Origin of the sequence: Marinobacterium sp. xm-g-48 (assembly GCF_013282925.1) — a bacterium.
Lineage (GTDB): Bacteria > Pseudomonadota > Gammaproteobacteria > Pseudomonadales > Balneatricaceae > Marinobacterium_E.
This window is the reverse complement of record NZ_WBYQ01000003.1, coordinates 57,672-115,342: the sequence shown is the minus strand read 5'-3', so window position 1 is coordinate 115,342 and position 57,671 is coordinate 57,672. Positions and strand designations below refer to the sequence as shown.

Annotated in this window: 55 protein-coding genes and 1 tRNA gene (2 of these 56 cut by a window edge); 37 read left to right on the top strand and 19 right to left on the bottom strand. The window is 49.4% G+C overall.

Features of this window, described 5'->3' with window-relative positions; translation table 11 throughout:
- The 9 genes from murD to secA form a co-directional block, all read left to right on the top strand.
- A protein-coding gene (gene murD, locus XMG48_RS06585) for a UDP-N-acetylmuramoyl-L-alanine--D-glutamate ligase (RefSeq protein WP_173481277.1) crosses the window boundary here: on the top strand, positions 1-1,028 show its 3' portion. It extends 334 nt beyond the left edge of the window; 1,028 of the gene's 1,362 nt are visible here — the last part of the coding sequence; its start codon lies off the left edge, out of view; it ends in the stop codon at positions 1,026-1,028.
- A complete protein-coding gene (gene ftsW, locus XMG48_RS06580) occupies positions 1,019-2,275 on the top strand; it encodes a putative lipid II flippase FtsW (RefSeq protein WP_173481276.1) in 1,257 nt (418 codons plus the stop codon). Before murD ends, ftsW begins: the two co-directional genes overlap by 10 nt.
- Positions 2,262-3,341 carry an undecaprenyldiphospho-muramoylpentapeptide beta-N-acetylglucosaminyltransferase gene (gene murG, locus XMG48_RS06575; RefSeq protein WP_173481275.1) on the top strand — a complete coding sequence of 360 codons (1,080 nt, stop codon included), beginning with the start codon at positions 2,262-2,264 and terminating at the stop codon, positions 3,339-3,341. The genes ftsW and murG overlap by 14 nt, the downstream gene beginning before the upstream one ends.
- Complete coding sequence (gene murC, locus XMG48_RS06570) at positions 3,338-4,771, top strand: UDP-N-acetylmuramate--L-alanine ligase (RefSeq protein WP_173481274.1); 1,434 nt, start codon at positions 3,338-3,340, stop codon at positions 4,769-4,771. Before murG ends, murC begins: the two co-directional genes overlap by 4 nt.
- Before the next feature lie 5 nt (positions 4,772-4,776).
- On the top strand, positions 4,777-5,727 hold the full coding sequence (locus tag XMG48_RS06565; protein ID WP_173481273.1) for a D-alanine--D-alanine ligase: 951 nt from the start codon (positions 4,777-4,779) through the stop codon (positions 5,725-5,727).
- 2 nt (positions 5,728-5,729) lie between these two features.
- The gene (locus tag XMG48_RS06560; RefSeq protein ID WP_371731456.1) at positions 5,730-6,587 is read left to right on the top strand and encodes a cell division protein FtsQ/DivIB; all 858 of its coding nucleotides are present in this window, start codon (positions 5,730-5,732) and stop codon (positions 6,585-6,587) included.
- Between the two features lie 93 nt (positions 6,588-6,680).
- Positions 6,681-7,832 (top strand): cell division protein FtsZ, encoded by a 1,152-nt coding sequence (ftsZ, locus tag XMG48_RS06555; protein WP_173481272.1) that lies wholly within the window; start codon positions 6,681-6,683, stop codon positions 7,830-7,832.
- A gap of 100 nt (positions 7,833-7,932) precedes the next feature.
- Entirely contained in the window at positions 7,933-8,847 is a 915-nt protein-coding gene (gene lpxC / locus XMG48_RS06550) for a UDP-3-O-acyl-N-acetylglucosamine deacetylase (protein ID WP_173481271.1), read from the top strand.
- Positions 8,848-8,997: 150 nt separating this feature from the next.
- Positions 8,998-11,742: a preprotein translocase subunit SecA gene (secA, locus tag XMG48_RS06545; protein WP_173481270.1), complete on the top strand. Its 2,745-nt coding sequence runs from the start codon at positions 8,998-9,000 to the stop codon at positions 11,740-11,742.
- Between the two features lie 91 nt (positions 11,743-11,833).
- Here the strand turns inward: secA and XMG48_RS06540 are convergent, their stop codons facing one another.
- The 3 genes from XMG48_RS06540 to XMG48_RS06530 are packed head-to-tail and all read right to left on the bottom strand — an operon-like array spanning position 11,834 to position 14,077.
- A complete protein-coding gene (locus tag XMG48_RS06540; protein WP_173481269.1) occupies positions 11,834-12,925 on the bottom strand; it encodes a hypothetical protein in 1,092 nt (363 codons plus the stop codon).
- Between the two features lie 2 nt (positions 12,926-12,927).
- On the bottom strand, positions 12,928-13,248 hold the full coding sequence (gene glpE, locus XMG48_RS06535; protein ID WP_173481268.1) for a thiosulfate sulfurtransferase GlpE: 321 nt from the start codon (positions 13,246-13,248) through the stop codon (positions 12,928-12,930).
- Between the two features lie 19 nt (positions 13,249-13,267).
- The gene (locus XMG48_RS06530) at positions 13,268-14,077 is read right to left on the bottom strand and encodes a symmetrical bis(5'-nucleosyl)-tetraphosphatase (protein ID WP_173481267.1); all 810 of its coding nucleotides are present in this window, start codon (positions 14,075-14,077) and stop codon (positions 13,268-13,270) included.
- Positions 14,078-14,148: 71 nt separating this feature from the next.
- Here XMG48_RS06530 and XMG48_RS06525 point away from each other — a divergent pair, with 71 nt between their 5' ends.
- The 9 genes from XMG48_RS06525 to XMG48_RS06485 are packed head-to-tail and all read left to right on the top strand — an operon-like array spanning position 14,149 to position 23,948.
- Positions 14,149-14,661, top strand: coding sequence for a DNA-deoxyinosine glycosylase (locus XMG48_RS06525; protein ID WP_173481266.1), 513 nt, complete (start codon positions 14,149-14,151; stop codon positions 14,659-14,661).
- A 34-nt stretch (positions 14,662-14,695) separates the two neighbouring features.
- Positions 14,696-15,166, top strand: coding sequence for a peptide-methionine (S)-S-oxide reductase MsrA (msrA, locus tag XMG48_RS06520; RefSeq protein WP_173481265.1), 471 nt, complete (start codon positions 14,696-14,698; stop codon positions 15,164-15,166).
- The gene (locus tag XMG48_RS06515) at positions 15,154-15,831 is read left to right on the top strand and encodes a glutathione S-transferase (protein ID WP_173481264.1); all 678 of its coding nucleotides are present in this window, start codon (positions 15,154-15,156) and stop codon (positions 15,829-15,831) included. Before msrA ends, XMG48_RS06515 begins: the two co-directional genes overlap by 13 nt.
- 34 nt (positions 15,832-15,865) lie before the next feature.
- Positions 15,866-17,083: a multidrug effflux MFS transporter gene (locus tag XMG48_RS06510; protein ID WP_173481263.1), complete on the top strand. Its 1,218-nt coding sequence runs from the start codon at positions 15,866-15,868 to the stop codon at positions 17,081-17,083.
- Between the two features lie 2 nt (positions 17,084-17,085).
- On the top strand, positions 17,086-18,453 hold the full coding sequence (locus XMG48_RS06505) for a ribonuclease J (protein WP_173481262.1): 1,368 nt from the start codon (positions 17,086-17,088) through the stop codon (positions 18,451-18,453).
- A gap of 16 nt (positions 18,454-18,469) precedes the next feature.
- Positions 18,470-19,243 (top strand): NRDE family protein, encoded by a 774-nt coding sequence (locus tag XMG48_RS06500; RefSeq protein WP_173481261.1) that lies wholly within the window; start codon positions 18,470-18,472, stop codon positions 19,241-19,243.
- A gap of 3 nt (positions 19,244-19,246) precedes the next feature.
- Positions 19,247-19,882 (top strand): leucine efflux protein LeuE, encoded by a 636-nt coding sequence (gene leuE / locus XMG48_RS06495; RefSeq protein ID WP_173481260.1) that lies wholly within the window; start codon positions 19,247-19,249, stop codon positions 19,880-19,882.
- Positions 19,883-19,924: 42 nt separating this feature from the next.
- Positions 19,925-23,242, top strand: coding sequence for an ATP-binding protein (locus XMG48_RS06490; RefSeq protein WP_173481259.1), 3,318 nt, complete (start codon positions 19,925-19,927; stop codon positions 23,240-23,242).
- Positions 23,243-23,249: 7 nt separating this feature from the next.
- On the top strand, positions 23,250-23,948 hold the full coding sequence (locus XMG48_RS06485) for a tRNA (guanosine(46)-N(7))-methyltransferase TrmB (protein ID WP_173481258.1): 699 nt from the start codon (positions 23,250-23,252) through the stop codon (positions 23,946-23,948).
- On the opposite strand, the gene XMG48_RS06480 is transcribed toward XMG48_RS06485, so the two are convergent.
- From XMG48_RS06480 to XMG48_RS06470, 4 genes are read right to left on the bottom strand one after another with little or no spacing between them, the layout of a single operon-like run.
- Positions 23,937-24,917, bottom strand: coding sequence for an LPP20 family lipoprotein (locus tag XMG48_RS06480; RefSeq protein ID WP_173481257.1), 981 nt, complete (start codon positions 24,915-24,917; stop codon positions 23,937-23,939). The two genes, XMG48_RS06485 and XMG48_RS06480, sit on opposite strands and share 12 nt — an antisense overlap.
- Complete coding sequence (locus XMG48_RS06475; RefSeq protein ID WP_173481256.1) at positions 24,914-25,921, bottom strand: CsgG/HfaB family protein; 1,008 nt, start codon at positions 25,919-25,921, stop codon at positions 24,914-24,916. Before XMG48_RS06475 ends, XMG48_RS06480 begins: the two co-directional genes overlap by 4 nt.
- The gene (locus XMG48_RS12090) at positions 25,902-26,030 is read right to left on the bottom strand and encodes a hypothetical protein (protein ID WP_256368157.1); all 129 of its coding nucleotides are present in this window, start codon (positions 26,028-26,030) and stop codon (positions 25,902-25,904) included. The genes XMG48_RS06475 and XMG48_RS12090 overlap by 20 nt, the downstream gene beginning before the upstream one ends.
- 7 nt (positions 26,031-26,037) lie before the next feature.
- Positions 26,038-26,541 (bottom strand): LPP20 family lipoprotein, encoded by a 504-nt coding sequence (locus XMG48_RS06470; RefSeq protein ID WP_173481255.1) that lies wholly within the window; start codon positions 26,539-26,541, stop codon positions 26,038-26,040.
- A gap of 169 nt (positions 26,542-26,710) precedes the next feature.
- Here XMG48_RS06470 and XMG48_RS06465 point away from each other — a divergent pair, with 169 nt between their 5' ends.
- Genes XMG48_RS06465 through XMG48_RS06455 form a run of 3 tightly spaced genes read left to right on the top strand, consistent with a single transcriptional unit; the run spans position 26,711 to position 29,168 of the window.
- Positions 26,711-26,980: a hypothetical protein gene (locus tag XMG48_RS06465; protein ID WP_173481254.1), complete on the top strand. Its 270-nt coding sequence runs from the start codon at positions 26,711-26,713 to the stop codon at positions 26,978-26,980.
- Positions 26,981-26,994: 14 nt separating this feature from the next.
- Positions 26,995-28,635: a SulP family inorganic anion transporter gene (locus XMG48_RS06460; RefSeq protein ID WP_173481253.1), complete on the top strand. Its 1,641-nt coding sequence runs from the start codon at positions 26,995-26,997 to the stop codon at positions 28,633-28,635.
- A gap of 35 nt (positions 28,636-28,670) precedes the next feature.
- Positions 28,671-29,168, top strand: coding sequence for a DsrE family protein (locus tag XMG48_RS06455; protein WP_173481252.1), 498 nt, complete (start codon positions 28,671-28,673; stop codon positions 29,166-29,168).
- Here XMG48_RS06455 and XMG48_RS06450 read toward each other — a convergent pair.
- The 4 genes from XMG48_RS06450 to XMG48_RS06435 all read right to left on the bottom strand — a co-directional run bounded on the left by XMG48_RS06450 (position 29,165) and on the right by XMG48_RS06435 (position 32,360).
- Positions 29,165-29,968 carry an ion transporter gene (locus tag XMG48_RS06450; protein ID WP_173481251.1) on the bottom strand — a complete coding sequence of 268 codons (804 nt, stop codon included), beginning with the start codon at positions 29,966-29,968 and terminating at the stop codon, positions 29,165-29,167. The genes XMG48_RS06455 and XMG48_RS06450 overlap by 4 nt on opposite strands.
- A gap of 92 nt (positions 29,969-30,060) precedes the next feature.
- Positions 30,061-30,435: a DUF2237 family protein gene (locus XMG48_RS06445; RefSeq protein WP_173481250.1), complete on the bottom strand. Its 375-nt coding sequence runs from the start codon at positions 30,433-30,435 to the stop codon at positions 30,061-30,063.
- Between the two features lie 18 nt (positions 30,436-30,453).
- Positions 30,454-31,509: a PQQ-dependent sugar dehydrogenase gene (locus XMG48_RS06440; protein WP_173481249.1), complete on the bottom strand. Its 1,056-nt coding sequence runs from the start codon at positions 31,507-31,509 to the stop codon at positions 30,454-30,456.
- A 774-nt stretch (positions 31,510-32,283) separates the two neighbouring features.
- A tRNA-Met gene (locus XMG48_RS06435) sits at positions 32,284-32,360 on the bottom strand.
- Positions 32,361-32,484: 124 nt separating this feature from the next.
- On the opposite strand from XMG48_RS06435, the gene XMG48_RS06430 reads away from it, so the two are divergent.
- A complete protein-coding gene (locus XMG48_RS06430; protein ID WP_217363828.1) occupies positions 32,485-33,333 on the top strand; it encodes a DUF72 domain-containing protein in 849 nt (282 codons plus the stop codon).
- Between the two features lie 13 nt (positions 33,334-33,346).
- Here the strand turns inward: XMG48_RS06430 and apaG are convergent, their stop codons facing one another.
- The 5 genes from apaG to lptD are packed head-to-tail and all read right to left on the bottom strand — an operon-like array spanning position 33,347 to position 39,462.
- On the bottom strand, positions 33,347-33,733 hold the full coding sequence (gene apaG / locus XMG48_RS06425) for a Co2+/Mg2+ efflux protein ApaG (RefSeq protein ID WP_173481247.1): 387 nt from the start codon (positions 33,731-33,733) through the stop codon (positions 33,347-33,349).
- A gap of 26 nt (positions 33,734-33,759) precedes the next feature.
- Positions 33,760-34,575 carry a 16S rRNA (adenine(1518)-N(6)/adenine(1519)-N(6))-dimethyltransferase RsmA gene (rsmA, locus tag XMG48_RS06420; RefSeq protein ID WP_173481246.1) on the bottom strand — a complete coding sequence of 272 codons (816 nt, stop codon included), beginning with the start codon at positions 34,573-34,575 and terminating at the stop codon, positions 33,760-33,762.
- Between the two features lie 6 nt (positions 34,576-34,581).
- Positions 34,582-35,571 carry a 4-hydroxythreonine-4-phosphate dehydrogenase PdxA gene (gene pdxA, locus XMG48_RS06415; protein ID WP_173481245.1) on the bottom strand — a complete coding sequence of 330 codons (990 nt, stop codon included), beginning with the start codon at positions 35,569-35,571 and terminating at the stop codon, positions 34,582-34,584.
- Positions 35,571-36,857 carry a peptidylprolyl isomerase gene (locus XMG48_RS06410; protein ID WP_371731455.1) on the bottom strand — a complete coding sequence of 429 codons (1,287 nt, stop codon included), beginning with the start codon at positions 36,855-36,857 and terminating at the stop codon, positions 35,571-35,573. Before XMG48_RS06410 ends, pdxA begins: the two co-directional genes overlap by 1 nt.
- A complete protein-coding gene (lptD, locus tag XMG48_RS06405) occupies positions 36,844-39,462 on the bottom strand; it encodes an LPS-assembly protein LptD (protein WP_173481243.1) in 2,619 nt (872 codons plus the stop codon). Before lptD ends, XMG48_RS06410 begins: the two co-directional genes overlap by 14 nt.
- 111 nt (positions 39,463-39,573) lie before the next feature.
- Between lptD and XMG48_RS06400 the strand changes: the two genes are divergently transcribed.
- From XMG48_RS06400 to dnaB, 13 genes are all read left to right on the top strand, one after another.
- The gene (locus XMG48_RS06400) at positions 39,574-40,596 is read left to right on the top strand and encodes an aminoglycoside phosphotransferase family protein (protein ID WP_173481242.1); all 1,023 of its coding nucleotides are present in this window, start codon (positions 39,574-39,576) and stop codon (positions 40,594-40,596) included.
- A gap of 5 nt (positions 40,597-40,601) precedes the next feature.
- The gene (gene murU / locus XMG48_RS06395; protein WP_217363707.1) at positions 40,602-41,279 is read left to right on the top strand and encodes an N-acetylmuramate alpha-1-phosphate uridylyltransferase MurU; all 678 of its coding nucleotides are present in this window, start codon (positions 40,602-40,604) and stop codon (positions 41,277-41,279) included.
- A complete protein-coding gene (gene djlA / locus XMG48_RS06390) occupies positions 41,279-42,085 on the top strand; it encodes a co-chaperone DjlA (RefSeq protein ID WP_173481240.1) in 807 nt (268 codons plus the stop codon). The genes murU and djlA overlap by 1 nt, the downstream gene beginning before the upstream one ends.
- Positions 42,086-42,176: 91 nt before the next feature.
- Positions 42,177-42,848: a ribulose-phosphate 3-epimerase gene (rpe, locus tag XMG48_RS06385; RefSeq protein WP_173481239.1), complete on the top strand. Its 672-nt coding sequence runs from the start codon at positions 42,177-42,179 to the stop codon at positions 42,846-42,848.
- A complete protein-coding gene (locus XMG48_RS06380) occupies positions 42,845-43,525 on the top strand; it encodes a phosphoglycolate phosphatase (RefSeq protein ID WP_173481238.1) in 681 nt (226 codons plus the stop codon). The genes rpe and XMG48_RS06380 overlap by 4 nt, the downstream gene beginning before the upstream one ends.
- Before the next feature lie 38 nt (positions 43,526-43,563).
- Positions 43,564-44,550, top strand: coding sequence for an AEC family transporter (locus XMG48_RS06375; RefSeq protein WP_173481237.1), 987 nt, complete (start codon positions 43,564-43,566; stop codon positions 44,548-44,550).
- Between the two features lie 140 nt (positions 44,551-44,690).
- On the top strand, positions 44,691-45,716 hold the full coding sequence (trpD, locus tag XMG48_RS06370) for an anthranilate phosphoribosyltransferase (protein ID WP_173481236.1): 1,026 nt from the start codon (positions 44,691-44,693) through the stop codon (positions 45,714-45,716).
- The gene (gene trpC, locus XMG48_RS06365) at positions 45,716-46,525 is read left to right on the top strand and encodes an indole-3-glycerol phosphate synthase TrpC (protein WP_173481235.1); all 810 of its coding nucleotides are present in this window, start codon (positions 45,716-45,718) and stop codon (positions 46,523-46,525) included. Before trpD ends, trpC begins: the two co-directional genes overlap by 1 nt.
- Before the next feature lie 12 nt (positions 46,526-46,537).
- The gene (locus XMG48_RS06360) at positions 46,538-46,942 is read left to right on the top strand and encodes an OsmC family protein (RefSeq protein WP_173481234.1); all 405 of its coding nucleotides are present in this window, start codon (positions 46,538-46,540) and stop codon (positions 46,940-46,942) included.
- A 144-nt stretch (positions 46,943-47,086) separates the two neighbouring features.
- A complete protein-coding gene (gene rpsF / locus XMG48_RS06355) occupies positions 47,087-47,494 on the top strand; it encodes a 30S ribosomal protein S6 (RefSeq protein ID WP_173481233.1) in 408 nt (135 codons plus the stop codon).
- Between the two features lie 20 nt (positions 47,495-47,514).
- Positions 47,515-47,745: a 30S ribosomal protein S18 gene (rpsR, locus tag XMG48_RS06350; protein WP_173481232.1), complete on the top strand. Its 231-nt coding sequence runs from the start codon at positions 47,515-47,517 to the stop codon at positions 47,743-47,745.
- 87 nt (positions 47,746-47,832) lie between these two features.
- Positions 47,833-48,279, top strand: coding sequence for a 50S ribosomal protein L9 (rplI, locus tag XMG48_RS06345; RefSeq protein WP_173481231.1), 447 nt, complete (start codon positions 47,833-47,835; stop codon positions 48,277-48,279).
- 103 nt (positions 48,280-48,382) lie between these two features.
- Positions 48,383-51,250, top strand: coding sequence for a replicative DNA helicase (dnaB, locus tag XMG48_RS06340; RefSeq protein ID WP_173481230.1), 2,868 nt, complete (start codon positions 48,383-48,385; stop codon positions 51,248-51,250).
- Between the two features lie 128 nt (positions 51,251-51,378).
- Here dnaB and XMG48_RS06335 read toward each other — a convergent pair whose 3' ends face one another.
- Positions 51,379-51,978: a glutathione S-transferase family protein gene (locus tag XMG48_RS06335; RefSeq protein ID WP_173481229.1), complete on the bottom strand. Its 600-nt coding sequence runs from the start codon at positions 51,976-51,978 to the stop codon at positions 51,379-51,381.
- A gap of 2 nt (positions 51,979-51,980) precedes the next feature.
- Positions 51,981-52,412 (bottom strand): thioesterase family protein, encoded by a 432-nt coding sequence (locus tag XMG48_RS06330; protein WP_173481228.1) that lies wholly within the window; start codon positions 52,410-52,412, stop codon positions 51,981-51,983.
- A gap of 88 nt (positions 52,413-52,500) precedes the next feature.
- On the opposite strand from XMG48_RS06330, the gene XMG48_RS06325 reads away from it, so the two are divergent.
- Complete coding sequence (locus tag XMG48_RS06325) at positions 52,501-53,673, top strand: MFS transporter (protein WP_173481227.1); 1,173 nt, start codon at positions 52,501-52,503, stop codon at positions 53,671-53,673.
- A 157-nt stretch (positions 53,674-53,830) separates the two neighbouring features.
- Positions 53,831-56,983, top strand: coding sequence for a PAS domain-containing sensor histidine kinase (locus XMG48_RS06320; RefSeq protein WP_173481226.1), 3,153 nt, complete (start codon positions 53,831-53,833; stop codon positions 56,981-56,983).
- A 69-nt stretch (positions 56,984-57,052) separates the two neighbouring features.
- Here the strand turns inward: XMG48_RS06320 and XMG48_RS06315 are convergent, their stop codons facing one another.
- Positions 57,053-57,671, bottom strand: partial view of an amidohydrolase family protein gene (locus XMG48_RS06315; RefSeq protein ID WP_173481225.1) — the 3' portion only. Its footprint extends 260 nt past the window's final position; only the last 619 of its 879 coding nucleotides appear in the window; the start codon falls outside the window, past its right edge; it ends in the stop codon at positions 57,053-57,055.

Sequence of the window (57,671 nt, the reverse complement as noted above, 5' to 3'; positions counted from 1 at the left end):
TTGCGATTACCGGTTCCAATGGTAAAAGTACCGTTACGACGCTAGTTTGGCAGATGGCCGTCGATGCTGGATGCCGTGCAGAGATTGGCGGTAACATTGGTATTCCGGTTCTGGATCTATTAGCCAAGCCGGCTGCCGATCTCTATGTTTTAGAGCTCTCCAGTTTTCAACTTGAAACCACACATGATCTCAAAGCATCAGCAGCGACCGTATTGAACATGTCGGCAGATCATATGGATCGTTATGACGGTATGCAGGGGTATCATGCAGCGAAACACCGCATCTATCGCCACTGTCAGCAGGCGATTTTTAATCGTGAAGATGCTCTTTCAAGACCTCTAGTACCGAACAGCACTAAACAGACCTCCTTTGGTTTGGGAGCGCCCGACCTTAATCAGTACGGCCGATTGATGGTTGAGGGTAAGCCTTGGTTAGCAAAAGGTGCTGAGGCCCTTATGCCAGTTGCCGATATGAAGATGCGTGGCGAACACAATGAGTTGAACGCATTGGCGGCTCTGGCTCTGTGCGAATCTCAGGGACTGAAACTATCGTCCCTTTTAAAGACCCTGTCTCAATTCCCGGGACTCGAACACCGCTGTCAGTGGATTGCAGAGCGAGAGGGTGTCAGCTGGTTCAACGACTCTAAAGGGACTAATCTTGGCGCTACACTGGCTGCCGTTGTGGGTCTTGGAGAGACGCAAGAACGCACACACTCATTAATCTTGATCGCGGGTGGACAAGCTAAAGGTCAGGATTTTTCGGGCCTAAAACTACCTAGCCAACGCTACTTAAAATCACTCATTCTGATCGGGGAAGATCGCCAACAGATGGCCGATGAGATCGGTTTTGAAGCAACCTGTTTTGCCGATTCATTGATGGACGCAGTGCGTTTGGCTGAGTCTCAAGCAGAGTCGGGTGATGCGGTTCTGTTATCCCCAGCTTGTGCAAGTTTCGATATGTTCACAGGGTTTGAAGATCGTGGTCATCAGTTTGTGGCGGCCGTGAGAGAGGTGTTGTCATGCGATTAACACTTCCCCATTTTAGTAAGCTTTGGAATTTTAAATTGCCTGCGGAGCTGCGTGTTCCTCAGGGCACTTTACCTTTCGATCCACTGTTGATGATGAGTATGCTAGCACTGATGCTGACAGGCCTTGTCATGATCTCTTCAGCCTCTATGGATGTTGCAGCGGCTAAATTTGGTGGGCCATTCTTCTTCATTTTTAGGCACGGCCTATTTGTTGTGGCAGCGCTGTTAGTGGTTGCACTGCTGGTGAGAATTCCCATTACTGTTTGGGAGCGTTTCTCAGTCTGGCTGCTCTTCTTGGGACTGTTGTTGCTGTTGATTGTTTTAGTGCCTGGCATCGGCCGCGAGGTCAATGGTAGTCAGCGTTGGATAGGACTGGGTAGCTTCAATCTACAGGCCTCAGAGGTCGCTAAGGTCTGTATGGTGATGTTTATTGCGGGCTATCTGGTGCGCCGTCTACACGAGGTTCGATCGACTTGGAAAGGGGTTGTTAAACCTGCTATTCCACTGGCGTTCTACGTTTTTGCACTCTACCTAGAGCCAGACTTTGGCGCGATTGTAGTTACGACAGCTACGGTGATGGGCATGATTTTCCTTGGAGGTATGCGGCTGACTCAGTTGATCACTGTTGTTGGTGCTGTGGGTTTGTTAGTAGGTGCTATGGCTTTTACTCAAGAGTATCGTTTGAAACGTCTGCAGTCGTTTTCAGACCCTTGGGCGGATCCCTACGGAGCAGGCTATCAGCTCTCTCAAGCGCAGATCGCTTTTGGTCGTGGAGAGTGGTTTGGAACCGGTCTTGGTAACAGCGTACAAAAACTCTTCTACCTACCCGAAGCCCATACAGACTTTGTCTATTCAGTACTCGCGGAAGAGCTCGGTCTGATCGGTGCCATGGCGGTTGTTGTTCTCTATGTGGTTTTAATCGCTCGAATCTTCTTGATCGGTCGCCAGGCTGAGAAGCAGCAACGCTTTTTTATGAGCTACATCTCCTACGGTTTCGGCTTCATTCTTGCGGGCCAGGCGATGATCAATATCGGTGTGAACGTGGGCGCCTTGCCAACCAAAGGTCTGACACTGCCGCTGATGAGTTACGGTGGTTCATCACTGATTATCTGTGCGGCGATGATCGCCATCGTGCAGCGCGTCGATTATGAACTGAAACGTGAGCGCCTGGGTATGAAGCCCGTTGAGAGCCGTTGGAGTCGATTCTGGTCACGCTGGACACAGGAGGCCTCTCATGAGTCAGTCTAAACGCCTACTCATTATGGCCGGCGGTACCGGCGGGCATGTCTACCCAGCACTTGCCGTGGCTGATCTGTTGCGTGCTGAGGGTCACCAGGTGGAGTGGTTAGGTTCTGTTCGTGGCATTGAGAATCGAGTGGTCCCTGAAGCGGGCATTAGGTTGCATGCCATTAACGTCTCAGGCCTAAGAGGGAAAGGCAAACTGAGCCTTATTGCTGCGCCTTTCAAATTGATTAAGGCGCTATGGCAGGCCTTCAAGGTAGTAAAACAGGTTCAGCCAGATACCGTTCTGGGTATGGGTGGTTTTGCGTCGGGGCCTGGAGCCCTGGCCGCTTGGCTACTCAATAAGCCTCTAGTGATTCATGAGCAAAATGCGGTCGCTGGATTGACGAATACACAGTCTCGTCGATTTGCTAAACGTGTACTCCAAGCCTTTCCCAACGCCTTTAAATCGGGCGTACAAGGTGAAGTGGTCGGTAATCCTATTCGTGGCCCTATCTTGGATGTTGCAGCGCCTGATAAACGGTTTGCAGGGCGAAGCGGGGCCATCAATTGCCTAGTAGTGGGGGGCAGTCTGGGTGCGTTAGCGATCAACGACTTGGTACCTCAAGCTGTGGCTAGATTGTCATCGCAAGAGCGTCCCAATCTGTGGCATCAATCTGGACCGACGCACATTGAGCGTTGCCAACAGGCTTATGCTGATGCAGGTGTTGATGCCGAGGTCGTGCCCTACATTGAATCCATGGATGAGGCTTATGCCTGGGCCGATCTGGTGATCTGCCGAGCGGGGGCATTAACCGTCTCTGAAATTGCTATAGCCGGTGTGCCTGCTCTGTTTATTCCCTTTCCTCATGCGGTTGATGACCATCAAACAGCAAACGCTCAGTATTTGGTTGACGCAAAGGGTGCAGACCTAATTGCACAAAAGAATTTAACAGCCGAGGGACTCTCTCAATGGCTGAAACAACATCAATCTCGAACCGATCTGTTGGCCATGGCTAACGCTTCGCGTTCTCAGGCGAAACCAGACGCAACCCGTCAGGTCGCTGATATCTGTTTGGAGGTGGCCCTATGAGCCCAAAAGCCGGACATCGTAAAGAGTATGAAGTGCCAGAGATGCGCCGTATTAACCGAATCCACTTTGTGGGCATCGGTGGTGTGGGTATGTGTGGCATCGCCGAAGTGTTATTGAACCAGGGTTATGCTATTTCCGGTTCTGATATCCGTGAGTCGGCAGTGACCAATCGACTTCAGTCACTCGGCGCGACCATTTTTATTGGCCATGCGGCTGAGAATGTCGAGGGGATAGATGTCCTAGTCACCTCAACAGCGGTCGATCAAACCAACCCAGAAGTTGCTCGCGCCAAAGAGCAGTTAATACCGGTGGTTCGTCGTGCTGAAATGTTGGCCGAGTTGATGCGCTACCGCCATGGGATTGCAGTGGCAGGCACACACGGTAAAACAACGACGACCAGCTTAGTTGCTTCTATTCTCGCAGAAGCCAATCAGTCCCCCACCTTCGTGATTGGCGGTCGTCTAACCAGTGCAGGCACTAATGCTCAGCTTGGACGCAGTCGCTACTTAGTCGCTGAAGCGGATGAGTCTGATGCCTCATTCCTGCACCTGCAGCCGATGGTGGCGATTGTGACCAACATCGATGCTGATCATATGGATACCTACGATGGCGACTTCGGCAAGTTGAAGCAGACCTTTATCCGTTTTCTGCAGAATCTTCCATTTTACGGACTGGCCGTTATGTGTATCGATGATCCCGTCGTGCGCGAATTGATGCCAGAGGTTGGGCGACCCATGCTTAGTTATGGCTTCTCCGAGGATGCCGACTTCCAAGCCTATGACCTAGAGCAGAATGGACTGCAGAGCCGTTTTAAGGTGAGACGTCCAGGTGGACTAAGTCATCTTTCGGTCTGTCTAAATATGCCAGGACGCCACAACGTATTGAACGCACTCGCGGCGATTGCCGTGGCAACGGATGAAGAGATCGACGATGCCGCGATCTGTCGAGCATTGGAGAAGTTCGAAGGCGTGGGCCGTCGTTTCCAGGTGTTGGGTGAGCTGCCACTAGAGAGTGGTAGCGTGACACTGGTTGATGATTACGGTCACCACCCACGTGAGGTGCAGGCGGTTATCAGTGCGGTCGAAGAGGGCTGGCCGGGTCGTCGCTTAGTGATGGTCTATCAGCCTCACCGCTACACACGTACGCGTGATCTCTATGAAGATTTTGTTCAGGTGTTGCAACGTCCCGATCAGCTACTGCTGCTTGAGGTCTATGCAGCCGGTGAGGAGGCGATTCCAGGCGCGGACACACGTTCCCTCTGCCGTTCTCTGCGTCAACGTGGCAAAGAGCCCATTTTTGTTGAATCAAATGAGCACATAGCCGAGATGTTGAAAGAGGTTCTGCAACCGGGTGATCTGCTTCTGACTCAGGGTGCAGGGAACATCACAACGCTGGCTCACCAGCTACGTGAACACTGGGGTGAGGTCTAAGTCTGATGGCTGAATCGATTACTAAATACTCCAAACAAGAGCTGCAAAGCCTAGGTCGTGTCGCCGTTATCATGGGTGGCAATGCGTCAGAACGTCAGGTATCTCTGAACAGTGGTAATGCGGTATTAGCGGCGCTGCAGAGTGCCGGTGTCGATGCGTTCGCACTGGATTTGACAGGTAATGGACAGAACCCATTAACTCAATTAGTGGAAACCGAATTTGATCGCGCGTTTCTGATTGTCCACGGGCCTGGTGGAGAAGATGGCCAGCTACAAGGCGCTCTTGAACTGATTAATAAGCCTTACACCGGCAGCGGCGTCGCAGCCTCTGCGGTGGGAATGGATAAGATGCGCACCAAGCAGCTCTGGTTAGGTGCCGGTCTACCCACTCCAGCCTATGCGTCGCTTTGCCCAAGCAGTGACTTTGATCAGATCGTTGAGGATCTCGGACTGCCTCTGATGGTGAAACCCGCTAATGAGGGGTCGAGTATTGGCATGAGTCGTGTCAGCAGCGCTCAAGAGTTACGTGATGCTTATGCTGTGGCGGCTCAGTTTGATAGCCGAGTGATCGCCGAACAGTGGGTCAATGGTCCTGAGTTCACCGTCGCAATTCTAAATGGCCGTGCACTGCCCATTATTCGCCTTGTGACACCCCATGAGTTTTACGACTTCGATGCTAAGTACCAAGCGAATGACACTCAATACCTGTTTGATACCGGCCTGGACAACGAGCAGATCGAAGAGATGCAAGGTCTGGTTGAGCAGGCTTTCCATGTAGTCGGTTGTAGTGGTTGGGGGCGCGTGGATTTGATGATGGATCAAGCGGGTCGGTTTCAGTTGTTAGAGGTAAATACCACACCGGGTATGACCGATCACAGTCTGGTGCCTATGGCGGCAAAACAGGCCGGAATTAGTTTTAGTGAACTCTGTGTCGAAATTGTGATGGAGGCTCGATAGTCGTGGCCTTCAGCCTACCTTGGAAAAAAACGATCCCCACTCAAGTGGCTGAGATCGTTGAGACTCAACAGTCAGCTGCGCAAGAGGCGGAGATCCTCTTTGAGCGAGCTGATCGTTTGGTTGAGTCCGAGGTGGCAAATGAGTCGGATTGGATCTGGAAGCCGGTGTTGGTACTGACCATCTGCGGGATTTTGCTGTCACTGATATTCACAGCGGTTCGCGAGTATACCCAGTGGTTGAATCGTCCTGTAGAGACCGTTGTTGTCGATGGAGCAACCCGTCACATCGATAAAACTGTCATCGCGAATCAGGTAGCAGCGGGTATCAATGGACGCATTTTGGAGCTCGACCTTGGCGCCATTCAAGAGCGACTTGTTGAGGAGCCATGGATCAATGAAGTTGAGGTGCGCCGAGCTTGGCCACCGGCTTTACAAGTGAAGTTGATTGAAGAGGTTCCTGTTGCACGTTGGGGAAATCGAGGCTTATTGAATCACCAGGGTGACATCTTCTGGCCAGAGAGGGTCGATGCTTATCAAGCCCTGCCCGAGTTGTCAGGACCGTCCCACGAGACGGTTCGAATTATGCAGCAGTTTAGGGATCTAAACTCACTGTTTATTCGATCGGGTATTACCTTGGCTGGACTGGAGTTGGAGTCTCGAGGTGCTTGGACACTGCATCTCAATAATGGAATCAAAGTGGTCGCAGGTCGTGATGACCTGATGCCCAGACTAAGGCGCTTCATACAGGTCTATGAAACGCAGCTGATTAAGCAGCAAGAGTCAATTGAAGAGGTTGATATCCGTTACACCAATGGTGTGGCGGTTAAATGGAAAAAGGGTTCAGGAACCAAGCGTTCCTAAAACAGGTTTTCACGACTCAATCAGCAGAATTTGAGCGTGAGTATTTAAATGCTTCATCTCTATTGGGGAATAGAGTTGAAAGGGGGAGAGAAGATGTTTCAGTTAATTGATCAGGCTGCAGAAGGCGCAAAGATCAAAGTGGTCGGCGTCGGGGGTGGCGGCGGTAACGCGGTTGCTCATATGCGTACACAAGCCATGGATGGGGTTCAGTTTATCTGTGTGAATACTGATGCCCAGGCGTTGAGTGATATTACTTTAAGTGAGGCGCTGCACATTGGTCGCGAAACGACCAATGGTCTTGGCGCGGGTGCTAATCCAGAGGTTGGGCGTGCCGCGGCTCAAGAGAGTCGAGCTGCGATTGCTGAACAGTTGGCGGGTGCCGATATGGTGTTCATTACGGCCGGCATGGGCGGTGGTACAGGTACCGGGGCAGCGCCAGTGGTTGCCGAGGTTGCACGTGAATTGGGTGCGCTGACGGTTGCGGTCGTGACTAAGCCGTTTAAGTTTGAAGGCAAGAGCAGAATGCGTATTGCGGATCAGGGTATCTCTGAGCTTAAAGAGGCGGTTGACTCGTTGATTATAATTCCCAACGAGAAGTTGATGAGCGCGCTTGGTAGTAAGGTGACGTTGATTAAAGCCTTTGCGGAAGCCAATAATGTTCTTAAAGGGGCGGTCGAGGGCATCTCTGATCTAATCACTCGTCCAGGCATGATCAATGTCGACTTTGCAGATGTGCGTACTGTGATGACAGAGATGGGCATGTCGATGATGGGCACTGGCCGGGCATTAGGTGATGAGCGTGCTCGAATTGCGACAGAGCAGGCGGTTCAAAGTCCTCTTTTAGAAGGGGTTGATCTTAAAGGGGCTAAGGGTGTCTTGGTCAATGTAGCGGCAGGGAAAGATCTAAGCCTGGGTGAGTTTTCGGAAGTGGGCGATCTGGTTGCAGAGTACGCCGCTGAAGATGCCACTATCGTGGTCGGCACGGTAGTCGATGAAACTCTGGGAGACGAAATTAAGGTTACGGTTGTAGCAACAGGGTTAAGTTCTACTCAGCAGAACGTTATACCGGAACCTGTGTTGGTTGTTGAAAACAGAGAGCCTAAAGCGAAATTGGACATCAATACGTTCGAGCTTCCTGAGATTCTGAAACGAACTAATATTGAAGCACTGCTGGATAAGCCGGAGCCTGAAGATCCTTACGCGGATCTCGATTACTTTGATGTTCCGACCTATCTTCGTCGCTGAACGGAACCTGAATATTTTTTGAGTAAACGCTAGGAAGCGGGGTGGCTTTCCTTTATGATGTGCTGTTAATACGTCATAACTGGATTGGTTGCCCCCGCGGATGATTAAACAGCGCACACTCAAAAACAGCATTAAAGCGACAGGTATCGGCCTGCATTCAGGTCAAAAAGTCTACCTGACCTTGCGCCCAGCCCCTGTTAATACGGGTATTATCTTCCGTCGTGTGGATCTTGATCCCGTGGTTGAAATCCCTGCTGTTGCGCACAATGTCTCTGACACCACGCTGTCAACCAACATCTCTATGGGTGGCGCTCGTGTTGCGACGATCGAGCACCTTTTATCTGCTCTGGCGGGTCTGGGTATCGATAATGCCTACATCGAGCTGAGTGCTGAAGAAGTCCCGATTATGGATGGCAGTGCCGCTCCTTTTGTTTTCTTGGTTCAGTCTGCCGGTATTGAAGAGCAGAACGCGCCTAAACAGTTCATCCGTATCCTTAAAGAGGTTCAGGTTGAACACGAAGGTAAGATTGCTAAATTCCTTCCGTTCAATGGATTCAAAGTCGGTTTTCAGATTGAGTTCGATCACCCAGTATTTGAAAACCGTACTCAGCATGCTGCCCTCGATTTTTCGAGCACCTCCTTTGTTAAAGAGGTAGCACGTGCGCGTACTTTTGGTTTTATGCGTGATATCGAATACCTACGTTCTCAAAACTTGGCGTTGGGTGGCAGCTTTGATAACGCAATTGTTGTTGATGACTACCGTATCCTCAATGAAGATGGCCTTCGTTACGAAGATGAGTTCGTTAAACACAAAATTCTTGATGCAGTCGGTGATCTCTACCTACTCGGTAAGAGCTTGATCGGTGAGTTCTACGGTGATAAATCAGGTCACTTCCTGAATAACCGTCTGCTACGTACGCTTCTAGAAGATGAATCTGCATGGGAAGTGGTGACCTTCGAAACTGACGATCACAAAGCCCCCATATCATATCAGCGTCCAGCAGCGGCTGTCTGATTGAGCAAAACATGTTATAAAACAGGGCCGACTTAGATCGGCCCTATTTTTTTGCAAAATAGCTAAGGGTTTACTCAGTAAAAGGTTGTTTTTAGGCTGAGTGCCCCCATAAAAAACTTAATTAATAATGACTCACTAGTTGACCCAATCATGCTTACCTCTTTCCTCTCTAAAATTTTCGGCAGTAAAAACGATCGTGAACTTAAACGTATGGGCCGCATCGTTAAACAAATTAACGAACTAGAACCCGAGTTTGAATCACTCAGTGACGAGGGGATCAAAGAGAAAACGGCTCAATTTAGAGAGCGACTCGAACAGGGAGAGTCTCTAGATAAGCTCCTACCTGAAGCCTTTGCCAACTGTCGTGAAGCGTCAAAGCGCGTGATGGGTATGCGCCACTTCGACGTACAGTTGATCGGTGGTATGACACTGCATGATGGCAAAGTGGCTGAGATGCGTACCGGTGAAGGTAAAACCCTAGTTGCGACGCTTGCGGTCTATCTAAACGCAATCTCTGCCAAAGGTGTTCACGTCGTAACCGTCAACGACTACCTGGCAAGTCGTGATGCTGAGTGGATGCGTCCACTCTATGAAGCACTGGGTCTATCAGTGGGTGTCGTTGTATCAGGTCAGGATGGTGAGACCAAACGCGCCGCCTATGCCTGTGATATCACCTACGGTACCAATAATGAATTTGGCTTCGACTACCTTCGTGACAACATGGCGTTCAACCTGACCGATAAGGTTCAGCGTGATTTCAACTTTGCCGTGGTCGATGAGGTGGACTCGATTCTGATCGATGAAGCACGTACCCCGTTGATCATCTCAGGTCCTGCTGAAGACAGTTCAGAAACCTACAAAGCGATCAACACACTGATTCCACATCTGACTCAATTTGAAGGTGAGATTGATGTCAAAGATGAGACGCAGGTAATCAATGAAGATTTCCACGTTGATGAGAAGAACCGTACCGTTGAGTTGACCGAAGCGGGTCATGAAAAAGTTGAAGGCATGTTGATCGAAGCGGGTCTTCTTGCGGAAGGCGATAGTCTCTATGCTCCGCAGAACCTAACTCTATTGCACCATGTCCTAGCGGCACTTCGCGCACACCATCTGTTTGTTAAAGATCGTGACTACATCGTTCAGGGTGGTCAGGTTGTCATCGTCGATGAGCATACTGGTCGTATCATGGCGGGCCGTCGTTGGTCAGAAGGTCTTCACCAAGCTGTTGAAGCGAAAGAGGGTGTTGAGATCCAGATGGAGAGCCAAACCTTGGCGTCGACCACCTTCCAGAACTACTTCCGTCTCTACAACAAGCTATCGGGTATGACCGGTACAGCGGATACAGAAGCGTTCGAGTTACGTCAAATTTATGGTCTGGACGTAGTGGTGATTCCGACTAACCGTCCGATTCAACGTATCGATTACAACGATCTGGTCTACTTGTCGATCGAAGATAAGTTCGAAGCGATCGTTAAAGAGGTTAAGCACTGCCAAGAGCAGCAACGCCCAATTCTAGTGGGTACTGCGTCAGTCAGCTCTTCTGAACTTCTTTCGCAGATGCTTGATAAAGCAGGCATCAAACATAACGTACTGAACGCCAAGCAACACGACCGAGAAGCGGGTGTCATCGCTGAAGCGGGTCGTCCAGGTGCAGTCACCATTGCAACCAATATGGCCGGTCGTGGTACCGATATCATGCTTGGCGGTAAGCTTGAAGTTGAACTTGAAGCACTAGGTGAAAATGCTACAGAAGAGCAGATCGAAGCCGCTAAAGCGGATTGGTCTAAGCGTCATGAAGCGGTGCTTGAGGCGGGTGGTCTACACATCATCGGTACTGAGCGTCACGAGTCTCGTCGTATCGATAATCAGTTGCGTGGTCGTGCTGGCCGCCAAGGTGACCCAGGTTCGTCACGTTTCTTCCTGTCACTTGAAGATGACTTGATGCGTATCTTCGCTTCCGATCGTGTTCGTAACATGATGAAAGCGCTAGGTATGGAGAAAGGTGAAGCGATTGAGCATAAGATGGTCTCCAATGCCATTGAGAAAGCTCAGCGCAAAGTGGAAGGCCGAAACTTCGATATTCGTAAGCAGCTTCTTGAGTATGATGATGTTGCTAACGACCAGCGTACCGTCATCTACGATCAGCGCAATGAGTTGATGTCGAGCGATGATATTTCTGAAACCATCGATGCGATCCGTGAAGAGGTGGTTAACGACACCATCAGCACCTTTATTCCACCTGAGTCACTCTCTGAACAGTGGGATATCCCGGGTCTGGAAGAGGAGATCAAAACACGCTTTGCCGTTGAGATGCCGATTCAGCAGTGGCTAGATGAGGACGATAACCTCTACGAAGAGACACTGCGCACACGCATTCTTGATCAGATCGTTGAAGTGTATCGCCAGAAAGAGGCGTTGGTCGGAACCGAATCCTTCCGTAATTTCGAGAAGCAAGTGATGCTTCAAGTGCTGGACCAGCTTTGGAAAGAGCACCTGCAGACGATGGATCTACTTCGTCGTGGCATTCACTTACGTGGTTATGCTCAGAAAAACCCGAAACAGGAGTACAAACGTGAGTCGTTTGAACTGTTCCAGGGGCTTCTAGAGAACATCAAAGCCGACGTTGTTCGTATCATCAGCCACGTTCAAGTGCGTGCTCCTGAAGATGTTGAAGAGATGGAGCGTCAGCGTCGTGAAGCGGCTGAGAAACAGGCCATGGACTTCAAACACGATGCTGCGACGGGAATGCAGGGTGAAGAGACTGATAGCGGTATTGAAGGCGAAGAACAACCAGCAACCTTCAAACGTGATGATCGTAAAGTAGGGCGTAACGAACCTTGTCCTTGTGGATCAGGCAAGAAATACAAAGCCTGTCACGGTAAGATCTCTTAAGCAAAATCGATCATTAAAGGCTGCTCATTGAGCGGCCTTTTTTGTGCGCGTTACTTTCGATCGGTTATTTTCTAGCCGTTATTTTGAAGGGTTAAGCAGAGAGAGTCGACAATCTCTCAATCTGTCTGCGACGCAACTCAGATCCTAGCTCGGCACCCGAGAATCCATCAGCCATCACCTGTTTTGGCTGAACAGCTGCGACTGACTCAACGGCTGTCGCTAAGTCAGCAGAGTTGAATCGGTTATCCTGCTGCAGTGCGTCGTGAATATGGATCAGAGGCTCAGCGGCGGTGGGTTGCTTGATCAATTTAAGATCGTTGATTAACTGAAGTTTTTGTTCGGCATCAGCTGTTGGGAAATTCGACAGAGTCGCTGAGTGTCTAGAGAAGGCAATCGCTAGCGATTTGAAACGGTTGGGGACTTTGAGTTTGAGCGCTAAGGCGTCAACCTCCTCGGTGCTCAGATTCGCAAGGTGGCACAACAGAGCAAATCGCTCCTCAGCCGCTTCAAGTAGTGGACTATCGACGCTATGCAAATCCTGCAACGCAATCCTGTCCAGTGGTGCCAGCAGGTAGTTGGCATGACTCTTTGCTAAGGTAGTTAAGAACTGACTGGGTGTCTTAGTATTTAGCGCTCGCTCAAACTCCTGCCAAACCCGCTCTGTGGTCAGATGGTCCAGCTCACCCGAGGCGCTCATACCCTGCATTAATGCTAGGGTCTCAGGTGCGACTTTGAAACCAAGGTGGGCAAAACGCGCATGGAAACGGGCCACACGAAGTACGCGGAGGGGATCCTCTAAAAAGGCGTCAGAGACGTGCCTGAGTAGGCGAGCATTTAGATCTTTTTGGCCGTTGAATGGGTCGGTAATGACGCCAGTATCACTCTTGGCCATCGCATTAATCGTCAGGTCTCTCCTGAGTAGATCCTCATCCAGGGTGACGCTTGGATCAGTATGGAAGGTGAACCCTTTGTAGCCGCGGCCACTTTTGCGTTCGGTTCTGGCTAAGGCATACTCTTCGTGCGTTTCAGGATGGAGGAAGACGGGAAAGTCACTGCCAACCGGCCTATAACCCGCTTCAAGCATCGCTTCTGGTGTGGCACCGACGACGACCCAATCTCGGTCTTTAACCTCAAGACCGAGTAGTTCGTCACGCACAGCACCACCCACCAGATAGATCTGCATGGTTAACCTTTTTCGCAGTGCTCAGGGAAGGCCAATACCCAGCGTTCAAAACCGCCATCAATGCTGTAGACCTCTTCAAAGCCACGCTCACAAAGGAAAGCGGCTGCAGATTGGCTGCTCATACCGTGGTAACAGCAGACAAGAATGGGCGAATCGAATTCGTGGCTATCGATGAACTCTTGTAGGTTGTCATTGGTTAGATTAACAGCGCCTTTGATGTGATTGTTGGCAAAGCTCTGTCCATCACGAATGTCGGCTACAACGGCGCCTTTCTCAATGAGTTCTAGGGCATCTTTTGCAACGACGTGTTTAAATTGATTCATTTAGTATCCTTAGTCATTCTTAACGATTTAACTCTTGGCTTGAGATCGAGAAGATCGATCCATCCTCTAGTCTCAAAGCCGTTAACTCTCCGCCCCAAACACATCCGGTGTCGAGAGCGTAATGATTGGGTGCCACTCGCAGCCCTAATGCCGCCCAGTGACCGGTAATCTGTTTGTGAGAACTGACCTGTGTCGGTAGTTCAAACCAGGGGAGGAAACCCTCAGGCTGTTCGTCTAATCCACCGTTTGCGTCAAAGTCCAATTTACCAGAGGGTTTAATATAGCGCATGCGGGTGAAGTAGTTAGTGATCGTTCGCAATCGATCGAAGCCAATGATCTCATCTTTCCATTTGGCGGGTTTATTGCCATACATCTGTTCGAAATAGTGGACGGACAGGGTGCTGTTTAAGCAATCAGTCACCTCTTTCGCCAGTTGCTCAGCTTGTTCTAAGGACCAGATGTGGGGAATGCCTGCATGGGTCATCACATAGCCTAAGGCGTCGCAGCGTTGAATCAGTGGTTGTTGTATAAGCCAACTCAGTAACTCATTGCGATCTTGCGCCTGCATGATCGGTTTTAATGTTTTTCCTACCTTTCGATCGACACCTGAGGCAAGTGCTAACAGGTGCAGGTCATGATTGCCAAGAACAATGCGCGCGCGAGGTCCAAGTGATTTTATAAATCGCAAAACCTCTAAGGAGTCAGGACCTCGATTAACCAGATCGCCAGCAATCCATAGCTGGTCATCTTCACTGAATTGGAGTGAATCAAGTAGGGCGATCAGTGTTCGATAGCACCCTTGAATATCTCCGATGGCATAGGTCGACATTGCGTTGTTAAAACCGCTTAGTTAGGCTGAAAGGCCATAGCATATAGGAATTCTTCAGTGGACCCAAAAGGATGATTGATCACTCGTTTAGCGCAGTCTGCAATACGAGCACTAAACTGCTAATCCTAGGCTCACTGCCTGGTAAAAAATCGATCGCTGAGCAGCAGTACTATGCCCACCCTAGAAATGCGCTTTGGCCTATTCTGTGTGACTGGCTGCAGATGCCAAATTCAATGAGTTACGAACAGAAGTTGGCCGCAGCCTTGGAAGGTGGGATTGGGTTTTGGGACGTCGTTGCTGAAGCCGAACGGCCGGGATCACTGGATTCAGATATCAAGTCATCGACTGTTCACTACAATCCAATTGATCAACTCATCGAGAGCTTGCCCAAGTTGAAGTGCATTGTTTTAAATGGCGGGGCAGCGATGAGGCTATTCAAACGAGCTGGGTTTGATCAGTTTGCTAAAGCAAAGGGGATAGACTTTTTTCAGCTGCCGTCGACCAGTCCGGCGCATGCATCGATGACCTTAGATGAAAAAAGAGTTGCGTGGCACTCTGTGCTGATCGACTCTCTGAAAGAGTAACGTACATCCATTCGATATTATTGGAGGTGTTTGTATGGCATTAGCTACATTTGCTGCAGGTTGTTTTTGGGGTGTTGAACTGCGATTTTCCGATTTGACGGGTGTGACCGGCACTCAAGTGGGTTACATGGGCGGTGCTCTCGATCAGCCGAGCTACCAGGATGTCTGTACTGGCCAGACGGGTCATGCCGAGGTGGTGCAGATCGAATTTGATGAACACCTTATCGCGTATGAAGCCCTTTTAGACTCTTTTTGGCAATGGCATGATCCCACCACGCTGAATCGACAGGGACCTGATGTTGGCACGCAATATCGTTCAGCGATCTTTTATCAAGATGATACGCAACGCATCTTAGCGGAGCAGTCAAAAGCGGTTCTTGGAACCAGTGGCGTGTTTGCGAACCCTATCGTGACTGAGATTGTGCCGGCTCAAACCTTCTGGCCTGCAGAAGAGTACCATCAACAATATCTTAAAAAACGAGGCGCCTCTGCATGTGGAATTTAGCCACATCCAACCAATCCGCTCTTAAGTTGATTATTGGTAACCACAACTACTCAAGCTGGTCACTGCGTGCTTGGTTTTTTATGAAGCGATCAGGCCTCTATTTTGATCTGGAACGTTTAGCCCTGTTTGAGTCGGACTTCCATGAAAAACTCTCCCAATACAGTGATGCAGGGCGTGTGCCGGTGCTGATCGATTCTGAGCTTCAGGTTTGGGATTCCCTAGCAATCTGTGAATACCTCAGTGAAGCGCATCTAGCAGGATTAGGTTGGCCAGAATCCCTGCAAGATCGTGCTAAAACGAGATCCATAGTCTCTGAGGTCCACTCTGGTTTTGCCAATCTAAGGCATGCGCTACCGATGAACTGCCGTGCACAGCGATCGATCAGTGTGTCTGAGACGGTGCGATCAGAGATTGAGCGTATTGATCAGATCTGGAGTGATCCTTGGTTCATTAATGCTCGCGAGAAGGGAGTCGACTTAGGTATACTAGATGCATTCTTTGCACCGATTGCTTCTCGTTTTCATACCTATCAGATCGAACTGACAGAGCCTGCCTCACAATACCGAGATTGGCTGCTGCAGACCCCAGAGTTGATGGAGTGGTATCAACTAGCCTCAGAAGAGACTGAGGTGATTGAAGACGAAGAGGTAGGTACACCTCTTTAACTCGATTGATGCCACGCGCGTCATTTGGAATGGTATGAACACCAAATCTCCCGTGAAGCCAGAGTTTTTGCTCTTGATGGCCGCTTTGCAATGTCTAATGGCGCTCTATGTCGATGCGATGTTGCCTGCCCTGCATGAAATTGGATCTGATCTTAACGCCCTCGACAACAACCGTTATCAGTTTGTTATTACTAGCGTTATGTTGGGTCTGGCTGTAGGGCAGTTTTTCTATGGCCCCCTTGCCGATGCCTGGGGTCGAAAGCCTGCGGTCTATCTTGGCTTTACACTGATGCTGATCGGCACCCTGATCTCTCTGTTTGCAGAGACCTTTGAGGTCATGTTGGTGGGACGAGTGTTACAGGGGTTAGGTGCAGCGGGTCCGCGTGTTGTTACCATGGCGATTGTGCGTGATAAATACGTTGGGCCCGACATGGCGCGTGTGATGTCACTGATCATGACCATCTTTATATTCAGTCCCGTTGTGGTCCCTATGCTGGGCCAACTGGTATTGCTTGTCGCCGATTGGCGAGCAGTGTTTGGCATGCTGTTGGTGCTGACAACGGCGGCCTGGATCTGGTTTTCTCTACGCCAAGAGGAGACGCTTAATCCAGAGCATCAATCGACTCTCTCCTTTAAACCAGTGATGAAGGCGATGCGTCAGGTTGTGACGACCCGCGAAGGGTTTATCTACACCTTTGCCGGCGGCTTGGTACATGGATCATTGATTGGCTTTTTGGTCTCCGTACAGGGGATACTTCAAGGCATCTACGATACTGGCGCACTCTTTCCGGTCTACTTTGCAATGATGGCGCTTGGGGTTGGGATATCCTCTTTCATGAACTCAAAGCTGGTCTACCGCTTTGAGCTCAGAAAGTTGGTCATCTTTGTCATGGCGTTATCGGGTCTAATTTCATTGCTAGAGGCGATCGTCATTGGTGCTTGGCAGCTGACGGTTCCTCTACAGGTGTTTATCCTGATGATGATTGTTACGACCTTCTTTTTTGGCTTGTTGTTCGGCAACCTCAACGCGTTGGCAATGGCGCCCTTCGGTAAAATCGCAGGTGTCGCTTCAGGCACTATTGGGGCCTTTACCATGTTGCTGGGTGTCTTGGTTGGCTCGCTGATCGGCATGCAGTTTGATGGCACTGTTCTGCCTCTACTGATCGGATTCGCGGTTACAACCCTATCAGGCTTAATGTTAGTGATTCTCTTTTCAAAACCCAGAGTGCAACGTGTTGAGGTGCCACACTGATCATGAGTGATCAAACATCAGCTCTGCTCTCACCCGGCCAGGAAGATCTCTGGTTTTTGCCCTTAGGGGGTTCAGGCGAGATCGGTATGAACATGAATCTTCTCGGTCACGCCGGTGACTGGATCATGATCGACTGTGGTGTCACCTTTGACGAGGTGGTTGATCCTGAATCGCACCGCACTGCAGCTGTAGTGTCAGCCGACCCCAAGTTCATCTCGCGTCAAAAAGAGAACCTTAAGGGAATTGTCATAACCCATGCCCATGAGGATCACTTGGGAGCTCTGCCGTTCCTCTGGCCACGCTTGAAAGCACCCGTATACGCTTCGCCTTTCGCGGCAGAGGTGCTAAGAAGAAAACTGGCACAGCATGGCTTAGATGGCCGAGTACCTATTCATGTGATCAACCAACGGGAGCGATTTACTCTCGGTAACTTCACCCTTGAATTTCTACCTATTACGCACTCGATTCCAGAAGCACAGTCTCTGCTTATTGAAACGGCTGTTGGTACGGTACTGCACACCGCCGACTGGAAAATCGATTATGACCCAGTCATTGGTGAGCCGTTCGATGAGTCACTCTATAAAGGGCTCTCTAAACTGAATATTCGTGCACTGCTTTGTGATTCGACCAATGCGCTGAAACCGGGAATGTCGAAATCAGAGTCGATCTGTTATCGCGGCATTTTGAAACAGCTGGAGTCGGTTCAAGGTCGAATTGTGGTCAGTTGCTTTAGCTCCAATTTGGCCCGCCTTGTCACAGTTGCCCGTGTAGCAGATGCTTTAGGTCGACGCTTTGCTCTGATTGGTCGTTCTCTAAAAAACATCTACTCCATCGCCAAAATGACCGGTTACTGGCCTGATGAGCTAGAACCCATTGATGAGTCTCATTTGGGTTATCTTCCAGCCGAAGAAGTGTTCGCGATTGCGACCGGTAGCCAGGGAGAAGAGCGTGCAGCACTGAATCGCTTAGCGCTAGACTCCTATCCTCATTTTTCAATGGAGGAGGGCGATCTGGTGTTGATGAGTTCGTTCCTTATTCCCGGAAATGAGCGGTTGGTAGAGCGGATGTTGGATCGTTTTAAAGCGCGCAAAGTTAAAGTGGTTGAATCGGCCACCAGCTCGACGCCGATTCATGCATCTGGCCACCCTTGTCAGGCTGAATTAGCCGATATGTACTCTTGGGTACAACCGATTATTGCGGTGCCATTGCATGGTGAGCCTGAGCACATCAAAGCGAATGCCGAGATTGCTCGTAAGTACTCCGTACCGGTTCAACTGATCGGTGAGAATGGCGATCTCTACGAGTTGGCGCCAGGTCATCGTATTCACTATGCCAAGGTGCCCGCCGGCCGTCTTGCTCTCGTTCAATAGCGGTCTGATTTTTGCAATGTGTCTGTTAGCTTTCAACTGGCGTCCTAACCACACTACCCCGTTACTCTTGGTAGCCAATCGAGATGAGTTCCATGACAGGCCAGCTCTGCCTATGCACTGGTGGCCTGTTCATCGAAGTGACTCTTCAGAGGTGTTGGCCGGCCAAGATTTAAAAGCCAAAGGAACTTGGTTGGGGTTCAATCGCTCTGGTCGATTCGCATTTTTGACGAACATTCGCCCTGGTTATATTGGCGTAGAGGGCGCTCGCAGTCGGGGTGAGATTCCACTGCTGTTCTTAAACTCAAACGAATCAATCCAGAAGATTGCTCAAGCGTTAAAAGAGAATAGAGATCAATATGCCGGCTTTAATTTGATTGTTGGTGAGCCTGGGGCGTTGTTTTGGATGAGTTCAAACAGTCCTGACCTTCAGCCAATAGAACCCGGAGTACATGCTCTGAGTAATGATGCACTTGATACTCCATGGCCTAAAGTGACACTGGCACGCCAACAGATCTCCGAACAGGGTGTGTTGCTAGAGACTCAACTGAACGGATCTGGTCTATTAATGGACCCTAACCTAGCGAATGACGCTGAACTTCCAGATACCGGTATCCCTGCCGATTGGGAGCGCTTACTCTCTTCTCAGTTGATTATCAGTGAAACCTACGGCACTCGATCTCGCTGCTTGTTCCGACTATCTGGTGGTCAGTATGATGTTGTTGATCAGCAGTTAGATAAAACCGGTGCTGTCGTGTCAGAACAGCCGTTTAGTTGGTTTGTCGGGGAGTAACAGATGTTTGGAATAGTGGATTTCTACACCTATCTTATTGGGACAATCATTATTATTTTGCTGCCCGGTCCCAACTCTATGTACGTCGCTACGGTAGCAGGGCGCCGTGGCGCTCTCGCAGGGTTTCAAGGCGCGGCGGGTATTTTTGTAGGGGATCTGACGTTGATGACACTGTCAGTCGCCGGTGTGGCGAGCCTGATTCAAACCACCCCAATTCTCTTTACGCTGCTTAAATATGCCGGTGGACTCTATCTGATGTGGCTCGGTTTTGGTCTGCTAAGATCGCTTTTCACTAAACCTCAAAACAGTGATTCGGACATCGATTTGCCCAAGGACTCTAAACACCCGTTTAGAGTAGCGCTGACGATCAGCCTTCTTAACCCCAAGGCAATACTCTTTTTTGTCTCGTTCTTCATTCAATTTGTCGATCCAAGCTACGACAACCCCTGGCTCTCTTTCGCCATTTTGGGTCTGGTTGTTCAACTCTGTTCACAGATCTATCTTGCGGTGTTGATTCTTATGACGATCTATTTCAAGTCTCTTCTAGCAGAGGGGGGGAAACTTTCAGGCTTTGCGAAAGGGTTAGCGGGATCACTGTTTATGGGGTATGGTCTTAAACTAGCACTATCAACTAACTAGTGTTCAGTTTTTGTATTAATAACCCGATCCTTTGGTCCAGGTATGAAGCTTATATTGAAAATAGCTCTATTGTTAGCGTTAACACTACAGGCTCCCCGGATCGCTGCTTCTGATGCCGAATTACTCTCTCAACTGAGTCAACAAGAGCGTGACTATCTCGAGAATAAACAGACCATAAGAATGCCCACCTATAGCAATTGGCGCCCCTTTAACTATGTTGATGCGGGTCAGCCGAAAGGCTATCTAATTGACTTAACTCGACAAATTAGCCAAAAGCTAGGTCTTGAACTGCGCTTTGTTAATGGGTTTGAGTGGTCGCAGCATATGGAAAAATTGGCCGATGGCCAGTTAGATGTTGTCGGTAATATGGTGCTGACTGAAGAGCGCCAACAGCGCTATCTTTTCAGTGAAAAGCAGACACTAGAACTGTTGACTGGGCTAGTCAGTTTAAAAGGGTACACGCGCTTTTCCGATCTGGATGGTCAGATTGTTGGTATTCAGAAAGACTCAATTTTTGAGAGCTATTTTAAGAAGCATTATCCTCAGGTTCGCTATAAAGAGTACTTATCATTTGATGAGATGATGGCCGCTCTGTTGAACGGTAAGGTTGATCTCTTTGTAGAGAACTATTCGATTGCCAACTATCTGATCAACCATACCCACCTCTTTAATGAGGATCTGCAAGTTAGACTGCTAGAGTCTGAATCGGGACTGCAGTTAAATATGCATTTTGCGTTTAACCCGCAAGATAGAATGCTGAAAACCCTTTTTGATAAAGCCTACGATAGCTTCAGCCCTGATGAAATCAGGGCGCTACAAGAGCTGTGGGGCATGGTGCCAAACAGTGAATTGAGCCCTTTCACTAAAGAGAGCTTACAAAAGCTGCTCTATCTCTTTTTCGCCACACTGGGCGTCATATTTCTGCTGCTTTACCGCTATCTACTTCTATCGAAACAGAGCTCAAAAATAGCGCAGATTAACAAACAGTTAGAGCAAGAGCATTCTGAACTAGAGCGTTTGAATCAAGCTTACGCGGAACAGGTGGCAAAAGTTCAAAGCTCTGAAAAACTTTCAAAAGCTTATCTCAGTGCCTTAACCAAGATGGGTAATATGTTTGCCGTGATAGGTGTTGAGAGCCTGAAGGTAATCGATGCTGACGATAAGACTGCGCAGTGGTGGGGGTATCAAACTGCTGAAGAGGTTATCGGTAAAACCATACCTGATTTGATGGATATCACACCAGAGTTTGCTCGCCAATTTCACCTCGATGCTAAACGTCAAGGTGTCGCAATCCGAGTTCAAAAACAGCTGCGCCCAGCACCAGGTACTGAGGCCAAAGTGGGTGAAGTCTGCTTGATCTATCAGCCGGCTAAAGATGGAGTCGAGGCTCATACCATCCGTTTAATGCGCGATGTTTCGGAAGAGCAGGCACTCCGTCAAGCATTAACGGATAAAGCTGAAGAGGCTGAAAGACTCTCACTGGTTAAAAGTGAGTTTTTGGCCAATATGAGTCATGAGATTAGAACACCTATGAATGCGGTGCTGACCTTGGCTCAAACCTTAGCGCGTGCTGAAAACGCCAATAAACCCGTACTCGAAAAAGCGAAAAAAATCCTAAGAGCGGGGCAGTCATTACAAAAGCTGATCGACGATATTCTGGATTTTTCTAAGATAGAGAGCGGTAAGCTCAAGCTGGTGACTACCGAATTCTATCTGGATGAACTGCTTGAAACCGTTGCTCTACTCATGTCCAGCTCAGTTAAAAGTAAGAACGTTCACCTGGCGATTACACCGAGCTATCAGGGTAACCTCAAAATATCAGGCGACCAGCAACGCCTGGAACAGATTTTGATCAATCTGATCAGTAACGCGATCAAGTTCACTTCGAGGGGCTCTGTTGAGTTGACGGTTAATGTGATCAATGCAGACTCTGTACCCCGTCTTCGCTTTGCGATTCGTGATACTGGCATCGGCATGAGTGATGAGGTTTTAGCTAAAATTCTAAGGCCTTTTGAGCAGGGCGATGGTTCGATAACGCGTAAATTTGGGGGGACTGGTCTAGGGCTTAGCATTACCCAGCAACTTCTCTCATTAATGGGAAGTGAGTTAAGTTTTGAGTCCCAGCAGTTCCGAGGCACTACCGTCTCCTTCGAATTGACTCTGCCTGTGAAGGTTATTGAACCTGATCCTATAACAGAGGCTAGAGTTCTTATTGCCTGTAAAAACCCCTTTACACGTAATTCACTTGTGGCTGTTGCCAAAACGATGGGTCTAGACCATGAAGTAGGACAGACGCAGAGTTATCTGATCTATCAACTCCTTTCAGCCATAAAAGCGGATCGCTCCTTTGACTCTGTCATTGTCGATGAAGAGATGTCCGGCAATAACCTGCAGCGTCTAGAAGCAGAGATCCAGAGTGAGTTACTGAGCAAGGGCGTTAATTGGTCTGGAAAACTGGTTACAGTTACCAGTCCTGTCAGTCATATTGAAGAGTATGAGAACAGCCCCTATGACTGTTTGATAGAACCTGTTACCAGTTCTACGTTAAAACGCATCATCAATTCTGATGCCCAGCCTGAGACAGAACATATTCCAAGTCAGCGACTTTTAAACCGAACACTGTTAGTGGTCGATGATAATCTTTTCAATCGTGATTCAGCTCGCGAGTTTCTTGAAGCGGAAGGGGCCTCAGTGATTCTTGCCAAGGATGGTAGTGAGGCGATCAAACTCTTAAGGGCGGCAGAGTTACCGATAGATTTGGTATTGATGGATGTGCAAATGCCAGTCATAGACGGTCTTGAGGCGACTCAAAGGATTCGTGCCCTGCGGCGGTTTGAAAATTTACCCATAATTGGTATGTCGGCAGGCGCCTATGCTGAGGATATTGAAAAGGCTTTAGAGTCCGGCATGAATAACTACATCACTAAACCGGTCGATATTGAGAAAGCCGTTGTCGCAATTGCAGAACTGATTGCGCCTGAAGCACTGAAGGAAAATGCGATCTCAACTAACACCAATCAATGCGATATAGATAGGCCTCAAAGCTACTTTGATATAGCACTGGCTAGAGATTATTGGAGCAGTGATGAAACGGCTAAAAAGTATGTTGCACAATTCATTGAAAAATACGCCCAAACTCTTGAGTCGTTGCAGCAAGAGTCCGATGAGCTAAATGTTGAGTTTATCCATAAAATGAAGGGCGCTAGCAGTATTTTGGGAATGCCACAGCTCACCGAAAATCTAATGCTTCTTGAAGCCCTTCTTCGTAATGGAAAAAAATTATCGGCTGAACAGGTCGCCACACTGGTGGCTGTTTGGGCAGAGACAAAGCGCGAAGCTTTGACAAGTTTGGAACCATAAATAACCGATGACCAAGCAAGAACAGGGTGTCTCTAAGGTCGTGACAACCAATCAGGCCGGTTTGCATGAGCGTCTCGATGAGATTGTATTGCGTAACTTAAATAACCCATTTCGCAAACCCATTGCCGACCATACTCAGGTCGCCTTTGATCAGGTGACCGATTGGCTCAAAGGTCGTTCCGGAGAGCTTATCTTGGACTCTTGCTGTGGTATTGGTGAAAGTTCACGTCATCTTGCCAATCGATACCCAGACGCCAATGTCATAGCCGTTGATCGTTCTGCTTATCGTCTTAGTAAGCACGAAAACTGCTTCACGGGTGAGCTTGATAACCTACTCTTTGTGCGAGCGGATTTAATCGACTTTTGGCGCCTGGCTGCAGCTTCAGAGTGGCGTCTAGCCAAGCATTTTATTCTCTACCCCAACCCTTATCCTAAATCAGCTCAGGTTCAGAGACGTTGGCATGCCAGTCCTGTATTCAGTGATCTATTGACCTTGGGTGGGGAGTTAACCGTTAGAAGCAACTGGAGACTCTACATCGAGGAGTTCGTCAGGGCACTGGCGTTGGCGGGTCATGAAACTAGCGTACAGTTATACAGCGCTGACCAACCGATGAGTGCATTTGAACGGAAATATTGGGAGAGTGGTCAGCAGAGCTGGCAGTGCGTAGCGCAGCTTTCAGAGTCTGGCTCAGCTTTAAAACCCTAAGATCCTAAGAGCCTCTTCATCCTGTATGCGCCTGTTGAACGCTTGAATCAGCCCCGCCTTGGCCGTTGACTCAGAGGCTGATGAAGCCGATTTAATGGACAGAGTTGTGGCATGCTCCACCTTAGATTGACCATCCAAAAAGCGAATTGATAAATCGGCTTTGGCAATGTGAATGCCATAGGCGCTACTGATTTCTTCAATGACCTGGCACTCGACGGTTATAACACCAGATGAGGAGTTGATCTCAAAACCGGCTTCTAGGATTAGACGCTCCAGTGAGCCTTTAAAGCTCATGCAGCTTTGTTCGGTTTTTAGCATTACCGGGTGGTTGGTTTGGTAATCTTTAATGGCAGATTCAGTGTCTGCAACCTGGTTGCTGTACTTTTCCCCAATCTCCGATTCCCCCAGCTGTTTCATAAGAGATATTAATGGCTGTTGAGCCTTTAGATCGGTTAGCTGTTGTCGAGCACTTGCCCAGTCAGAGAGAGTCTTGATTGGCTGTGCAGAGGAGGCGGTTAATCTGGGGTCTATTTCGTTTTTGAGGTTCTTAATTAAGGCCGTTTTTTTCAACGCTAGCAGGGTCGCGGTTCGTTGCGGTGCAATCACATCCTGTTTAAGGATCTCATATCCACCCAAAGGCAAACGCTCGGTTCTGCTTTGAATCGACGACTCCACCACTCGCTCAGTATATTCACGACTGTCTCTAACCGACGAAAGGCGCTGCTCTTGTGTGCTGGATAGTTGAACTAACAGTCTCTCGGCAAGATGAGCTAATGCAGCCTGCTCAGAGGCTTGTGCGCTGCCTCCCTCACCGACACCGTAAAATTGATCACCTGTGTTGACTAGCGGACTCATCAACCAATCAGGAGTCTTAGGTTCTGCGACAAGGATGACGGGTTCTCTGCTTGCACACCCAGTCGTTACAAAACTGGCCAACATTAGAAAAGCGAGAATGAATCTGCGGGTCATAGCTGGTTCTCTAAACGCGCCTGTTCACTCTTCTGACGTTCAACACGCAAAATGGCTTGGTTAATGATCTTGTTGGGCTCTTTTACCAACTGATCGGCTAACCGGTAGAGCTGCTCAGCTTGGCTAGTTTTACCGAGCTGCTCTTTAACAACGGCTAAATTGTAAGCCGCCACATAGCATTGGTCACCTGTACTGGTTAGAAGCTCGGAGAAGAGCACTTCAGCTTTGTCGATGCGGTGATCCTCAACGTACTCGATACCATACTCCAAAAGGTCCTCTTGCTCGCTGCTGTAGTCGATCTCTGGATCATCGAGCAGTTGCACTATGACAGTTGCCTCATAGGGAGCTATGTAAGTCATGAACTGATCGGTGATCTCATCAGCTAGGTTGCTTAGGACACTCTCGGGTGTTGGAAGAGAGTAGGCGCTGTCACGACAAGCATCGTGACTCTCTTTTGCCGTGAAGCGTTCAGAGAGAATCAGGTCCCCGCGTTCAGTATCAACGAGTCGGATGGTAGCGTGCAGGTTGGAGTGCATCTCATCACAAGGGATGTAGCGCTCACGAGTTTTTTTGCACTTCTGATCGGCACACTCAACACGAGTAACGTAGTAGAGCGAGTAGTCGGTGGTCTGAATCTCCACCTCACCAGTAATCAGTCCTTTCGCACCGATCAGCTGACCGATCTCAACAGACGTCTGTTCATCGACTAGCCCAGAGTGTTGAAGTTTTTGCTCGTCTAAAATTGATTCAAGATCCTTACGGTTGACCACGGTAAAAAAGGTCTCACCTGCCACCCTATGGTTGGTGACTCGAGATTCAATGCTGTTCGCCACACCGGAGTAGTCATTCTCAAATGGAAGCACCGCAACGACTTTGGTGGCGGCAGCCCGATCACTGATGGCTGGATTGATCAGGGTAATCTTAGCGGTCGATGAGCAGGCCGTAAGAAATAAAGCGGTGACCGCTAGGCCAAGGCTTTTTAATTTACAGTTTGTTAAGTTCACGCTCGGCACTCTGTTGTTGCGCTTGAGGAGAGGGGTCTTGCATCACCTCGTTAGAGGAGCAAGCCGAAAGTGATAAAGCTATCAGTAGTAGAGTAAATAGAGGTTTCATCAACAACTCACTTATCTAGTTGATCAATCTGAGAGTCGATCGCGTTATTGATCGTCGCTTTTTCAACGCCCATCAAAATGAAGATGACCTCTGTTTCAGGGTGCTGCCAGTAGCTCACTTGTTGTGAGTTATTAATTGTCAATTCGGAGGTTTGTCTTGCGACTTGAGTGACGACGCGTTCAGCCGTCATCTCATCGGCACCCGTTGAACGTTGATAGGAGTCTAGTTTGCTTTTAATCTGAGCCTCGACCTGTTGTGCGATATCAGCACGAGCATTAATGGCCGCCTCTTTACGAGAAAAATCATACCCTAGCTTGCTCAACGGAGCAGATCCTACGCCGACATAACGATCGGCCTCCATGTAGCCACCACAAGCCCAAATAGGTGCTTGTTCACCGTGGATGACGCATTCGCCACCTTCGACTAGATCGGGTTTAGGCAGTTCACTGCTGCAGCCGGCAAGGGTTGTTAAAAGTGTCGCAGTCATCAGTAACTTGGTGCGTAGATTCATGATCATTATCCATTAGAGATTACTCATATGATGGTCACATATTTCCATAGAAATGTCAGGGTTATTTTTAGATGAAAATTGACAGTCAACGGATTAAAACTCACCCGTGTGATTACCCCTTTACGGACAGATCACGTAAAATAACCAAAATCACAAATCAGAGTGTGTCATGGATAACCGCAGAAAAATTCGCGCTGCCGTCTCTCTTCTCTCATTCATTGGGATTGTTGCCCCATTTATGTTTTTAATGGGTGCCGAAAATACCGAAGAGGCCTTTAATGAAAATGCCAGTTGGGTGATTAAAAATACGCTGGTGTGGATTGTTGTGATGTCTCTGTTGTTGATCAAGAATCCTAAGTTTTTTGGCGACGAAACCCCCTTCGATATACTGCTTCGTTACGCTATACGTCTGTTTAAATCAAACGCTTCAGATCGATAGTGAGCCGTTGATCAATGCTTAAACTGAACGTTCTATCTCTCTCTAATCTTCGTGGTGATCTGCTCGGTGGTTTAACCGCTGCGGTGGTCTCACTCCCTTTGGCGCTCACATTTGGTGTCGCCTCTGGCGCAGGCGCGGAGGCGGGACTTTATGGCGCGATCTTAATCGGTCTCTTTACCGCGCTGTTTGGTGGAACCGCTACTCTGATCTCTGAGCCTACTGGACCGATGACCGTAGTGATGACCGCTGTGATCAGCACTCTAGTGGCTGCGAACCCTGAAAATGGTCTGTCTATGGCGTTTACCGTGGTGATCATGGCAGGGATATTCCAGATCGTGTTTGGTTATCTCAGGTTGGGCAAATACATCACCCTGATGCCCTATGCAGTGGTTTCTGGCTTTATGTCAGGCATCGGATTCATACTGATTATTCTGCAGATAGCCCCTGCGTTAGGGCAATCTCCACCGGCGGGCGGGGTGGTAGGTACCGTAACTCATTTGCCAGAGTTGATCATGAACGTGCACTTCAGTGAGTTGTTGCTGTTCTTAGTGACACTGGGTGTGTTGTTTAAAACGCCTGAAAAATACAAAAAGTTCGTGCCGCCTCAGTTGATTGCACTGGTTCTTATTACTCTGGTCTCTGTGATCATCTTTAGCAGTGATGGAGTCCAACGCATTGGTGAGATCGATGTGTCACTGCCTTCAATGACCTTGCCCTATTTCACCTATGATCAGCTTCAGATTATGTTGGTCGATGCGATGGTGTTGGGCATGCTTGGTTGTATCGATTCAATGCTTACCTCGGTCGTGGCGGACAACCTGACCCGAACAGAGCATGACTCCAACAAAGAGCTGTTTGGACAGGGGTTAGGCAATATCATGTCTGGTCTGTTCGGTGGTCTACCAGGTGCTGGTGCCACTATGGGCACCGTGGTCAATATTCAGTCTGGAGGGCGAACACCACTCTCAGGTGTTATAAGGGTTCTCGCACTGGCAATAGCTGTGTTTGGAGCAGGTTCATTGATCGAAAATATCCCTTTAGCGGTGCTGGCTGGTATTGCGGTAAAAGTGGGTGTCGATATTCTGGACTGGTCGTTCATTAAACGGGTTCACCTTGTCTCTAAATACAGCACGATGATCATGTATGCCGTTCTACTACTAACGGTCTTTGTCGATCTGATCGTTGCGGTGGGTGTCGGTGTCTTTGTCGCGAACGTCATCATCATCCGTAAGTTATCCGATGTTGAGGCTGAGAAGGTTCGCTCTATGTCCGATGTCGATGATGAGATTCCGCTGACCCCTGAACAGCAGTCCCTGTTGAATGAGGCGAATGGCCGTATCCTACTGGTCTACCTTTCGGGAGCGATGATTTTTGGTGTCTCCAAAGCCTTAGCCCGTGAGCGAAAAGACATCGCTAAACACGATGCGGTTATTTTTGATCTCAGTGACGTCAGCTATTTAGATGACACCATGACGCTCTCCATTGAGAACGTCATACTCGAAGCCTTAGATCTTGGTAAAGAGGTGCGTCTAGTGATGGCACCGGGCGCTGAGAAAGATCGATTGATTCGCCTTGGCCTTGATCAGCGCCTCCCGGCTGATCGTATAACAGAATCAAGAACCGAGGCATTGAGGCAGTCACTTTCCAGTTTATAAGCTAAGCTGAAGCAAAAGAGATTTGGAGGTCTACTATGTTCAGTTTGATCTTTAAGACAGTTCGCCACCTGTTACTCAGGGTATTGCTTCCGCTCAGTCTGCTCTTTTCAGGCGCGGCCTCAGCTAAAACGGTTAAAGAGATCCTTGCACTTGAAGAAGCGCCACCAGGAGTGGTGTTTGAAATTTTGGCGCCTAATCCACAACAGTGGCAACGGATTCAACCTCGTTTGATGGGCGCCATAGACTCTTTGCGATCAGCTTTTCCAGATCTCGATATAGCGGTGGTTAGCCACGGCAATGAACAGTTCGCTCTGACCACTGAGAATGAGAGTAAGTTCCCACTTCTGCATCAAGGGGTTCGTGATCTAGGTGAATCTGGCGTGGATCTGCATGTGTGTGAAACCTTTGCGAGTTGGAGCAACGTCACTGCAGATGCTTTTCCAGACTACGTTGACGTTGCCCCTTCTGGCCCCGCGCAGATCAACAACTACGTTGCGATGGGGTATCTGTTGGTGGATCAGTTCGCGTTTTAATTCGCTCTCTGATTTAACATCTCTTTAATCTCAGCCAGCTGTTTTTGAAGATCAGCGATGGTTGGCTCATTAGCCTCGATCGCTTCCTCTTTAAGGATGCGCTCATGCTCCTCATTCATCACATTGACGACAATGCCGATTACCATGTTCAAGAAGGCGAAGGCCGTTAAGAATATAAAGGATAGGTAGTAGATCCAGCTTAGACTGTAGACCGTCATCGTTTCGTACATGACATCGGTCCAATCCTCAAAGGTCATCACCCTAAAGAGCGTCAACATCGACACTGCGACATCACCCCAAAGGTCAGGGTTAATCGCAGCAAAGAGCGTCGCACCAATGGCAGCATAGACGTAGAAGATGATGAACATCAGCAGAAGGACGTACCCTAGCTGAGGCAGTGCTTTGATCAACGAGTTCAGCAGCATGCGAAGCTCTGGAATGATGCTGACCATTCGGAAGACGCGGAACACGCGAACTAGACGTGCGACCAGAGCGGTATCGGCCTGACTGACAGGGATCAGGCTGATCACAACCACTAAGGTGTCGAATAGGTTCCAGGGATCCTTAAAGAAGGTGCGCTTGTTCTCATCGGCAATGAAACGAACCGTGATCTCGACCAGAAAGAAGACGGTAACAGCGATATCCAGCCAACCAACAATCATCTCAGCGGTGTCAGAAAGGTCAAAGGTCTTGGCACCAATAAGGAGCGCCGAGCCAATAATCACCGCAATTACGGTGAGCTCGAAGAGTTTGTTAGAGCGGATTTTAACGAGTGTCGATAGTAAAGCGTTGCTGTTCATTGGCTTAGAAATTCACTACATAAAATGGACGCTGATAGTAATTGAAAATACTGGAGTTGTGGAGAGGGTAGCTCTTGAGCTCTGTGTGAAAATTAATGAAGATCTATGCTGTACCGTTTAAGCGTCTCGAAACTGATAATCTCAAGTGTTTTTGCATTAGTTGCGGATAGATTAACTCTCGGGGCGCACCCTGAAACCTCAGCTTCCTCCCATCGTTGAGCACATAGGCACCAAGAGTCGCCTGGCTTTAAACCGGGGAACTGATATTCAGGCCGGGCGGTAATGAGATCATTCCCTTTGCGAAGTGAGAAGAGCAGAAACTCCTCCGTCATCACAGCGCAGACCGTGTGGGTTCCGCGATCATATTCATCTGTGTTGCAACATCCGTCTCTGTAATAGCCAGTTAGCGGATCACTGCTACACGTTTCAAGTGGCGTGCCTAATACGTTTAACTGTTGGTTGTTCATCTGTTTTACCTTAATGATTTATCGACTTATCCTATATAGGCCACCATTGGGTGCGTCACTCAACACTAAAATTGAGCCATCATTGGCCTGTTCAACGTCTCTAACTCTTCCCATCTCATCATTGAATAATCTCTCCTCTGAAACGGGCAGATTGCTATCAGGATCTATGACGATTCGGTAGATGCTTGTGAACTTCAAAGCGCCAACCAAAAGATTGCCCTGCCATTCGGGAAACATCTCTCCGGTATAGAAGGTCATTCCCGATGGTGCAATGCTTGGATCCCAGACCCAGAGAGGATCGGTATATCCATCGGGTGATGAGTTAAGACCTATATCCCCACCTATGTACTCCTTACCGTAAGAGACGGTTGGCCAACCGTAGTTGTTATCTTGCTCAATGAGATTGATCTCATCACCACCGCGTGGACCATGTTCATGAGACCATAAAAGTCCTGTATTAGGCTGTAATGCAAGACCTTGTGGGTTTCGATGACCCATCGAGTAAATCTCAGGCAACCAATCTTGCTGAGTATTGGCTGGCTCCGGCTCAACAAGGTTCAGTCGAATAATTGATCCAGCATGATTGGAGGGGTTTTGAGCGTTACTGCGATCACCACGGTCGCCCAAAGAGGCAAACAGGTAGTTGCCCTTTATGACTATCCGACAGCCGAAGTGTGCACCGGAGGGAGAGCGATGGTTGGAGACAAAAATATCCTTGGGTGTTAAAAGCTGATACCCATCCAATTTGGCCGATGCGATCGCCAAGCCTGCGCCACCTTTTAACGGTTTGCTGTAGCAAAGATGTACCCTATTTGATTGTTCATCATAGGCGACATCGAGAAGCCCGCCTTGCCTAAAACTTGCTACAAACGGGGTGGGTAAAACGGCTCTTTGCTGCCCGGTTGTAAGGTTAATGCGCAAAAGGGCACCGGCTCTTGCTGTCACGAGGACCTCTTCATCGTTAAGGACAGCGATACCCCAAGGGTGAGAAATGTCTGAACCTATTTTTTCGATTGTGAAGGCAAATGAAGCCTGGCCTAGTAGTAAGGCTGATAGGAGAGTGATGACTTTCATTTCAGATACCGTTGGTTTTTATGTAGTTACGGTATTTGGGCTGGGGTGGATTTTTGGCCAGATTTATGAAAACACCTCCTGTGTTTTCACCCTTCGGGCCGTCGCACCTTTGGTGCTCCTTTCAAGGCCAGATTTGCGATTACACATCCTGTGCAATCGTCCTTCGGACTGCCTTCGGCATCCCAAAATGCTATCCATGCATTTTGGTGAACTGAGTTGTTACTTCACATCCTGTGAAGTAATCCTGCGGACTAGCTTTCAGCTATCCAAATAATGCTGTCCTGCATTATTTGTCGTCAGTTCTGCATCTGGCCCATCCGCCAGACGAAAAAAACGGTATAAACCCTGCGGGCCTATACCTTTTTTTACGTTGGTAGCGGGGGTGAGGTTTGAACTGGTGACCTTCACCGCGGAGCTAATAAGAGTGAGCCCGACGTGGTTTTTTGGGTCGTAGATTCAAGCCAGATTTATGAAAACACTTCCTGTGTTTTCACCCTTCGGGCCGTCGCACCTTTGGTGCTTCGTTCAAGGCCAGATTTGCGATTACACATCCTGTGCAATCGTCCTTCGGACTGCCTTTGGCATCCCAAAATGCTATCCATGCATTTTGGTGAACTGAGTTGTTACTTCACATCCTGTGAAGTAATCCTGCGGACTAGCTTTCAGCTATCCAAATAATGCTGTCCTGCATTATTTGTCGTCAGTGCTCATATATTCGCCCCCACCAACGAAAAAAGGGAAGTGCACTTTGAAGTACACTTCCCTTTTTTACGTTGGTAGCGGGGGCCAGATTTGAACTGACGACCTTCGGGTTATGAGCCCGACGAGCTACCGGGCTGCTCCACCCCGCATCAACGTGGGGCGTATTATACATAGGTTTAAGGTTGCTACAAGCCTGTTTCTAAAATATTACGATATTCTTCCACTATTTTTTTAGTTTGGTACTCTTTGTAGCCTATTTTAAGGAGTATGGCGTTGCACGATTACTATTTAGGCTTACCTCAGTGGCAACATCCTGTTTGGGAGGGCGGCTGTTTGGCAGGGGGTGGGACTGCGCTACAACGTTATGCTCGTCAATTTTCATCGGTTGAGGGAAACACGACTTTTTATGGTTTGCCTAAACCGGATACGGTGAAGCGTTGGCGGGATGAGACGCCTGATGACTTTCGATTCTGTTTTAAGTTCCACCAAGATCTTTCTCATCGCAGTGCTTTAGAGGTGGCTAATCCTAAAGTGGCCGAGCAGTTTGAAGTGTTGGAGCCGCTGGCGGATAAAATCGGGCTGCTCAATCTGCAGCTACCAAAAAGCTTTAACAGTGAAGGGATTGAGCATATCCATCGATTTCTGTTGGCTCTACCTAAAGCCTTCAACTACTCGGTTGAAGTTCGTCACCCTGAGTTCTTTGCGAAAGGGGACGAGGAGAGGGCGTTTAATCAGATGCTGCTGGAGACAGGCGTCAATCGTGTGATGTTCGACACCCGTCCCATTTTTGCAGTAACCGCCATGGACTCAGCTACCTTAGATGCTCAGCAGAAGAAGCCCAAAGTACCGCTCCATGTCATTGCAACTAGCAAGCATCCACAGGTGCGTTTTATATCGACTATGCAGTGGCAGGAGTCTGATCGCTATTTAGATCAGTGGGTCACTAAGGTGTTGCAGTGGATCGATGAGGGGAGAGTGCCTTATCTCTTCTTTCATACGCCAGATTGTGCTGAAGCACCGGAACTGGCTGCGCGTTTTGTCGATAAGTTGAAAGAGGCAAAACCCTCTGTGCAGGGGGCAACGCCTGAGTTGCTCGCGTCGGAACAGAGCTCTCTATTTTAGAGAGTCCGTTCTCCTAGTGTAACGCGTGAGTTTGTGCCAGTGTGAAGGGGGCAATGGTCGCTTGAAAGGTCTCATTTTCGTCGGTGATCATGTCGTAGTGACCCTGCATGGCACCCACCTCAGTCGCTAAGACCGTGCCGCTGGTGTAGCTGTAGCTTTTGCCCGGTTCAATGGTGGGCTGTTCACCGACAACTCCTTCCCCTAATACCTCTTGTGTCTTCTCATTACCATCGGTAATCAGCCAGCGGCGGCTCAGTAGCTGGATAGGCATAGGGTTATGGTTGGTGATGGTGATGTGGTAAGAAAAGACGTAGCGATGTGTCTCTGGATCCGATTGGTCGGTCAGATAGTCGGTTGTCACATCGATCGCTACGTTTCGGCTCAGTTCATAATCTTGCATGTATAGACAGTCTCGTCGTGCAGTGCTTATTCAGCGCTGTTTCGTAAATCATAGATCGCGTCAGCGATGGCGACAAATTCAGCGAGAGAGAGGCGCTCAGGGCGTAATCCAGGATCAATACCCAAGGCTTCAAGTTGCTCGCCGGTAATCCAACCCTTCATATTGTTACGCAGAGTTTTACGTCGCTGACTGAAACCGGTTCTGACAACGTCAGCCAACAGCTCAGCACTTTTTGCTTGTATGGGTAGCGTTTTGTGCGGAATCAATCTAACAATGGCGGAATCGACCTTCGGTGCCGGATTAAAGGCGCCGGGTGGTACGATAAAGAGCTTTTCTACCTGACAGTAGTACTGCGCCATTATGCCAAGGCGGCCGTAGTGATTTTCCCCCGGCTGTGCAGCTAGACGTTCCACCACCTCTTTCTGCAGCATGAAGTGCATGTCGCTGATCAATCCTGAAAAACTCAAGAGATGGAAAATCAGCGGCGTTGAGATGTTGTAGGGCAGGTTGCCGATCACGCGAAGTGGGCGCTCATCTTGTTGCAGTGACGAGAAGTCAAACTTGAGAGCATCCGCCTCGTGAATCTTAAACTTATCTTCATACCTAAAAAACTTGGTACGCAGGACTGGGACGAGATCACGGTCTAACTCTACCGCTTCCAGCGCACCGGCGAGCTCTAGAATCTCTTCTGTAAGTGCACCTAAACCGGGACCAATCTCAACGAGGTGCTCTTCAGGTTTTGGATTAATCGCAGAGATGATACGACCAATAATAGTAGGGTCGTGCAGAAAGTTCTGACCGAAACGTTTGCGGGCCACGTGCCCAGGGTTTTTACTGCTCATATCAACCTATGATTGTTTACGGTTAGAAGCCATCTCGGCAGCATAACTAAGGGCGGTCTGCAAAGAGCCTGCATCGGCTCTGCCTGTGCCGGCAAGATCCAACGCGGTGCCGTGATCGACTGAGGTGCGCACAATAGGCAGACCCAAGGTGATGTTCACTGCTTGGCCAAACCCTTTGTATTTGAGAACCGGCAGCCCTTGGTCGTGGTACATCGCAAGCACCGCATCAGCGTCTTTTAGATGATGTTCAGTGAAGAGCGTATCGGCAGGGAGTGGGCCAATCAGGTTAACACCCTGTTCCCGGTAGCTATTCAATACCGGTTCGATCGTGTCGATCTCTTCACGTCCCATATGGCCGCCTTCGCCAGCATGGGGGTTTAAGCCTGCAACCAAGACGCTGGGTTTGTCACAACCAAAGTAGTGCTTCAGATCATCCAACAGAATATCGATGACCGAACGAAGTAGCGGTTGCGTTACCGCTTGAGGCACTTCAGATAATGGCAGGTGTGTCGTTGCAAGAGCAACTCGTAGCCCTTCGGTCGCCAACATCATAACAACCTGATCGACGTCACAACGCGATTGTAGAAACTCTGTATGGCCTGTGAAGGGGTAACCGGCATCATTGATAACACCCTTATGAACCGGTGCTGTGCAGATGGCATCAAACATGCCACCCAAAGCCCCGTCTACAGCTAAACGAAGGGTATTCAGAACATAGACGCTATTGAGCGGATCCAGTTGGCCTGGAATAACATCGGCATTCGATGGGGTGCCGATGTAAAAGAGCTCTCCAGGCTGACAGCCAACGGCAGGCTGGTCTGGATCAAACTCATGCAGTTTGATCGGCAAGCCTAAGAGTTTTGCGCGATCGACAATAATGTCAGGGTCACAGATGATGACCAGTTGGTGCTCAGAGCCTTGCTGGGCAATCTGAACACAAAGGTCTGGACCGATGCCGGCAGGCTCGCCCGGGGTCAGTGCAATTCGAAGAGCCACTACTTCACCTTAATGTCGACGTAGGCTTCTGAGCGAAGTTCACGTAACCAAGTGGAGAGTGCTTCATCGTACTTACGTTTACGGATTTCTGAGCGGGCTTGGTTTTCACGCATCTCAGTGGTGAAGTCCTGTTGGCGACGCTCTTGTACCTGAACAATGTGCCAGCCAAAACGAGATTCGAAAGGCTCGCTCACCTCATTAATAGCCAGTTTGTCCATCTGCTGTTCAAACTCAACAACCATCTTGCCCGGTTGTATCCAGCCTAATTCACCACCCAATGAGCCGCTGCCCGGGTCATCGCTGTAGCGGCGCGCCAACTCTTCAAATGGCTCGCCCTCTTGGAATCGAGTGTAGAGCTCTTCAGCGAAGGCTTGAGCCTGTGCTGATGTGCGAATCTCTGAAGGGGCTACCAAAATGTGGCGTGCTCGAGTTTCGGTTACCAGTGTGGCTTGATCGCCACGACGCTCGCGCAACTGCAGTAGGTTAAAGCCTGAAGGGGTTCTAACCACTTTAGAGACGTCGCCATTCGCCAGACCTGAAACAGCAGAGAATATTTGGGTCGGTAGCTCTTGTGCTTTACGCCAACCCAGGTCACCGCCATTGAGCGCATTGGGTGCGTCCGAGCTGCGTACTGCTAGATCCGCAAAATTAGCGCCTTGATCCAGTTCGGCTTTGAGTTGGTTGGCGCGCTCTTGAGCAGATTTAATCTGCTCTGGCGATGCAGGTGAAGGGAGAGCCACTAGAATGTTGCTCAGTAGATATTCACTACGGTCTTGGTTCTTCGCCAAATCTGAATTGAGGTAGTTCTGAACCTCTTGGTCCGTTACGGTAACTCGACGGTTGACGTTGCTCTGCTGAACACGGCTAATGATCAGTTCACGACGAATCTGATCACGCACCTGCTGATAGTCACGCCCTTCGTTGATCAACGCTTTACGGAAATCACTCAGGGATAGGTTGTTCTGCTGAGCGATGCGGTTCATCGTACTGTTCAGCTCACTATCACTGACGCGAGTGCCTTGGCGCTCTGCCAGTTGCAGTTGAATACTCTCAATGATCAGCTGCTCTTTGACCTGATTAGCCAAAACCTCAGCGGGTGGTAGCTGAGCTTTACGTGCCGTTAATTGAGCACGGATATCACTAATTCGCTGATCCACTTCGGAGCTCATGATGATGCTTTCGTTAACTACGACGGCAACACGGTCCAGTGCAACGGGCTCTGCAAGCAAGGAGCTGCTTGAGAGGGCCAAAATCGCCGAAGCGATCAAATGTTTAAAAGTTGTCACGGTCATCCTCGTTATAACCCGTTAAATCCTCAAGGAACTGACGACCTTCGCTCTGGCCAAAGGCGCCCAGACCGCGAAGAATGAATTGAATGTAGAACTTGTTCTCACGTTCGAAATCGCTGCTGCCGTCGACAATACTTCGCTGTCCGGTAAAGCGCACCTTCCAACAGCAGTTTTCGTACTCGATACCGGCAAGCGTCTCTAGGTTTTCAGACTCTTTGATATCTTGGGTGTATCGAGCAACGCCGCTCCACTCTGTCGTGATCGGCCAACGCGTGGCCAGATCGATCTGGTTGAAGGTGTTGTTGCCGTCACTGCTCTGCGTTTTACGTAGGTTTGCGTAGAGTAGTCGCTCATCATCTGGACGGTAGTAGGCACGATAGTTTTCGGTCAGTAGCGCAGCTGTTTCACGATCAATGCGCGAGTCATGGCTCAGCGTCAGCACTTCAGAGGGCTTCCAGCTGGCGTAGACAGCGTAATCCGATTGATCTGCTGTACCGGTTGAATCGCCTGGGCGAGCATCGTGATCACCAAAGTAGTGAGCCTGTGCAATGCCTGCCGAGATCAGCTCACGCCCCGTTAGACTGTAGACTTTGCTCTCTAGACCTAGGGTTGCTTGATCGGTATGGCTGACACGGTCATTACCGGAGTAGCCTAAATTATCGAACAGGTTGCCGTAGCTAAAGCCAAGGGCGCCTGAGTCAAAGTTAAGTGTGTCTGTATCCTCACCATCAACATGTATCAGTTTGATGCGTGGCTCTAGCGTCTGAGTGGCAATCTCGCCCTGACGTTCAAAGATCAGGCCTGAATCCAACGAGGCAAACAGGTTGGTGTGCGACGCACTGCTATTATCTGAGAAGTCATAGCTTGAGTGCCAAACGCCCGCTTCAGGTCGTAGGTAACCCCAAGTGGTCTCCGCGCTGTAACCGATTGACTGGCGGGCATGAAGACGACTGCCGTCGGTTGCGCTCTCATTGGTTGAATCAAACTGTGTGTACTGCACGGCGAGATTCAGCACTGTCTCATTCAGACTTTGGCTGGTACTGAAGTTGAGCTGAGGCATGCGCTTGTAGCTGGTTGAGTTATCTAGAATCTGATAATCATTAACCAGTGCCGATGCACTCCAGCCATTACCGCTATAGGCTACTTGAGCACGCTGAGAAAGTACATCAGCAGCCGGTACTGCCAGCGTTACCGGCGTTAGGTCGTCAAAGTAGTTGTCATCACTGACGCGAGTGAAGCTGACATCACTCGACCAGTTGGGTGCCGGAGTGCCGGTATGATTGAAGTCGATCAACCAACGTTCACTCCCCTGAAGATCATCATCGGGAAGCCAGCTGGTATTCAGCGTGTTCATGCTGAAGCTGTTGAGGTAGCGCGCCTCGTTTTCAAACAGTACGCCACGCTGTTCGATGATGCGCGTCGTTAGCGTGTCATCGATGTTAGGCGCAATGTTGAAGTAGTAGGGCAGAGCCAGATCGTAACCATCCTGCTCGCTGGTGCTGAGGGATGGATAGAGTAAGCCCGTTCTGCGCGTGTCATTCAATGGCCAGTAGAAGTAGGGCAGGTAGAAGACCGGTACACCAGCAACTTCAAATCGGGTATTCCACGCCTCTCCATACCCCTCTTGAGGATAGAGCTCCATCTGCGCTGCTCGAATGCCCCAATCGTTATTACCCGGTTCACAGTAGGTAATCAGTGTATCTTCGGCTTCAACGCGCTGATCACCAAAGCGTGTCATCGCTTCTGCATCACCGCGCATATGTTGATCATGCATGACGAAGCGCGCTTCATTGGCGATGGCGATCTTATTGTTCAGGTCAGCAGACATGGCATCTGCAATCATCAACAGGTTGGGTTCACGGTAACGCACATCGCCACGCAGTAGGGCTTGTCGCGATTGCGCTTCAAACTCGGCGAGGTTGGACTTAATCTGGCGACCAGACTCTTCGATGATGACGTTGCCACGTAAAATGGATAAACCATCGAGATCGGCATCGGATTCGTCAGCGTTGATGACCGTGCTGCTCTCTTCGTTACCGGGAGCCAGATCGCCAACCCAGATGTCAGGCTCATCATAGCGACCTTTGCAGACCAGTCTTTCAGCATCCAGAGGTGCTAAACGAACCCAGTCTAAATTGATGTCACGTCGGTCATCACTAGGGTCACGAATGATGGCCCGAGCTGGAAGAGTGACTGCCTCAATCGGCTCATCTGTCGCTTCGCTCGTTGCAGTTGTTGCAACAGCTTTTGTGTCAGGCTCTGGTTTAGCGTCCGTTTTAACGGGTTCAGGTTTGGCGGCGATTGTCTGTTCTGGTTTCTGCTCTGGCTCGGCGGTCAGAGAATTTTTGGGCTCTTGCTCTTTTTTGGGCTCTGGCAGCGGTTTAGGCAGCGGTTTTGTGATCTGTGCTTCGATCGCATCTTCAGTTGCTGAGATGCGAGTTAACGGAACCGGTTCAGGTTTGTAATCGGCAGAAGCACCGCAGCTCCAACCTCGGTCAGTCTGCTGACAGTCCCAGGCGCCCGCTGCATTAGCGGCGTTTGAACCACCTGCAACAACCAAGCCTAAAATGATTTTTGTAATTGCGTTTTTTTCGAAGGGCATTGAATGCGATCCGCTGGCTACCGAGACGACGTTTAAGTAGCCTCAAAAGTCGAGTAATATTGGGCACTTATAATAAAGATTCCCGCTCTTCAGTACCAGAGGTTAACGTAAATGGGTTCGCGCCAAGCGCAATTAAAAAACTGGGCTAGACAGGTTTGGCCCTATGCCGATCGCGACCAGCTAGAGATTACCCCTGTCAGCGGTGATGCCAGTTTCCGTCGATACTTCCGTGCGTCGACGCCTACAGCAGAGTTAATCGCTGTGGATGCCCCACCAGAGAAAGAGAATTCAGAGCCATTTGTGCGTATCGCTAAAGAGTGGTCTGAAAAAGGCATTCATGTGCCTGAAGTGGTGGCTGATGATCTTGCTTTAGGCTTTATGCTGCTGGAGGATTTTGCTGATCAGCAGCTCTTAGATCGCCTGAAATCCGAAGGTGATGCGTCCTATCTTCAGGCATTAGAGACGCTGTTGGGTATTCAGATGCTGCCGGCTGAGGGCTTGCCCAACTATGATGCCGCCGTGCTGACACGTGAGATGAATCTTTTCCCAGAGTGGTTCTTAGGTGAGATGCTTGGCATCACAGAGGGCTGGGATAGCCTTCTAGAGAAGACCTATCAGCAGTTGATCGAATCGGCGTTCAGTCAACCTCAAGTTTGTGTGCATCGCGACTATCACTCGCGCAATCTAATGCCGTTAGTCGATGGCGGACTGGGTGTGATCGATTTTCAGGATGCATTGATCGGTCCTGTCACCTATGACTTGGTGTCACTGTTACGTGATAGCTACATCGAGTGGCCAGAGTCAACGGTCGCTGAATGGGTAGAAAACTACCGCCTCATGCTGATGGATGTCGGTTTCTCTTTGCCAGACTCAGTAGGGTTTAAAAAGCTCTTCGATCTGATGGGCATGCAGCGTCAGCTCAAGGTGTTGGGTATCTTCTCCAGACTATACCTGCGTGATGGGAAATCGGGTTACCTTAAAGATATTCCATTGACCTTCGAATACCTCTATCGAGCTGCTTCGACCCATTCGGAATTCTCCGATCTAAAAGAGGCGCTATCTGGGCTGATACCTGCCATGCGTCAACACGAGCTGCTTGGTCAGCATATCGCTTCAGAGTGGCCAAAACCGTGAAAGCTATGATTTTAGCGGCGGGCTTGGGAACTAGAATGCGCCCGCTGACACTAACAACCCCCAAGCCTTTGATACCGGCTTTGGGAAAGCCTTTGATTGTTTATCAGATCGAAAATCTGGTTCGCGCGGGCATCACTGATATTGTGATTAATCACGCTTGGCTCGGTGATCAGATTGAGCGAACACTGGGCAGTGGCGAGCAGTTTCGTTGCTCATTGCGATATTCAGCTGAGCAGGAGCCTCTTGAGACGGCAGGTGGTATTCGTAAAGCTCTGCCGATGCTCAAATCAGAAGATTCAGATCAGCCTTTTATTTTGGTCAATGGGGATGTCTATCTCTCCCAAGAGTACTCAGATCTGGATTTAACTCTGGATTCAGACGACCTGGCTAAACTCTGGTTGGTTGATAATCCAAGCTGGCACAGCGATGGCGACTTTGCCCTGTCTGATCAGCGAGTCTCACTTCAGGGTGACGAAAAGCTGACTTTTGCGGGTGTGAGTCTGTTACGACCTTCACAGTTTGATGAGTTGGCGCTTAACGAAAAAGCGGCATTAGCGCCGCTTTTACGCAGAATGATAGAGCAGTCTAAAGTGGCCGGTGCTAAGCTAGGCGGATATTGGAATGATGTGGGTACGGTGGATCGCCTTGCCGATGTTGAAACCTTTTTGAAAGAGGCGGGTTGATGAATCCTCAAGCCATAGGCGAACAAATTTTTCGATACCGTTCCGGTGTAGTGTTAGGTGCACTGGTAGGCCTGTTTACCGGTGGTATCTGGGGTCTGATTTTTGGTGGTTTTTTAGGCTTTCAGTTAGAGCGTGGCATTCGTTCAGCTAAGCAGATGGCACCACAGTTAATCTTCTTTCGAGCGACCTTTGCCGTCATGGGGCGTATCGCAAAAGCGGATGGGCGAGTGACCGAGGATGAGATCGCATACGCCCGCTCCGTGATGGATCGAATGCAGCTCGATGAGTCCAAGCGCCGAGAGGCGATAGAGTACTTTACCGAGGGTAAGTCCCCAGACTTTGATCTGGATCCACTGTTGCGCCCACTTGCTGCAGTCTTTAGACATCGTAATGACCTGCGCATGATCTTTTTTGAATTGCAGATGGCAGCGGCTTTTGCCGATGGTGAAATCAGCGATGCCGAGCGTTTGGTGATTGTCGATATCTGTCAGCGACTGGGTCTTAAACGCGATGCCATTGATGCTCTGATTCGTCGAATGCAGGCGCAAAGCAGTTTTCATCAGCACTGGCAGGGTGGTGCACCGACTCAGCAGCGTATCGATGAGGCCTATGGTGTACTCGGTGTCGATGCCAGTGCCACTGATGCACAGGTAAAAAGGGCTTGGCGTAAGCTGATGAGTCAGCACCACCCTGATAAGCTGGTCTCAAAAGGTTTGCCAGAAGAGATGATGCAGCTGGCTAAAGAGAAGGCACAAGAGATCCAGGCGGCCTATGACCTGATTCGAGAGGTCCGCAAAGCCAGTTAACGGCCCATTAAAAGAGTCTTCAGTTTTTCTTTCTGTTGTCTCTTTTAGCACTGACTTAAAATGAACCCAATTAAACAGCTAGGTTAGACCCATGAAAGATTTTTTGATTGCCCCTTCGATATTGTCAGCGGATTTTGCTCGTTTAGGTGAAGAGGTTGAAAACGTATTGGAAGCAGGCGCCGATATTGTCCACTTCGATGTGATGGATAATCACTACGTTCCTAACCTAACCATTGGCCCAATGGTCTGTAAGGCACTGGTTAACCATGGCATTCAAGCGCCAATTGATGTGCATCTGATGGTTAAACCTGTCGATCGTCTTATCGGTGACTTCATTGATGCTGGCGCCAGCTACATCACCTTCCACCCTGAAGCGTCTGAGCATATCGATCGCTCACTGCAGATGGTGCGTGACGGGGGTTGTAAGTCAGGTCTGGTGTTCAACCCAGCAACGCCGCTGCACTACCTTGATCATGTCATGGATAAAGTCGACATGATTCTTCTAATGTCTGTAAACCCAGGTTTTGGTGGCCAGAAATTCATTCCAGGAACGCTGGATAAGTTGCGTGAAGCACGTCGTCGTATTGATGAGTCTGGTCTAGATATCCGACTGGAGATAGACGGTGGTGTAACGACCAGTAATATTGCAGAGATCGCTAAAGCGGGTGCCGATACGTTCGTTGCAGGCTCTGCGATCTTCAATACCGATGACTACAAAGCAACCATCGACACAATGCGAGCGGAGCTAGCTACCACGCGATGAGACTCTTTGCCGATCAAGCGCCCAAGCTCATCATGTTAGATCTGGATGGAACTCTAGTCGATTCCGTTCCAGATCTTACCGTCGCGGTTGATCAGATGTTGAAAGCTGTTGGTAAACCCGAGGCGGGTGATGCCAAAATTCGAACCTGGGTTGGTAATGGTGCGCATGCGCTGGTCGCTAGGGCGCTGTCGGATGCAATGGACTATCCAGCTGATCTTCAAAATACGCCGGAGTATCAGCACGCCTATCAGTTGTTTCTTCACTACTACGAAGCGTCTAATGGCGTGACGGCTTGTACCTACCCTGGGGTTAAAGAGGCGCTAGCGCGTTGGAGTCAAAAAGGCATTAAGCTGGCGGTTGTTACTAATAAGCCTATGCAGTTCACAACACCATTAATTGAAGGGGTGGGTATTGCTCATCTGTTTGATTTTGTGAGCGGTGGCGACTCGCTACCTAAACGTAAGCCCGAACCTGATCAGTTACTGGATATCATGGTTAAAGCGGGTGTGAATGCCGACGAATCGCTCATGGTGGGTGACTCTTCCAATGACATTAATGCCGCTCATGCTGCCGGCGTAGCCGCTCTGGCAGTGCCTTACGGATACAATCATGGGCGCCCTATTGAAGAGTGCAACCCAGATCAAGTAGTCGAGTCACTGGACTCTTTTCACCACTAATTGGCTATTAACTTTCAAGGATTGATGGTTAGCGCTTTATGGATAAGCTCTCCTTTTCGCTGTTCATTATTTTTGCTGGTCTGGGCAGTGGCTACCTGCTGCGCAGAGTCGTTGAAGCGTCTCTTATTAGGCTCCCTTTTGCGTTAACAACACTCAGTCGTGTGACGCGTGATTTAGGTATCATGGTGATGATACCCATCGCCTTTCTATTAGCGATCTGGGTGCTCGAGTTTACCGATACGACTCTGCTGGCACTGCCTTTGATCTGCCTATTTGCTTTGATAGTCGGCGGTCTGTTGGGGTATGGCTTAGGGCTATTGAATAAACAGGATCGTCCCGGTCGCGCTGTGATGGGTCTAACCACCAGCTTTACCAACATTGGTGCCATGGGCTCCTTGGTGGTCTACCTCTTTTTGGGTGAAGCAGGTTTTGCATTGGTTACCCTCTATCGCCTGTTTGAGGAGATCTTCTATTTTTTGGTGGGGTATCCGGTCGCGCAGTGGGTTTCAGGTAAAGGGAGTGAGGGGCTGACTCGTTTTCAGCGACTCATTAAGGTGATTAAGCAGCCATTTCTTATCGCCATTTTAACGGCGTTTAGCCTTGGGTTTCTGTTTAACCTCAGCGGAATAGACCGCCCTCTATTTCTAGACAGTGCGAATGATTGGGTCATTCCGATCGGGACCTTCAGTATGCTGGTGTCGGTCGGCTTGGGATTGAAAGTGACCAGTATCGCGCGCTACGCCAAATATTCACTGCAAGTGGCCATTACCCGCGTCACTCTGGTACCGCTGTTGACCCTCTCTATGGCCTGGTTGGTTGGATTGGGCGAATACGCCGGTGGCTTGGCGCTCGGCGTCGTGTTGATATTGAGCTCCATGCCCCCTGCGGTCAACTCAGTGGTGGCCAGCGCCTATTACGATTTGGATGTTGATCTGGCTAACTCAAATTGGATTGTCTCGACGCTTTCGATGGCGTTGGTGGTTCCTTGGCTCTACTTCGCTCTGCATTTAATGCAATTGGTCTAGGATCGCCTAAAGGCTAAGGATTTTCTTCTAAAGAGGTTGCGAACCCGATTGGGATTGGGCATCGTACAGCATCACCAAAAGATAACAGTGATTGTTATAACAGTTGCGCGTGCGCTGCGAGCACGAAGAAAGGAAATACCATGGATATTAAAGAGGCATTAGCCTTAGTTGTTGCGGGGCATCACCTATCGCGTGATGAGATGACCGCGGCTATGCGCCAGATCATGACAGGTGAGGCGACCGACGCACAGATTGGTGCTTTTCTAACAGCGCTTCGCATTAAAGGCGAAACGGTAGAAGAGATTACCGCAGCAGCCGATGTTATGCGCTCTCTAGCAGTGCCGGTGAGCGTCACAGACCCTCAAGCGGTGGATATTGTCGGTACAGGCGGTGATGGTTCAAACCTGTTTAATGTCTCTTCTGCGACCTCGTTTGTTGTCGCAGCTGCGGGCGGTACTGTAGCAAAGCATGGTAATCGTTCGGTCTCTTCAAAATCAGGTGCTGCAGATCTTCTTGAGGCGGCGGGGATTCACTTGGCGCTGAACCCAGAGCAGGTGGCTCGCTGTATTGATGAGGTGGGAGTCGGCTTTATGTTTGCGCCTCAGCATCACAGTGCGATGAAGCATGCCATCGGTCCTCGTCGTGAGTTGGCGATGCGCACGCTGTTTAATGTTTTGGGTCCTCTGACCAACCCAGCGGGTGCCAAGCACTACCTCATGGGTGTGTTTGATGAGTCTCTATGTCGTCCTATGGCTGAGGCTTTGCGCAGCTTGGGTGCCGTGCACGCTTTGGTCGTTCACTCTAATGATGGTCTGGATGAGATCTCGCTTGCGACCACAACGCAGGTGGCAGAGCTGAAAAACGGTGAAGTGACTGAGTATGAAATTACCGCTGAAAGCGCCGGTTTAGAGGCGCAAACCTTAGAAGGTTTGCAGGTGGCTGATGCGAACGAAAGTCTTGCTCTGATTCGAGCAGCGATGAGTGGTGCCAACCCTAAAGCAGCCGATATGGTAGCGCTGAATGCGGGTGCTGCACTCTACGCGGCAGACAAGGTTGAATCACTTAAAGCGGGTGTCCAGTTGGCGGTCGAGACGATCGCATCCGGTGCGGCGTTAGCGAAAATGGAAGAGCTGGCTCGTTTCAGTCAGGCGTTTAAGGAAGCCTAATGTCAAATATCCCAACGGTACTAACCCGAATTATTGATCGTAAATTTGAAGAGATTGCCGAGCGTTCAGAGCAGGTCTCTATCACTGATCTGAAAGCTCAAATTGAAGCGAACCGAGGCGGTGCCACTGATCCGCGCGGTTTCGTGAAATCGATGCGAAATGCATTGGCAGAAGGTCGCTCGGCCGTCATTGCTGAGATTAAAAAAGCGAGCCCCAGTAAAGGGGTGCTACGTGAACAGTTCCACCCAGCTGATATCGCGCAATCTTATGCCGTCGGCGGAGCAAGTTGTCTGTCGGTATTGACCGATGTTGATTTCTTTCAGGGGGCTACTGAGTACCTACAGCAGGCTCGTGCAGCCTGTTCGCTACCGGTCATTCGCAAAGACTTTATTGTCGATGAGTACCAGGTCTATGAAGCGCGTGCCATGGGTGCGGATTGTATACTGCTGATCGTCTCGGCGCTGGATGATGCCAAAATGAAAGAGCTCAACGACCTAGCTATATCGCTGGGTATGGATGTGCTAATCGAAGTGCACGATCGTGACGAGCTGCTCCGTTCTCTGCCGCTGGGCAACACCCTAGTGGGTATTAATAACCGTAACTTGCACACCTTTGACGTTAGCTTAGATGCCACCATACAGCTGTTGGCGGACATTCCTGATGATCGTATTGTAGTCACCGAGAGTGGTATTTTAGGGCCCGACGATGTGGCGCTAATGCGTCAGCATCAGGTAAACGCCTTCTTGGTGGGTGAGGCATTTATGCGTGCCGACGTGCCGGGTGAACGTCTGGCTGAGCTGTTTAAATAAAAGGATTTTATTATGCATGTTGAAGTGAGCTGGGAAGGGGAAGAGCGTTTTAAAGCGATTACCGACTCTAAGTTTGAAGCACATATTGATCGTGATTTAGAGACTGGGCCGCGTCCAATGGAATACATCCTGGTTGGCTTAGGTGGCTGTGCCAGTGTTGATGTCATGAGCATTCTGAAAAAAGCGCGCCAAGATGTGGTGAGCTGTGTTGCCTCCATTGATGCAGAGCGAGCAGACGCTGTGCCTGCTGTCTTCACTAAGATCCATCTGACCTTTAAGGTCACTGGCCACAATCTTAAACCGGCCGCGGTTGAGCGCGCGGCTCGTTTATCGGCAGAGCAGTACTGTTCAGTCTCTAAGATGTTGGAAGGCGGTGGAGTCGAGATTACTCACAGCGTGGAGATCAACGACGTATAATCCCGCACTGGACTTGCAAAAGGGCGCGCAGATCAGTATGATCACGCGTCCTTTTTTATATCAACCTCCTTGCTTTTGGAAAGATCGGCTGTAAAGGGGCCGGTCACTGACGATCCAAAGGCTAATAAACCGTAAGGAGCTACAATGCGTCACTACGAAGTACTGTTCATGGTTCACCCGAACCAGAGCGAGCAAGTGCCTGCAATGATCGAGCGTTACACGACTCTGATCGAAGGCGATAACGGCAAGATCCACCGTCTAGAAGACTGGGGTCGTCGTCAATTGGCTTACTCAATTAACAATGTACACAAAGCACACTACGTTCTTATGAACATCGAAGCTACTCAAGCTGTAATGGACGAGCTAGAAAACTTGTTCCGCTACAACGATGCTGTGCTACGTAACATGGTTATTCGCACTAAAGAAGCGATCACAGAGCCATCTCCAATCAAAGCTGCTGAAGCACGTGAAGAGCGTAAGCCTCGTCGCGAAGAGCGTCCAGCGCCAGCTAAAACTGAAGAAACTGCTCCAGCAGCAGCTTCTGAAGAATAATTTAAGTAGGAGATATTCAGATGGCACGTTTTTTCCGTCGTCGTAAGTTCTGTCGTTTCACTGCAGAAGGCGTTACTGAGATCGATTACAAAGATCTAGACGTCCTAAAAGGTTACATCACTGAAACTGGCAAGATCGTACCTAGCCGTATCACTGGTACTAAAGCTAAGTACCAGCGTCAGCTAGCTACTGCTATCAAGCGCGCTCGCTACGTAGCACTTCTTCCATACACTGACGGTCACGACCGTTAATAGTGATTGATAGCTCTATAGCTATCTTTGGGTGATTGTTTAATTTTTTACTGCAGGTATACCTGCAGCCTAAATGAGGTTTGAGAGATGGAAGTTATCCTCCTCGAGAAGATCGGTAAACTAGGTGCACTAGGCGATAAAGTTAACGTTAAAGCTGGCTTTGGTCGTAACTACCTGATCCCACAAGGTAAAGCAGTTTCTGCAACTGCTGCCAACGTTGCACGCTTCGAAGAGCGTCGTGCTGAACTAGAAGCGGCTGCTGCTGAAGCACTTGCTGCTGCGACTGCACGCGGTGAAGCTCTAGAAGGCAAAGAAGTAACTATCACAGCTACTGCTGGTGATGAAGGTAAACTGTTCGGCTCTATCGGCGCACGTGACATCGCAGAAGCGATCACTGCGGCTGGTGCTGAAGTAGAGAAGAGCGAAGTTCGTCTTCCAAACGGTGTTCTACGTAACATTGGCGAATACGAAATCGTTGTTCAACTACACGCAGAAGTATCTGCTACAGTGAACCTTAAGATCGCTGCTGAGTAATCAGACGCTTTCTTAAAAAAAACCGCGCTTCGGCGCGGTTTTTTTATGCCTAAACAGGTATAGTTACTTGCTCTAATCATTTTATTTCTGCAGTAATTAGACCATGCTCGATTTCCAAGACGACGATCTCACACAGGCCAAAGTACCCCCTCACTCGATAGAGGCGGAACAGTCGGTGCTGGGTGGCTTGATGTTGGACAACAACGCATGGGACGTTGTGTCGGAAGTCTGTCTGGAACAGCACTTCTACACCGGTGGGCATCGCATGATGTTCCGCACCATGCAGAAGTTGATCGATCAAGGTCGTCCAATCGATGTGGTGACGCTTTCTGAAGAGCTGGACCGTACCGGCGAGCTGGAACGTGCTGGCGGGCTAGAGTATCTAGTTGATCTTGCGCGCAACACGCCAAGTACATCCAACATTCGAGCCTACTCAGAGATCGTCCGCGATCGTGCCTTGCTGCGTCAGATGATTTCGGTCTCAACAGAGATCTCAGACTCCTCCTTCTTCCCTGATGGTCGTTCGGCCGATGAGGTGTTGAATGAGGCGGAATCTAAGATCTTTCAGATTGCAGAGAACCGTCCCAACCAGAGTGGCCCTCAATCGGTTAACCCACTGCTTAAAGCGGCCGTTGAACGTATTGATGAGCTGTTCAGTAATGGCGATGCACTGACCGGTCTAACCACTGGCTTTGACGACCTGAACGAACGCACCGGTGGTCTCCAGCCGTCAGATCTGATCATCGTCGCCGCAAGGCCATCGATGGGTAAATGCATTGTTTCAGGTTCACGATTAGTCGATCCTAAAACGGGTTCACGATTAACGATCGATGAGATGGTTGCCGAACAATATGGTTCAGTTACTGCAGTTAATGATCAGTTTAAGTTAGTGGAGGCCCGTGCTTCACAGTTTGTGGATGATGGCGTTAAACCTGTATTTGAAGTCAAAACCGCACTCGGTCGATCGATTAAAACAACGTTAACTCACCCATTTTTAACGGGTAAAGGGTGGAAGAAACTAGCCGATATTTCCACTGGTGAAAAAATTGGTGTGCCAAGGGTGCTGCCAATTTTTGGCTCGACACCCTTGCCAGAGTATCAAGTTAAAGCACTGGCTTATTTCTTAAGCGATGGCGGTACCACGCAAACTAACCCCATCTTTACTAATGTAAATAAAACCATTGTTGCTGACTTTAAACAGGCCGTTGAACAGTTTAATTCGGTTAAGGTGACTCGTACGAGTTACGATCATCGTGCGCCAAGCTACCGTGTTTCTGGGCGCTCTGAAAATACCAATCTAATGAGAGTTAGATTTGCAGCATATTTAGAAAACGCGATGCAAAGGTTTGGACTCTCAGGTAAGTCGTTAGCCAATAGATTATCACTCCAGCCGTCGACAATTAGTGCCTGGCGTAATGCCGTTTCTGTGCCAAATCCATTAGGTTACCAGTCCCTTTGTGATTTTTTTGGAAGCGAATTTCAACAGGAGACTCATGAGGTTTATGAGTCTAGTTCAACGTTAATTAACCCGGTGACAGTGTTCTTGAAAGAGCAGGGTGTTTGGGGTTGTTTAGCGCATGAAAAGGTTATTCCAGAAGCAGTTTTTAGCTTGCCAAAAAGTCATTTGAAGCTCTTCCTAAATCGTATTTTTGCATGTGATGGTGGAGTCTCATTCAGTTCAACTGGGCAGATTCGGATTAGTTACAGCAGTGCCAGTGAATCCCTAGCGAGTGATATCCAACATTTGCTTTTGCGTTTTGGAATAGTTGCCAAGCTAAGAACTAAGACGCACCACAAGCGTGACCAGTTCGAAGTTGAGCTGATTTCGCGCGAATCGATAGAAACCTTTATCACTCAGATAGGAATGATTGGTAAAGAGGATCGTCTTGCAAAAGCCAAAGCTGAGTTGTCATTAAAAAGATCTCACACAAACCGAGATGCACTGCCGGATTCAGTCAACGACTATATCCTTGAACTGAAAGGCGAGCAGAGCTGGCCAGATCTATTTGCACAGAAAGGGTTAGAGTGTCCGAATGGATTTAATCCACATTTACAGGGTGTAAGTAAGCGTTCGTTAAGTCGCCAAAAAGCTCGTTTTTATGCAGAGCTCTTTGATGATAGCTATCTGATGAGTCTCTCTAGTTCTGATCTATATTGGGATGAGATAGTTTCGATCGATTATGTTGGAAATGATCAGGTTTATGATTTAACCGTCCCTGAACTACACAACTTTGTCGCTGAAGATATTTGTGTCCATAACACCACCTTCGCTATGAACCTGGTGGAAAACGCCCTGATGGGGGACGATAAACCGGTTCTAGTCTTCAGCCTCGAGATGCCTGCCGCTCAGTTGATGACACGTATGTTGTCATCGCTTGGTCGTATCAACCAGACGCGTGTACGTAACGGTCAGTTGGAAGATGATGATTGGCCAAAGCTGACTGCGGCCGTCAACATGCTGAAGAACAAACCCTTGTATATTGATGATCAGCCGGGTATCAGCCCCAACGAGATGCGAACCCGTGCCCGTCGTATTGTGCGTGAGCATGGTGAAATCGGCATGATTATGGTCGACTACCTGCAGTTGATGCAGATTAAGACCGGTAAGAGTGAAGGGCGAACTGCCGAGATCTCTGAGATCTCTCGCTCGTTGAAGGCGCTAGCGAAAGAGATGAACTGTCCAGTGGTGGCACTGTCGCAGCTTAACCGTTCCCTAGAGCAGCGCCCAAATAAACGCCCAGTGAACTCCGACCTTCGTGAATCGGGCGCGATCGAGCAGGATGCCGACGTCATCATGTTCATCTACCGTGATGAGGTTTACAACGAAGATTCACCCGAGAAAGGCGTTGCAGAAATCATCATTGGTAAGCAGCGTAACGGCCCGATCGGTACTACTCGATTAGCCTTTATCGGTAAGTACACCCGTTTCGAGAACCTGGCACACAGCTACGAATATCCACCGGATGAGTAAACAGCAGGAAAGTGACTGGCTTTAGCCTGTCATCTGCTGTTGCAGCCTTTTCTAGAGATTCACTGTTTGTAGTGAGCGGATGACAGGCTGAAGCCAGTCACCAAGACCTTGGGAGCTCGCTGACACCGTCAATAAAACTCGGTCAGATGAAACGGCTCAGATGCTTTTAACGGCTTACACCACTCTACCAGTTTCGCTCTTTCGGTCGCGTTCATTTCTGGAAAGCGAAACTCTAAGTATTCAAGCGCACACAGTAATAGTATCTGGCCCATTCCAGGCGTGGCTCCAACGACTCTTGGCGGGTGTTCAGCGAGCTCATCTAACAGGCGTTCAATGGCTCGTAAGCGACGAGTAGGTAGTACGCTGTTACGGTTCTCGTCAGTCGCCAGTGATTTGTTAAAGAGCATCATCCAGACGGTTGCATCGAGTAAACCGATGGCTCTGCCTGCCAGCGACATCTCTTGAATGGCTTGAGCATTGGGAAAAAGCGGAGGGTTGGGTGCGTGGCGCTCCAAGTACTGCATGATCAGCAGGGTTTCGGTCAGGGTAGTGCCATCATCCAGAATCAGCGTGGGGACTTTGACACTGGGGTTGGCCTGAACCAGTTCAGGAGTGTTTGATGCGGGATCAACCCAAACCATGCTGCACTCTGAGTCTAGCCCTTTAAGCATGATCGCGATGCGCACCGCCCGTGCATAGGGCGAGGTATGTGAGAGCATTAACTGCATGGCTAAGCCTCTTTCATCAGGTTGGCACGGAACTGCTCTGGCAACGTCACCACTTTGCGTGCGTCATAATTAAAGAAGACGATGCCAGTTTTTACGTGGGCTATCTCAACGGCTGTGGCTCTGTTAGTCATCAGATAGAAGATGTCGCAGCCATACTTGTTGAAGTCCCCGACCGTGATGTCGATCTGAATTTGGTCACCATGGAAGCCTTCCGCTTTGTAGACAATGGCGCTGTCGGTCATGATGATGCCTAACCCCTCCACGTCCAACTCTGTATACCCGTACTGTCGCAAAAAACGGGTACGTGACTCGTGTACAAAACTCAGCACACTGTCGTTACTTAGATGGTTTGCGTAGTTGATATCGCTTATACGAACATCCATTACCGTCGAAAATAGGTAGTTATCGGGCATATCAATTTTAATACGTGCCATGGGCGGTGAATCCTTCTTGTAACACTAATCCCTATATGAGAACTTAGCCTGTTATCGCACACAGCACTAGTGCTTTTAAGGAAATCTTATGTCTTCTGCCTCAACCAATGTAAAACTCTACCCCGTTGCGCAAGCGCTAGGGGCTTCAACCCCGCCGATCATCATCTCTTTAGGTGGCCTGGTCAGTCTCTCTCTTAATGCACCGCAAGACCTGATCACCATGCCGGTGTTTCTGTTCAATTTAGGGGTTGCGCTCAGTACTTTGCCGGCTGCCTTTATGGTGCGTCAGTTCGGTCGAAAAGCCGCTTATCTGTTTGCCGCCATGGTCTGCGTATTGGCAGGAATTGTGGCAGGGACGTCGATCATCAACCAGTCGTTTATCTGGTTCTGTAGCGGCACCTTCTTGGCGGGTTTCTACGCAGCGCATGTTCAGAGCTACCGATTTGCCATTACCGAAGGGGTGGCGAGTGAAGAGCAGGGTAAGGCGATATCACGCGTTATGATTGGTGGTCTAGCCGCTGCGATTATTGGTCCACAGGTCGTTGTCTGGACCGAAGGTGCACTAGAGGCGCAATATGCTGGTAGCTTCCTGTCGATGTCCGTGCTGGGTGTGTTGGCCATTGTACTACTGACTCAGCTTAAACCGGTGGAGTCCGCCTCTAAAGCGAAGTCGGGTGGCTCAAAGCTAGAAGCGCTGGCTCTGCTTAAACGCCCAGCCTATCTCACAGCGGTTGCTGCCGGTGTGGTCTCCTATGGCTTAATGGCCTTTGTAATGACAGCTGCACCGATCGCCATGGTCTCGCACGGTCACGAGGTACATCAAGCAGCACTGGGTATTCAGTGGCACGTATTGGCGATGTTCGCGCCAAGCTTCTTTACCGGGAAATTAATGGCTGAGTATGGCAAAGCGCGTATCACAGCCATAGGACTTCTACTCATTGCGCTCTCTGGTTTGATCGCTCTGTTTGGCTTGGAGCTGACCCACTTCTGGGGATCGCTGATTCTGCTGGGCATCGGTTGGAACTTTGGCTTCATTGGCGCAACGGCCTTGGTGGCGCAGAGTGTTTCAGAAGAGGATAAAAGCGTTGCCCAAGGCTTGAACGACTTTTTGATCTTCTCAATTGTGGCGATCGGCTCGTTTATGTCCGGTTTGCTTCTCAACTCGACCAGCTGGCAGGTACTAAATTTGGTGATCTTCCCGATTGTTGCGCTAGTACTTGGGTTGATGTTGTTTAACCAGAAAAGTTCTTGCAGAGAGTAAGTTGGCCTAAATATTGCTTAACTATTGTGTTGGGCTTTATAGAGCTATTTTAGCCCCATTGGATAGATATCAGTGTTGCAATTTTGCTAATCCACTCTAAATTTTTGCAAATTGCAACGCAAATAAATAATTAGATGTAATTGATTAATTCAGAACTATGGTCACACAACAAGAGATTTTTGAAAAGTTAGCACTGAAAGCGGCGTTCTTAATGGCCTTGCTCTCTTTGCCCTCGTTAGCGTTGAGTCTTTATGGCGCTCTAATTGATGATGCTGCTTTTGTCCCAGTCATGGTACAGACGCTTCTCGTTCTATCTCTGATTTTAGCTGCGATTCCTGCCGTGCCGATGGGCTATAAACAACGCCTGCTTGTCACGGTTATCGTACTGTTCATTGCAGGAGCGGTTGCCACACTGCGTTACGCTAACCCGACCATTGGGTATACCTACACCATTATTATCTCGCTGATTGTTGCTTTGATGCTCAATCGATTAGGCGGCTATTTAGCCTTAGCGGCTATGAATATCTTAGTCGGTGTGGTGGCGGTTTTGCTGTTTGATCTGACGCCGATTCGTGTAGCACTGCAGTTTGTCACCTTTACCGGTACGACTGCGATTGGGCTGGAGATTATCTTCACGCTGATTCAATACCATAGCCAACAAGGCGAGGTACTTGCAGAGGAGATGGAGCGTCAACAGGTCGTATCGTCCGAAGCGGATATCGGATTTATGGAGTTTGATTACGAATTAGGGCAACTGGACGGTGATGCCACTATTCAGTCACGTTTTGGTCGAACCGTTGGCGACGGACCATTCCCGTTGGACGACTATGCACATCTTTTCCCAACCTGGAGTTGGAAGGTTTCGCAATCAATGATCGCAGAGTTCTCTCAGAAGTCTGTAGGTACTGTGGTTAATTTTACTAACGCTATGACCGGTCTGTTAGATGGAAAGGAATATCACTACCGCATCACCGGTGTGAACATGATGCGTGAAGGGCGACTTAAGTTCGTCGGTGTCTCTATTAATATCACAGAAGAGAAGAATGCCCTCGAAAAGGCTAAAGATTTAGGCGGCCAGATAGAGCTCGTTTCGGGAGCAGGTGGCGTTGGTCTTATCGAAATTTTCCCTGATACCCATACCTTTAAGTGTAATCCTGAGGTTTCTAAGCGTTTAGCCGTTGAGCACTCAGAGTCAGAACGTGACTTAGAGCTTTTCTATGCCCACCAAACAGAAGAGCTTCGCGCTCAGTTTTTAACCCAACGACAAGCCTTAGTTGGTTCGCCTGATGGCGAGCTGCAAGTTTTTGTGCATCCGTTTTACTTCGCTAACGGAGACCTCCATTACATGCGCGTTTCTCGCATAAAGCGGGAGGTGAATGGTCGCGCAAGTTTCTTGGGGCTGTCGCTGGATATAACTGATGAGGTGCAAGCCAAGGAGCAAGCAGAGAAACAGGCGGAGCAGCTAAACCTGCTAGCGATGAGTGGCGAGGTCGCCTACTTCGAGGTGGATCTTGAGCGCGGTCTGATAGACGGCAATGCACTTCTGAAACAACGCGCCGGACTGCCTGCCGATGCACCGGCGTTTCCGATGGCTGAGATTGTCTCAAGTATTCCGGTTGAGTCTAGAGCAGAGTTCGAAGCAAATGTGCAGCGCGCTATCGAAGTGGGCCTGGGTGGTGTGACTACCTTTGAACACCCTTACTACAAACACGATGGTGAGTTGATCTATGTGCGCATTACGGCGACAACACAGATGCTCCGTGGCCGGTTGCATGCGCTGGGTGCTTCGGTAGAGATCACTGAAGCTGTAAGAGCTCGGCAGCAAGCAGAGAAGCAGGCGGAGCAGCTTAAGCTGACTACCGAGCAAGGCAAGATTGGTCTCTATGAGTTTGATCTTGAAAAAGGGGTTATGCATGCGAACTCGGTATTGTGCGAACGTTTTGGGGTTGATCCGGAGCTAGGTGAGATCTCCCAAGAGGTAATGCTTGATAATCTCGCTGAGGAATCAAGAGCCAGCACGCTTGAGCATATTGAGCGGGGCAAGACTGCACCTGAAGGATACTTTGCAACATCGACGGTTGACCATATCTTTAGCGATGGCTCAGTCCATAAAATTCGTATCTTCGAGAAGCTTGAGCGTCGTCAGGGGCGTCCATTTTATGTGGGGGCCTCAGTGGATGTTACGGACGAGGTAGAGGCCCGTGAGCAAGCTGAAGCTGCAATGTCCAAGCTCGCCCAGCAGCAGGATCGCCAGGCCCAGATGTACGCCGTAATCGGCCACGAATTGCGTACCCCCGCCGCCAGTCTGCAGATGATGCTCGATGATCTTGAAGAGGGAGAGACACTGGATAATGCTCTTGTCGGTAGCAATATTGAGCATCTGTTGGGTGTAATCGATACTTTGCGTGCAGTGGCTCAGCCGGAACGTATGGCGCAAGCCGCATTTAAAGATGTTGTGATAGATGAAATTCTCACGGCTCAGGTTGCAAACCTGTCGGGTCTTGCAGAGCGATCGGGTGTCGAACTTACCGCGAATTTATCGAGTTTAACCAGTGACTCAGTTCATATTCAGTCTTCGTTACTCAGACAGGTCACCGCGAACCTCATTAAAAACGCCATCATTCACTCGGGTGGGGATAAGGTTCACCTCCATGCCAGTAGCGAATTAAAAGGGGATCACACCAGAGCGCTGACGATTCGAATCTCTGATAACGGTAAGGGTATTGCTGACTCTAAAATAGATACCCTGTTTGAGGCATATCAACGCGGTGACACTAACGCAGAGGGAACCGGCTTGGGTCTGTTTGTCTGCAAAGAGATAGTGTCTTTGATGGGCGGGGATCTTCATTATGAAACCTCTGAACAGGGCGGCGCTGAATTTGTGATCGAGTTAGTGGTCAAACTATCCAAACAGACTAGTGAAACTCCAGAGCCGATCGATAATCCACTGGAGGGTAAGCGAGTCTTGATGGCAGAGGATAATAACGTCATCCAGATGCTAACCGCCAAGATGTTGAAAAAGCAGGGCGCTAGTGTGGTTGTTAACAGCGATGGCCAACAGGCACTTGAAGCCTATGCCGAGGGTGCTTTTGATCTGGTGTTGTCTGATATCTTTATGCCGGAACTGGATGGCTACGGTCTAGTGAAAGGGCTGCGTGAGAGAGGCTATACTGGCCCCATTGTCGGTCTGACGGCAGCCACCATCGGCGCAGAGACCGATCTTATGTTAGAGGCCGGCGCTGATATCGTGATCTCTAAACCGATCGAACTTGCTAAACTCCAAGCCTTCTTGATTGAGTATGACAAATAAGCAGTGCAGTAAGTGAGTTCAGACAATAAAAAACGGGCCCTAGAGGCCCGTTTTTGTCAGTTTGAAAGGTTATTTCAAACCGAGAATGCGTGCAGCGTTCTCTTTCATGATCAGAGGTTTTACCTCCTCTTTAACGTCGAGTTTTTCGAAGTCAGCAATCCAGCGATCAGGTGTGATGACAGGCCAGTCAGAACCAAACAGCATCTTCTTCTTAAGCATACTGTTCATGTACTGCAGCAGGATTGGTGAGAAGTACTTCGGAGACCAACCAGATAGATCCATGTAGACGTTTGGCTTGTGTGTCAGTACTGACAGCTGCTCTTCCTGCCATGGGAAGGCTGGGTGTGCCATAACGATGGTCATGTCTGGGAAGTCCGCAGCGACGTCATCTAGGTAGATTGGCTGAGAGTACTTAAGACGCATGTTCATGCCGCCTGGAGCACCCGCACCTACACCGGTTTGACCAGTGTGGAATAGGGCGATAGCACCCTCTTCAGCGATCGCTTCGTATAGAACGTACGCCGAGCGATCGTTCGGGTAGAAGCCCTGCATGGTTGGGTGGAATTTGAAGCCTTTCACACCAAACTCACGAACAAGACGACGCGCTTCGCGAGCACCTAAGCGGCCTTTAGCAGGGTCAATAGAGGCGAACGGGATAAGGATGTCATCGTTCTCAGCACAGATGCGC

Coding starts and splice junctions, on each gene's coding strand:
- ftsW (WP_173481276.1), top strand. CDS start 1,019: ATGCGATTAACACTTCCCCATTTTAGTAAGCTTTGGAATTTTAAATTG.
- murG (WP_173481275.1), top strand. CDS start 2,262: ATGAGTCAGTCTAAACGCCTACTCATTATGGCCGGCGGTACCGGCGGG.
- murC (WP_173481274.1), top strand. CDS start 3,338: ATGAGCCCAAAAGCCGGACATCGTAAAGAGTATGAAGTGCCAGAGATG.
- XMG48_RS06565 (WP_173481273.1), top strand. CDS start 4,777: ATGGCTGAATCGATTACTAAATACTCCAAACAAGAGCTGCAAAGCCTA.
- ftsZ (WP_173481272.1), top strand. CDS start 6,681: ATGTTTCAGTTAATTGATCAGGCTGCAGAAGGCGCAAAGATCAAAGTG.
- lpxC (WP_173481271.1), top strand. CDS start 7,933: ATGATTAAACAGCGCACACTCAAAAACAGCATTAAAGCGACAGGTATC.
- secA (WP_173481270.1), top strand. CDS start 8,998: ATGCTTACCTCTTTCCTCTCTAAAATTTTCGGCAGTAAAAACGATCGT.
- XMG48_RS06540 (WP_173481269.1), bottom strand. CDS start 12,925: ATGCAGATCTATCTGGTGGGTGGTGCTGTGCGTGACGAACTACTCGGT.
- glpE (WP_173481268.1), bottom strand. CDS start 13,248: ATGAATCAATTTAAACACGTCGTTGCAAAAGATGCCCTAGAACTCATT.
- XMG48_RS06530 (WP_173481267.1), bottom strand. CDS start 14,077: ATGTCGACCTATGCCATCGGAGATATTCAAGGGTGCTATCGAACACTG.
- XMG48_RS06525 (WP_173481266.1), top strand. CDS start 14,149: ATGATTGATCACTCGTTTAGCGCAGTCTGCAATACGAGCACTAAACTG.
- msrA (WP_173481265.1), top strand. CDS start 14,696: ATGGCATTAGCTACATTTGCTGCAGGTTGTTTTTGGGGTGTTGAACTG.
- XMG48_RS06515 (WP_173481264.1), top strand. CDS start 15,154: ATGTGGAATTTAGCCACATCCAACCAATCCGCTCTTAAGTTGATTATT.
- XMG48_RS06510 (WP_173481263.1), top strand. CDS start 15,866: ATGAACACCAAATCTCCCGTGAAGCCAGAGTTTTTGCTCTTGATGGCC.
- XMG48_RS06505 (WP_173481262.1), top strand. CDS start 17,086: ATGAGTGATCAAACATCAGCTCTGCTCTCACCCGGCCAGGAAGATCTC.
- XMG48_RS06500 (WP_173481261.1), top strand. CDS start 18,470: ATGTGTCTGTTAGCTTTCAACTGGCGTCCTAACCACACTACCCCGTTA.
- leuE (WP_173481260.1), top strand. CDS start 19,247: ATGTTTGGAATAGTGGATTTCTACACCTATCTTATTGGGACAATCATT.
- XMG48_RS06490 (WP_173481259.1), top strand. CDS start 19,925: ATGAAGCTTATATTGAAAATAGCTCTATTGTTAGCGTTAACACTACAG.
- XMG48_RS06485 (WP_173481258.1), top strand. CDS start 23,250: ATGACCAAGCAAGAACAGGGTGTCTCTAAGGTCGTGACAACCAATCAG.
- XMG48_RS06480 (WP_173481257.1), bottom strand. CDS start 24,917: ATGACCCGCAGATTCATTCTCGCTTTTCTAATGTTGGCCAGTTTTGTA.
- XMG48_RS12090 (WP_256368157.1), bottom strand. CDS start 26,030: ATGAAACCTCTATTTACTCTACTACTGATAGCTTTATCACTTTCGGCT.
- XMG48_RS06470 (WP_173481255.1), bottom strand. CDS start 26,541: ATGAATCTACGCACCAAGTTACTGATGACTGCGACACTTTTAACAACC.
- XMG48_RS06465 (WP_173481254.1), top strand. CDS start 26,711: ATGGATAACCGCAGAAAAATTCGCGCTGCCGTCTCTCTTCTCTCATTC.
- XMG48_RS06460 (WP_173481253.1), top strand. CDS start 26,995: ATGCTTAAACTGAACGTTCTATCTCTCTCTAATCTTCGTGGTGATCTG.
- XMG48_RS06455 (WP_173481252.1), top strand. CDS start 28,671: ATGTTCAGTTTGATCTTTAAGACAGTTCGCCACCTGTTACTCAGGGTA.
- XMG48_RS06450 (WP_173481251.1), bottom strand. CDS start 29,968: ATGAACAGCAACGCTTTACTATCGACACTCGTTAAAATCCGCTCTAAC.
- XMG48_RS06445 (WP_173481250.1), bottom strand. CDS start 30,435: ATGAACAACCAACAGTTAAACGTATTAGGCACGCCACTTGAAACGTGT.
- XMG48_RS06440 (WP_173481249.1), bottom strand. CDS start 31,509: ATGAAAGTCATCACTCTCCTATCAGCCTTACTACTAGGCCAGGCTTCA.
- apaG (WP_173481247.1), bottom strand. CDS start 33,733: ATGCAAGATTATGAACTGAGCCGAAACGTAGCGATCGATGTGACAACC.
- rsmA (WP_173481246.1), bottom strand. CDS start 34,575: ATGAGCAGTAAAAACCCTGGGCACGTGGCCCGCAAACGTTTCGGTCAG.
- lptD (WP_173481243.1), bottom strand. CDS start 39,462: ATGCCCTTCGAAAAAAACGCAATTACAAAAATCATTTTAGGCTTGGTT.
- XMG48_RS06400 (WP_173481242.1), top strand. CDS start 39,574: ATGGGTTCGCGCCAAGCGCAATTAAAAAACTGGGCTAGACAGGTTTGG.
- murU (WP_217363707.1), top strand. CDS start 40,602: ATGATTTTAGCGGCGGGCTTGGGAACTAGAATGCGCCCGCTGACACTA.
- djlA (WP_173481240.1), top strand. CDS start 41,279: ATGAATCCTCAAGCCATAGGCGAACAAATTTTTCGATACCGTTCCGGT.
- rpe (WP_173481239.1), top strand. CDS start 42,177: ATGAAAGATTTTTTGATTGCCCCTTCGATATTGTCAGCGGATTTTGCT.
- XMG48_RS06380 (WP_173481238.1), top strand. CDS start 42,845: ATGAGACTCTTTGCCGATCAAGCGCCCAAGCTCATCATGTTAGATCTG.
- XMG48_RS06375 (WP_173481237.1), top strand. CDS start 43,564: ATGGATAAGCTCTCCTTTTCGCTGTTCATTATTTTTGCTGGTCTGGGC.
- trpD (WP_173481236.1), top strand. CDS start 44,691: ATGGATATTAAAGAGGCATTAGCCTTAGTTGTTGCGGGGCATCACCTA.
- trpC (WP_173481235.1), top strand. CDS start 45,716: ATGTCAAATATCCCAACGGTACTAACCCGAATTATTGATCGTAAATTT.
- XMG48_RS06360 (WP_173481234.1), top strand. CDS start 46,538: ATGCATGTTGAAGTGAGCTGGGAAGGGGAAGAGCGTTTTAAAGCGATT.
- rpsF (WP_173481233.1), top strand. CDS start 47,087: ATGCGTCACTACGAAGTACTGTTCATGGTTCACCCGAACCAGAGCGAG.
- rpsR (WP_173481232.1), top strand. CDS start 47,515: ATGGCACGTTTTTTCCGTCGTCGTAAGTTCTGTCGTTTCACTGCAGAA.
- rplI (WP_173481231.1), top strand. CDS start 47,833: ATGGAAGTTATCCTCCTCGAGAAGATCGGTAAACTAGGTGCACTAGGC.
- dnaB (WP_173481230.1), top strand. CDS start 48,383: ATGCTCGATTTCCAAGACGACGATCTCACACAGGCCAAAGTACCCCCT.
- XMG48_RS06335 (WP_173481229.1), bottom strand. CDS start 51,978: ATGCAGTTAATGCTCTCACATACCTCGCCCTATGCACGGGCGGTGCGC.
- XMG48_RS06330 (WP_173481228.1), bottom strand. CDS start 52,412: ATGGCACGTATTAAAATTGATATGCCCGATAACTACCTATTTTCGACG.
- XMG48_RS06325 (WP_173481227.1), top strand. CDS start 52,501: ATGTCTTCTGCCTCAACCAATGTAAAACTCTACCCCGTTGCGCAAGCG.
- XMG48_RS06320 (WP_173481226.1), top strand. CDS start 53,831: ATGGTCACACAACAAGAGATTTTTGAAAAGTTAGCACTGAAAGCGGCG.